This window comes from Bacillus sp. N3378-2at (assembly GCF_033412715.1).
Lineage (GTDB): Bacteria > Bacillota > Bacilli > Bacillales > Bacillaceae > Bacillus > Bacillus subtilis.
Genome location: NZ_CP117986.1, coordinates 57,672 through 115,342 on the forward strand (window position 1 = coordinate 57,672; position 57,671 = coordinate 115,342).

49 protein-coding genes, 1 tRNA gene, 2 pseudogenes, 1 riboswitch and 1 other annotated feature (2 of these 54 cut by a window edge) are annotated in these 57,671 nt (G+C 42.7%); of the genes and pseudogenes, 46 read left to right on the forward strand and 6 right to left on the reverse strand.

All coding sequences use genetic code 11. From position 1 onward, the window contains the following. From lcfA to PUN35_RS00320, 9 genes are all read left to right on the forward strand, one after another. A protein-coding gene (gene lcfA, locus PUN35_RS00280; protein WP_014480502.1) for a long-chain-fatty-acid--CoA ligase LcfA crosses the window boundary here: on the forward strand, positions 1–1,547 show its 3' portion. It extends 136 nt beyond the left edge of the window; the window shows 1,547 of its 1,683 coding nt (coding positions 137–1,683); the start codon falls outside the window, past its left edge; it ends in the stop codon at positions 1,545–1,547. A 105-nt stretch (positions 1,548–1,652) separates the two neighbouring features. Then, positions 1,653–2,237 carry a fatty acid metabolism transcriptional regulator FadR gene (gene fadR / locus PUN35_RS00285; RefSeq protein ID WP_014477593.1) on the forward strand — a complete coding sequence of 195 codons (585 nt, stop codon included), beginning with the start codon at positions 1,653–1,655 and terminating at the stop codon, positions 2,235–2,237. Between the two features lie 14 nt (positions 2,238–2,251). Next, positions 2,252–3,028, forward strand: a complete 777-nt coding sequence (locus PUN35_RS00290; protein WP_014480501.1) for an enoyl-CoA hydratase — start codon at positions 2,252–2,254, stop codon at positions 3,026–3,028. Positions 3,029–3,042: 14 nt separating this feature from the next. Continuing rightward, positions 3,043–3,816, forward strand: a complete 774-nt coding sequence (etfB, locus tag PUN35_RS00295) for an electron transfer flavoprotein subunit beta (protein ID WP_014480500.1) — start codon at positions 3,043–3,045, stop codon at positions 3,814–3,816. A gap of 35 nt (positions 3,817–3,851) precedes the next feature. Then, positions 3,852–4,829, forward strand: coding sequence for an electron transfer flavoprotein subunit alpha (gene etfA, locus PUN35_RS00300; protein ID WP_014480499.1), 978 nt, complete (start codon positions 3,852–3,854; stop codon positions 4,827–4,829). A 217-nt stretch (positions 4,830–5,046) separates the two neighbouring features. Beyond that, positions 5,047–6,534, forward strand: a complete 1,488-nt coding sequence (abfB, locus tag PUN35_RS00305) for an alpha-L-arabinofuranosidase AbfB (RefSeq protein ID WP_033881448.1) — start codon at positions 5,047–5,049, stop codon at positions 6,532–6,534. Between the two features lie 293 nt (positions 6,535–6,827). Further along, a complete protein-coding gene (trxA, locus tag PUN35_RS00310; RefSeq protein WP_003222500.1) occupies positions 6,828–7,142 on the forward strand; it encodes a thioredoxin in 315 nt (104 codons plus the stop codon). Positions 7,143–7,277: 135 nt separating this feature from the next. Beyond that, positions 7,278–9,050, forward strand: coding sequence for an excinuclease ABC subunit UvrC (gene uvrC, locus PUN35_RS00315; protein ID WP_014480497.1), 1,773 nt, complete (start codon positions 7,278–7,280; stop codon positions 9,048–9,050). Between the two features lie 64 nt (positions 9,051–9,114). Beyond that, positions 9,115–9,294, forward strand: a riboswitch (Lysine riboswitch). Positions 9,295–9,419: 125 nt separating this feature from the next. Continuing rightward, a complete protein-coding gene (locus PUN35_RS00320) occupies positions 9,420–10,646 on the forward strand; it encodes an aspartate kinase (RefSeq protein ID WP_014480495.1) in 1,227 nt (408 codons plus the stop codon). Between the two features lie 43 nt (positions 10,647–10,689). Here the strand turns inward: PUN35_RS00320 and PUN35_RS00325 are convergent, their stop codons facing one another. After that, on the reverse strand, positions 10,690–11,136 hold the full coding sequence (locus PUN35_RS00325; RefSeq protein WP_003222508.1) for a YslB family protein: 447 nt from the start codon (positions 11,134–11,136) through the stop codon (positions 10,690–10,692). 292 nt (positions 11,137–11,428) lie between these two features. Between PUN35_RS00325 and sdhC the strand changes: the two genes are divergently transcribed. From sdhC to PUN35_RS00425, 20 genes and pseudogenes are all read left to right on the forward strand, one after another. Continuing rightward, a complete protein-coding gene (gene sdhC, locus PUN35_RS00330; protein WP_003222512.1) occupies positions 11,429–12,037 on the forward strand; it encodes a succinate dehydrogenase cytochrome B558 in 609 nt (202 codons plus the stop codon). A 33-nt stretch (positions 12,038–12,070) separates the two neighbouring features. Further along, a complete protein-coding gene (gene sdhA / locus PUN35_RS00335; protein WP_003229567.1) occupies positions 12,071–13,831 on the forward strand; it encodes a succinate dehydrogenase flavoprotein subunit in 1,761 nt (586 codons plus the stop codon). Positions 13,832–13,833: 2 nt separating this feature from the next. Continuing rightward, complete coding sequence (gene sdhB, locus PUN35_RS00340; RefSeq protein ID WP_003229569.1) at positions 13,834–14,595, forward strand: succinate dehydrogenase iron-sulfur subunit; 762 nt, start codon at positions 13,834–13,836, stop codon at positions 14,593–14,595. Positions 14,596–14,655: 60 nt separating this feature from the next. Beyond that, positions 14,656–15,099, forward strand: coding sequence for an acyl-CoA thioesterase (locus tag PUN35_RS00345; RefSeq protein WP_014480494.1), 444 nt, complete (start codon positions 14,656–14,658; stop codon positions 15,097–15,099). A 115-nt stretch (positions 15,100–15,214) separates the two neighbouring features. Continuing rightward, positions 15,215–15,439, forward strand: coding sequence for a spore germination transcription factor GerE (gerE, locus tag PUN35_RS00350; RefSeq protein ID WP_003184172.1), 225 nt, complete (start codon positions 15,215–15,217; stop codon positions 15,437–15,439). A 244-nt stretch (positions 15,440–15,683) separates the two neighbouring features. Beyond that, positions 15,684–16,124 (forward strand): MarR family winged helix-turn-helix transcriptional regulator, encoded by a 441-nt coding sequence (locus PUN35_RS00355; protein ID WP_003229573.1) that lies wholly within the window; start codon positions 15,684–15,686, stop codon positions 16,122–16,124. Between the two features lie 7 nt (positions 16,125–16,131). Continuing rightward, positions 16,132–16,950 (forward strand): glutamate racemase, encoded by an 819-nt coding sequence (racE, locus tag PUN35_RS00360; RefSeq protein ID WP_010886589.1) that lies wholly within the window; start codon positions 16,132–16,134, stop codon positions 16,948–16,950. A gap of 114 nt (positions 16,951–17,064) precedes the next feature. Then, complete coding sequence (gerM, locus tag PUN35_RS00365) at positions 17,065–18,165, forward strand: spore germination protein GerM (RefSeq protein ID WP_003229578.1); 1,101 nt, start codon at positions 17,065–17,067, stop codon at positions 18,163–18,165. A gap of 110 nt (positions 18,166–18,275) precedes the next feature. Beyond that, entirely contained in the window at positions 18,276–19,013 is a 738-nt protein-coding gene (gene rph, locus PUN35_RS00370) for a ribonuclease PH (RefSeq protein ID WP_014480493.1), read from the forward strand. 12 nt (positions 19,014–19,025) lie between these two features. Beyond that, on the forward strand, positions 19,026–19,622 hold the full coding sequence (locus PUN35_RS00375; RefSeq protein ID WP_015251523.1) for an XTP/dITP diphosphatase: 597 nt from the start codon (positions 19,026–19,028) through the stop codon (positions 19,620–19,622). Between the two features lie 15 nt (positions 19,623–19,637). Beyond that, positions 19,638–20,147 (forward strand): metallophosphoesterase, encoded by a 510-nt coding sequence (locus tag PUN35_RS00380; RefSeq protein ID WP_003229585.1) that lies wholly within the window; start codon positions 19,638–19,640, stop codon positions 20,145–20,147. Positions 20,148–20,277: 130 nt separating this feature from the next. Next, positions 20,278–20,351, forward strand: a tRNA-Arg gene (locus PUN35_RS00385). A gap of 132 nt (positions 20,352–20,483) precedes the next feature. Beyond that, positions 20,484–21,503, forward strand: coding sequence for a tyrosine-type recombinase/integrase (locus PUN35_RS00390; protein ID WP_014480492.1), 1,020 nt, complete (start codon positions 20,484–20,486; stop codon positions 21,501–21,503). A gap of 153 nt (positions 21,504–21,656) precedes the next feature. Further along, positions 21,657–21,833 carry a hypothetical protein gene (locus PUN35_RS00395; RefSeq protein WP_014480491.1) on the forward strand — a complete coding sequence of 59 codons (177 nt, stop codon included), beginning with the start codon at positions 21,657–21,659 and terminating at the stop codon, positions 21,831–21,833. A gap of 7 nt (positions 21,834–21,840) precedes the next feature. Beyond that, positions 21,841–22,137, forward strand: coding sequence for a hypothetical protein (locus PUN35_RS00400; RefSeq protein ID WP_033881452.1), 297 nt, complete (start codon positions 21,841–21,843; stop codon positions 22,135–22,137). A 749-nt stretch (positions 22,138–22,886) separates the two neighbouring features. Then, positions 22,887–23,978 (forward strand): hypothetical protein, encoded by a 1,092-nt coding sequence (locus PUN35_RS00405; protein WP_129134340.1) that lies wholly within the window; start codon positions 22,887–22,889, stop codon positions 23,976–23,978. Positions 23,979–24,282: 304 nt separating this feature from the next. Continuing rightward, on the forward strand, positions 24,283–27,489 hold the full coding sequence (hsdR, locus tag PUN35_RS00410; protein ID WP_014480489.1) for a type I restriction-modification system endonuclease: 3,207 nt from the start codon (positions 24,283–24,285) through the stop codon (positions 27,487–27,489). A 132-nt stretch (positions 27,490–27,621) separates the two neighbouring features. Beyond that, a complete protein-coding gene (locus PUN35_RS00415) occupies positions 27,622–29,052 on the forward strand; it encodes a class I SAM-dependent DNA methyltransferase (protein WP_014480488.1) in 1,431 nt (476 codons plus the stop codon). After that, positions 29,049–30,368 carry a restriction endonuclease subunit S gene (locus PUN35_RS00420; RefSeq protein WP_014480487.1) on the forward strand — a complete coding sequence of 440 codons (1,320 nt, stop codon included), beginning with the start codon at positions 29,049–29,051 and terminating at the stop codon, positions 30,366–30,368. Before PUN35_RS00415 ends, PUN35_RS00420 begins: the two co-directional genes overlap by 4 nt. A 363-nt stretch (positions 30,369–30,731) precedes the next feature. Next, positions 30,732–31,257, forward strand: a pseudogene (locus PUN35_RS00425) (recombinase family protein). A 614-nt stretch (positions 31,258–31,871) separates the two neighbouring features. On the opposite strand, the gene PUN35_RS00430 reads toward PUN35_RS00425, so the two are convergent. The 4 genes and pseudogenes from PUN35_RS00430 to cotQ form a co-directional block, all read right to left on the reverse strand. Next, a protein-coding gene (locus tag PUN35_RS00430; RefSeq protein ID WP_087614160.1) for an IS3 family transposase occupies positions 31,872–33,022 on the reverse strand; the annotation gives its coding sequence in 2 pieces (ribosomal slippage) (positions 31,872–32,749 and positions 32,749–33,022; 1,152 coding nt in all). A 134-nt stretch (positions 33,023–33,156) separates the two neighbouring features. Further along, positions 33,157–33,981 carry a YsnF/AvaK domain-containing protein gene (locus tag PUN35_RS00435; RefSeq protein ID WP_014480481.1) on the reverse strand — a complete coding sequence of 275 codons (825 nt, stop codon included), beginning with the start codon at positions 33,979–33,981 and terminating at the stop codon, positions 33,157–33,159. A 183-nt stretch (positions 33,982–34,164) separates the two neighbouring features. Then, positions 34,165–34,619, reverse strand: a pseudogene (locus PUN35_RS00440) (GNAT family N-acetyltransferase). Positions 34,620–34,782: 163 nt separating this feature from the next. Then, a complete protein-coding gene (gene cotQ / locus PUN35_RS00445) occupies positions 34,783–35,118 on the reverse strand; it encodes an inner spore coat protein CotQ (protein WP_038827685.1) in 336 nt (111 codons plus the stop codon). Positions 35,119–35,564: 446 nt separating this feature from the next. After that, positions 35,565–35,809: a binding site (T-box leader), on the forward strand. 121 nt (positions 35,810–35,930) lie between these two features. Here cotQ and ilvB point away from each other — a divergent pair. The 13 genes from ilvB to yihA all read left to right on the forward strand — a co-directional run bounded on the left by ilvB (position 35,931) and on the right by yihA (position 53,024). Then, positions 35,931–37,655 carry an acetolactate synthase large subunit gene (gene ilvB, locus PUN35_RS00450; protein WP_014480476.1) on the forward strand — a complete coding sequence of 575 codons (1,725 nt, stop codon included), beginning with the start codon at positions 35,931–35,933 and terminating at the stop codon, positions 37,653–37,655. Then, positions 37,652–38,170 carry an acetolactate synthase small subunit gene (gene ilvN, locus PUN35_RS00455; RefSeq protein ID WP_004399096.1) on the forward strand — a complete coding sequence of 173 codons (519 nt, stop codon included), beginning with the start codon at positions 37,652–37,654 and terminating at the stop codon, positions 38,168–38,170. Before ilvB ends, ilvN begins: the two co-directional genes overlap by 4 nt. Positions 38,171–38,193: 23 nt before the next feature. Next, the gene (gene ilvC, locus PUN35_RS00460) at positions 38,194–39,222 is read left to right on the forward strand and encodes a ketol-acid reductoisomerase (RefSeq protein WP_003222549.1); all 1,029 of its coding nucleotides are present in this window, start codon (positions 38,194–38,196) and stop codon (positions 39,220–39,222) included. Continuing rightward, positions 39,209–40,765: a 2-isopropylmalate synthase gene (locus tag PUN35_RS00465; protein ID WP_033881607.1), complete on the forward strand. Its 1,557-nt coding sequence runs from the start codon at positions 39,209–39,211 to the stop codon at positions 40,763–40,765. The genes ilvC and PUN35_RS00465 overlap by 14 nt, the downstream gene beginning before the upstream one ends. 20 nt (positions 40,766–40,785) lie before the next feature. Continuing rightward, entirely contained in the window at positions 40,786–41,883 is a 1,098-nt protein-coding gene (gene leuB, locus PUN35_RS00470; protein ID WP_014480473.1) for a 3-isopropylmalate dehydrogenase, read from the forward strand. A 49-nt stretch (positions 41,884–41,932) separates the two neighbouring features. Continuing rightward, entirely contained in the window at positions 41,933–43,351 is a 1,419-nt protein-coding gene (gene leuC, locus PUN35_RS00475; RefSeq protein WP_003229604.1) for a 3-isopropylmalate dehydratase large subunit, read from the forward strand. A 12-nt stretch (positions 43,352–43,363) separates the two neighbouring features. Beyond that, positions 43,364–43,963, forward strand: a complete 600-nt coding sequence (gene leuD / locus PUN35_RS00480; protein WP_014480472.1) for a 3-isopropylmalate dehydratase small subunit — start codon at positions 43,364–43,366, stop codon at positions 43,961–43,963. Positions 43,964–44,082: 119 nt separating this feature from the next. Then, a complete protein-coding gene (gene ddcA / locus PUN35_RS00485) occupies positions 44,083–45,087 on the forward strand; it encodes a DNA damage checkpoint antagonist DdcA (RefSeq protein ID WP_014480470.1) in 1,005 nt (334 codons plus the stop codon). A 227-nt stretch (positions 45,088–45,314) separates the two neighbouring features. Continuing rightward, positions 45,315–46,589 (forward strand): trigger factor, encoded by a 1,275-nt coding sequence (gene tig / locus PUN35_RS00490; RefSeq protein ID WP_014480469.1) that lies wholly within the window; start codon positions 45,315–45,317, stop codon positions 46,587–46,589. Between the two features lie 271 nt (positions 46,590–46,860). Beyond that, positions 46,861–48,123 (forward strand): ATP-dependent protease ATP-binding subunit ClpX, encoded by a 1,263-nt coding sequence (gene clpX, locus PUN35_RS00495; protein WP_003229613.1) that lies wholly within the window; start codon positions 46,861–46,863, stop codon positions 48,121–48,123. Between the two features lie 153 nt (positions 48,124–48,276). Then, positions 48,277–49,935, forward strand: coding sequence for an ATP-dependent protease LonB (gene lonB / locus PUN35_RS00500; protein ID WP_004398923.1), 1,659 nt, complete (start codon positions 48,277–48,279; stop codon positions 49,933–49,935). Positions 49,936–50,115: 180 nt separating this feature from the next. Beyond that, positions 50,116–52,440: an endopeptidase La gene (gene lon / locus PUN35_RS00505; RefSeq protein ID WP_014480468.1), complete on the forward strand. Its 2,325-nt coding sequence runs from the start codon at positions 50,116–50,118 to the stop codon at positions 52,438–52,440. Continuing rightward, complete coding sequence (yihA, locus tag PUN35_RS00510) at positions 52,437–53,024, forward strand: ribosome biogenesis GTP-binding protein YihA/YsxC (protein WP_003229621.1); 588 nt, start codon at positions 52,437–52,439, stop codon at positions 53,022–53,024. The genes lon and yihA overlap by 4 nt, the downstream gene beginning before the upstream one ends. Before the next feature lie 21 nt (positions 53,025–53,045). Here yihA and PUN35_RS00515 read toward each other — a convergent pair whose 3' ends face one another. After that, positions 53,046–53,543 carry a hypothetical protein gene (locus PUN35_RS00515; RefSeq protein ID WP_014477563.1) on the reverse strand — a complete coding sequence of 166 codons (498 nt, stop codon included), beginning with the start codon at positions 53,541–53,543 and terminating at the stop codon, positions 53,046–53,048. 229 nt (positions 53,544–53,772) lie between these two features. Between PUN35_RS00515 and hemA the strand changes: the two genes are divergently transcribed. The 4 genes in view from hemA to hemD are tightly spaced (at most 32 nt apart) and all read left to right on the forward strand, a layout consistent with a single transcriptional unit that may run on beyond the window. After that, positions 53,773–55,140 (forward strand): glutamyl-tRNA reductase, encoded by a 1,368-nt coding sequence (hemA, locus tag PUN35_RS00520; RefSeq protein WP_004399038.1) that lies wholly within the window; start codon positions 53,773–53,775, stop codon positions 55,138–55,140. Positions 55,141–55,147: 7 nt separating this feature from the next. Further along, positions 55,148–55,978: a cytochrome c biogenesis protein gene (locus PUN35_RS00525; RefSeq protein WP_003222575.1), complete on the forward strand. Its 831-nt coding sequence runs from the start codon at positions 55,148–55,150 to the stop codon at positions 55,976–55,978. Between the two features lie 32 nt (positions 55,979–56,010). Further along, positions 56,011–56,955 carry a hydroxymethylbilane synthase gene (gene hemC, locus PUN35_RS00530; protein WP_014480467.1) on the forward strand — a complete coding sequence of 315 codons (945 nt, stop codon included), beginning with the start codon at positions 56,011–56,013 and terminating at the stop codon, positions 56,953–56,955. After that, positions 56,945–57,671 carry the 5' portion of a uroporphyrinogen-III synthase gene (gene hemD / locus PUN35_RS00535; RefSeq protein WP_014480466.1) on the forward strand. It continues 62 nt past the right edge of the window, so the window shows 727 of its 789 coding nt (coding positions 1–727); it begins with the start codon at positions 56,945–56,947; its stop codon lies beyond the right edge, outside the window. The genes hemC and hemD overlap by 11 nt, the downstream gene beginning before the upstream one ends.

The window sequence follows — 57,671 nt, forward strand, 5'->3', positions numbered from 1 at the left end:
ATGGAAAAAAACTCACCTTTCATGACATTCTGACGGATGCTCTTAAACTTGCAGCTTTTTTGCAGGGCAATGGCCTGCAAAAAGGAGACAGAGTGGCTGTTATGCTGCCCAATTGCCCGCAAACAGTGATTTCTTATTATGGCGTCTTGTTTGCCGGTGGCATCGTGGTGCAGACGAATCCGCTTTATACCGAGCACGAGCTTGAATACCAGCTTAGAGATGCTCAGGTAAGTGTAATCATCACCTTAGATTTGCTTTTCCCGAAGGCAATAAAAATGAAAACGTTATCAATAGTCGACCAGATTTTGATAACCAGCGTAAAAGACTATTTGCCTTTTCCGAAGAATATTCTTTACCCGCTGACGCAAAAACAAAAAGTGCATATCGACTTTGACAAAACAGCTAACATTCACACGTTCGCTTCCAGTATGAAGCAGGAAAAAACTGAACTCCTGACAATCCCGAAGATCGATCCTGAGCATGATATCGCTGTCCTCCAGTATACCGGAGGAACAACCGGAGCTCCAAAAGGGGTCATGCTCACGCACCAAAATATTTTGGCAAATACTGAAATGTGCGCCGCTTGGATGTATGACGTGAAAGAAGGCGCTGAAAAAGTGCTGGGCATCGTCCCGTTTTTTCATGTCTACGGACTGACGGCAGTCATGAACTATTCGATTAAACTAGGCTTCGAAATGATTCTTCTTCCTAAGTTTGATCCGCTCGAAACACTTAAAATCATCGACAAACACAAACCGACGCTCTTTCCTGGCGCACCGACAATTTACATTGGCCTTTTGCATCACCCCGAATTGCAGCATTATGATCTGTCATCCATTAAAAGCTGTCTTAGCGGATCAGCCGCGCTCCCTGTGGAGGTAAAGCAGAAATTTGAAAAGGTGACTGGCGGAAAGCTTGTGGAAGGCTATGGTTTGTCTGAGGCATCCCCAGTGACGCACGCCAATTTTATCTGGGGAAAAAACAAGCCGGGCAGTATCGGCTGTCCTTGGCCAAGTACGGACGCTGCGATCTATTCTGAAGAGACGGGTGAGCTTGCCGCTCCGTATGAGCATGGAGAAATCATTGTAAAAGGTCCGCAAGTCATGAAAGGATACTGGAATAAACCAGAGGAAACCGCCGCAGTGCTGAGAGATGGCTGGCTGTTCACCGGGGACATGGGCTATATGGATGAAGAAGGCTTTTTCTATATTGCTGACAGGAAGAAGGATATCATCATTGCCGGCGGTTACAATATTTACCCGCGTGAGGTAGAAGAAGCGCTTTATGAACATGAAGCCATACAGGAAATTGTTGTTGCAGGCGTTCCCGATTCCTACAGGGGAGAAACAGTAAAAGCATTTGTCGTATTAAAGAAAGGCGCAAAAGCCGATGCAGAAGAACTGGACGCTTTTGCGAGATCACGTCTAGCTCCCTATAAGGTGCCCAAAGCCTATGACTTCAGAAAGGAGTTGCCGAAAACGGCGGTGGGAAAAATTTTAAGAAGGCGTTTACTTGAAGAAGAAACCGAAAATCATCATATCAAATAAAAAAAAGAGAACGCCTATGAATAAACTTGACAAACCTGAAAATCCTTCTTATCATGAAATTATGAATGAATAGTCATTCATTTCTATAGGAAGGAACGATGAACATTGAAGCAAAAACGGCCAAAGTATATGCAGATTATTGATGCAGCAGTAGAAGTCATTGCAGAAAACGGCTACCACCAGTCACAGGTATCCAAAATTGCCAAACAAGCTGGGGTAGCGGACGGCACCATCTATCTCTATTTTAAAAACAAAGAAGATATTTTAATTTCTCTTTTCAAAGAAAAAATGGGTCAATTTATTGAGCGGATGGAAGAGGACATTAAAGAAAAAGCAACAGCGAAAGAGAAATTGGCGCTTGTGATTTCAAAGCATTTTTCCCTTTTAGCGGGTGACCATAATCTCGCAATTGTCACGCAGCTTGAGCTCCGCCAATCCAACTTGGAGCTGCGCCAAAAAATCAACGAAATATTAAAAGGCTACTTAAATATTTTGGATGGCATTTTGACGGAAGGCATACAATCAGGCGAATTAAAAGAAGGCCTCGACGTCCGCCTCGCCCGGCAGATGATTTTTGGAACGATTGACGAAACCGTGACAACATGGGTGATGAATGACCAAAAGTACGATCTTGCTGCGCTTTCAGACAGCGTTTTAGAATTATTGGTGTCCGGAATTCATAATAAGTAAAGGAGTTCTGTCCTATGAATGCAATATCACTGGCAGTTGATCAATTTGTGGCAGTTTTGACGATTCACAATCCGCCGGCAAATGCGCTTTCCAGCCGGATATTAGAAGAGCTGTCTTCCTGTCTTGATCAATGTGAGACAGATGCAGGCGTACGAAGCATTATCATTCACGGCGAGGGAAGATTTTTCTCAGCCGGCGCTGATATTAAAGAATTTACATCGCTTAAAGGCAATGAGGATTCCTCATTGCTCGCTGAGCGCGGCCAGCAGTTAATGGAGAGAATCGAAAGCTTTCCAAAACCGATTATCGCAGCGATTCACGGCGCTGCTCTCGGAGGCGGGCTGGAGCTTGCGATGGCCTGTCATATCAGAATTGCAACAGTAGATGCTAAGCTGGGGCTCCCGGAGCTTAATCTCGGTATCATTCCGGGTTTTGCGGGGACACAGCGCCTTCCGAGATATGTCGGCACAGCCAAAGCATTAGAGCTCATCGGATCAGGAGAACCGATATCCGGAAAAGAAGCGCTTGATCTCGGACTTGTCTCAATTGGAGCGAAAGATGAGGCAGAAGTGATTGAAAAAGCAAAAGCACTTGCCGCTAAGTTTGCAGAGAAAAGCCCGCAAACGCTGGCATCTTTGCTTGAACTTCTCTATTCCAACAAGGTGTATTCCTATGAAGGCAGCTTAAAGCTTGAAGCAAAGCGATTTGGGGAAGCATTTGAGTCAGAGGACGCCAAGGAAGGCATCCAGGCATTTCTCGAAAAAAGAAAGCCTCAGTTCAAAGGCGAATAAAAGGGGATATGATCATGAATCTATTTGTACTGATGAAACGGACGTTTGACACAGAAGAAAAAATCGTCATTGAAACAGGAAAGATTCAGGATGACGGAGCGGAATGGATCATTAATCCATATGATGAGTACGCGATAGAAGAAGCCATCCAGCTGAAGGAAAAGCATGGCGGCACGATCACCGCCGTCACGGTCGGCGGTGAAGAAGCGGAGAAAGAATTGCGTACGGCGCTTGCCATGGGTTGTGACCAAGCTGTTTTAATCAACATAGAAGATGATCTTGAAGAACCCGACCAATATTCCATTTCTCAAGTTTTATACCACTATATGAAGGATCAGGAGTTTGATTTGATTCTCGGCGGAAATGTTGCCATTGACGGAGGATCAGGACAAGTGGCGCCTCGGCTTGCCGAGCTACTGGACATTCCGTGTATCACTACGATCACCAAACTCGAAATCAACGGCACTGATGCAGAAGCAGAAAGGGACGTCGAAGGGGATGTTGAAAAAATCAAAACGACGCTCCCATTGCTTGTCACAGCTCAGCAGGGCTTAAACGAGCCGCGCTATCCATCGCTTCCGGGAATTATGAAGGCTAAGAAAAAGCCGCTTGAAGAGCTTGAACTTGATGATCTTGACCTGGACGAAGAGGATGCTGAACCAAAGCTGAAAACCATTGAACGTTTTCTGCCGCCGAAAAAAGAAGCCGGGAAGCTTCTCCAAGGTGAGCCTGCTGAACAGGCAAAAGAGCTTGTTTCATTGCTCCGCAGCGAAGCTAAAGTCATTTAAAGCTTGGACATTCAAAGAAACAGGGGGATGTTAGAATGGGAAAAAAAGTGATCGTGCTTGGAGAAATACGCGATGGGGAATTGCGGAATGTCACCTTTGAAGCAATAGCTGCAGGAAGAACCATTTCAGGAGATGGGGAAGTCATCGGTGTTCTCATCGGTGAAAATGTACAAAGCATTGCACAAGAGCTTATTCATTACGGAGCAGATAAAGTTCTTACCGCTGAGGACCCGAAGCTGAAAACATACACGGCAGACGGGTACAGCCAGGTCATGAGAGGTGTTATCGAGCAAGAAAATCCTGATTCAGTCATCTTCGGGCATACGGCAATGGGCAAGGATCTTTCACCGAAGCTTGCTGCCCGGCTGCAAACAGGCTTAATTTCTGATGCTATAGATGTAAGCGTTACCGGAGGGAATGTTGTGTTCACACGGCCGATTTACTCGGGGAAAGCTTTTGAACGCGTCATTTCAACCGATCCGATGATCTTTGCAACAATTCGCCCCAATAACATTCAAGCTTCAGAAAAAGACATCAGCAGATCGGGAAGCATCGAAAGCATAAATGTCTCTCTTACTGACCTTCGCACCGTGATTCAAGAGGTCGTCAAAAAAACAGCTGACGGTGTTGATCTCTCCGAAGCGAAAATTATCGTTGCGGGCGGCCGAGGAGTCAAAAGTAAGGAAGGATTTCAGCCGCTGCAGGAGCTTGCAGAGGTGCTAGGGGCCGCAGTCGGGGCTTCTCGCGGGGCATGTGACGCTGATTATTGCGATTATGCTCTCCAAATCGGGCAGACCGGGAAAGTCGTTACTCCGGATTTGTACATTGCATGCGGCATTTCCGGCGCCATCCAGCATTTGGCCGGCATGTCAAACAGCAAGGTGATCGTCGCCATCAATAAAGACCCCGAAGCCGATATCTTTAAAATAGCGGATTACGGCATCGTCGGTGATTTATTTGAAGTTGTCCCGTTATTAACTGAGGAATTCAAACAATTGAATATACACTCATAAAGGAAATCCCGGACTTTAAAAGTTCGGGATTTTTCCATATTTATAAATACATACGTACAAATATAAAAACGATAGAAAATGACGTTGACATGTACGAACATATATAATATGGTTACTTTAAAAGCGCTTATATTCATGCTGACTCCTCAGGCAAAAGACAGATCACATATTTGACTGTGGTGCTTTTCATATCCGTATGAAAGGAATGATCAGAGGCATGTCTGAACATCAAGCAGTGATTCAAACAGATATCGTAAAAGGAACCATTAACAAAAATATATACGGTCATTTTGCTGAGCATTTAGGAAGAGGGATTTATGAGGGGATCTGGGTCGGAACGGACTCAGACATCCCCAATATCAACGGGATACGAAAGGACGTGCTGGAGGCGCTCAAACAGCTGCACATCCCTGTCCTCAGGTGGCCGGGCGGGTGTTTTGCGGACGAATACCATTGGGCAAACGGTGTCGGTGACCGTAAGACAATGCTGAACACTCACTGGGGCGGTACAATTGAATCAAATGAATTCGGAACGCATGAATTTATGATGCTTTGCGAGCTGCTTGAATGCGAGCCATATATTTGCGGCAATGTCGGAAGCGGAACCGTTCAGGAAATGGCGGAGTGGATTGAATATATGACATTTGAAGAAGGCACGCCGATGTCAGACTGGAGAAAGCAAAATGGAAGAGAAGAGCCTTGGAAGCTGAAATATTTCGGCGTGGGCAATGAAAACTGGGGCTGCGGCGGCAACATGCATCCCGAATACTACGCAGATCTGTACCGGCGTTTTCAGACTTATGTCCGCAATTACAGTGGGAATGACATTTATAAAATTGCAGGCGGAGCAAATGTGGATGATTTTAATTGGACGGACGTGCTTATGAAAAAAGCCGCTGGCCTGATGGACGGGTTGAGTCTTCATTATTACACGATTCCGGGGGATTTCTGGAACGGCAAAGGATCAGCCACAGAATTCACGGAAGATGAGTGGTTTATTACGATGAAAAAAGCCAAATACATCGATGAATTGATTCAAAAACACGGCACGATTATGGACCGGTACGATCCGGAGCAGCGGGTCGGGCTGATTATTGATGAATGGGGCACTTGGTTTGATCCCGAGCCAGGCACGAATCCCGGTTTCTTATATCAGCAAAACACCATTCGTGATGCACTGGTGGCGGCTTCTCATTTCCACATTTTCCATCAGCATTGCCGCCGGGTGCAAATGGCCAACATCGCCCAAACAGTAAACGTTCTGCAAGCGATGATTTTGACTGAGGGCGAGCGGATGCTTTTGACACCGACGTACCATGTATTCAATATGTTTAAGGTGCACCAGGACGCTTCTCTTTTAGCAACAGAGACAATGTCTGCCGACTATGAATGGAAGGGTGAAACGCTTCCGCAAATCAGCATTTCAGCGTCGAAACAAGCTGAAGGTGATGTCAATATCACTATTTGCAACATCGATCACCAAAACAAAGCGGAGGCGGAAATCGAGCTGAGAGGCCTACACAAGGCAGCGGACCATCCCGGAGTCATTCTTACGGCAGAAAAAATGAATGCGCATAACACGTTTGACGATCCTCATCATGTCAAACCGGAATCCTTCAGACAATACACGCTCAGCAAAAACAAACTGAAAGTAAAACTCCCGCCAATGTCAGTCGTCTTACTTACGCTGCGTGCTTATTCTTAATCGCGCAAGAGCGCCGGAGCTTCATGCCGGCGCTCTTTTTCAGGTTTTAAATGACAGTGAAGAGGAGATGTGATCTTATGCTTCGTACCATTTTAATGATTATTGGGGCAATTGTAGTGATTGGGGCCATTATCAGATTTGTGTTTTAAAAAAAGAGCATATCCCATTCAACCATATAAAAATGAGTAAACCGGCTGTGATCAGGAAAAAATAATTTGTAAGCATTAAAATAGCGTGAACGAATGGGAGATGCTATACTAAAAATCATCATTTCACATTGGAGGAATTCAATAATGGCTATCGTAAAAGCAACTGATCAATCTTTCTCAGCTGAAACAAGCGAAGGCGTCGTACTGGCAGACTTCTGGGCTCCTTGGTGCGGACCTTGTAAAATGATTGCACCTGTTCTTGAAGAATTGGATCAAGAAATGGGAGACAAACTGAAAATCGTAAAAATCGATGTAGACGAAAACCAAGAAACTGCCGGAAAATACGGCGTTATGAGCATCCCGACTCTTCTTGTGTTAAAAGACGGCGAAGTAGTTGAAACTTCAGTCGGCTTCAAACCAAAAGAAGCGCTTCAAGAGCTTGTAAACAAACATCTTTAATTTTCCGCTGCTTACATGCCAGAGCGATTCCGATTGAGGGATCGCTTTTTTTATTCGCCAATTGTGAACCATAGAGAAAAACAAACGTTCGTGTTAAACTGGAAATAAAGGATTAAACATAAGGAAGGGTAACATATGAACAAACAACTGAAAGAAAAACTCGCCCTCCTTCCTGATCAACCGGGTTGTTATCTTATGAAGGACCGGCAGCAGACTGTGATCTACGTAGGGAAAGCAAAAGTGCTGAAAAACAGAGTGCGCTCCTACTTCACCGGTTCTCACGACGCGAAAACCCAAAGGCTTGTGACGGAAATCGAGGATTTTGAATATATCGTGACGTCCTCCAATCTTGAAGCGCTTATTTTAGAAATGAATCTGATCAAAAAGCATGATCCGAAATACAACGTCATGCTCAAAGACGACAAAACCTATCCTTTCATAAAACTCACCCATGAACGCCACCCAAGGCTAATTGTCACCCGCAATGTCAAAAAAGACAAAGGGCGCTATTTCGGGCCGTATCCGAATGTACAGGCAGCAAGGGAAACAAAAAAACTGCTCGACCGTCTGTATCCTCTCAGAAAATGCTCCAAGCTCCCGGACAGAGTGTGCCTTTACTATCATCTGGGCCAATGCCTCGCTCCGTGTGTAAAGGATATTTCCGAAGAGACGAACAGAGAGCTGGTTGAAAGCATTACACGTTTCTTAAGGGGCGGCTATAATGAGGTCAAAAAAGAGCTTGAAGAGAAAATGCATGAAGCTGCTGAGAATCTTGAGTTTGAACGAGCAAAAGAGCTTCGTGACCAAATTGCCCATATTGAATCAACGATGGAAAAACAAAAAATGACGATGAACGATCTAGTCGACCGTGATGTATTCGCGTACGCGTACGATAAGGGCTGGATGTGCGTGCAGGTCTTTTTCATCCGCCAAGGAAAGCTCATTGAACGCGATGTCAGCATGTTCCCGCTTTATCAGGAAGCAGATGAAGAGTTCCTCACGTTCATCGGGCAGTTCTATTCAAAAAACAACCACTTCCTTCCGAAGGAGATTTTAGTTCCGGACAGCGTAGATCAATCCATGATCGAGCAGCTGCTGGAAACAAACGTTCACCAGCCGAAGAAAGGCCCGAAAAAAGAACTGCTCATGCTTGCCCATAAAAATGCGAAAATCGCATTGAAAGAAAAATTCTCTTTAATCGAACGGGACGAGGAGCGTTCAATCGGGGCAGTGCAGAAACTAGGTGAGGCATTAAATATTTATACGCCGCACAGAATTGAAGCGTTTGATAACTCAAACATACAGGGGACAAACCCGGTTTCTGCGATGATTGTGTTTATCGATGGCAAACCATACAAAAAGGAATACCGCAAATATAAAATCAAAACCGTTACAGGGCCGGATGATTATGGTTCTATGAGAGAGGTTGTCAGAAGACGCTATACGAGAGTGCTTCGTGAGAATCTGCCGCTGCCCGATCTGATCATCATTGACGGAGGAAAAGGGCAGATCAACGCAGCAAGGGATGTCATTGAAAATGAACTCGGCTTGGATATCCCGATCGCCGGTTTAGCGAAAGATGAAAAACACAGAACCTCAAATTTACTGATCGGTGATCCGCTGGAGGTGGTGTATCTGGAACGAAACAGCCAGGAATTTTACCTCCTGCAGCGCATTCAGGACGAGGTGCACCGTTTTGCAATCAGTTTTCACAGGCAAATCCGCGGAAAAAGCGCGTTTCAATCCGTTTTGGACGACATCCCGGGTATCGGAGAGAAAAGAAAGAAAATGCTGTTAAAGCATTTCGGTTCCGTTAAAAAAATGAAGGAAGCAAGCCTTGAGGACATCAAAAAAGCCGGTGTTCCCGCAGCGGCGGCTCAGCTCCTTTACGACAAATTGCAAAAATAATGTTGTCCTTTTAAATAAGATCTGATAAAATGTGAACTAATTTCATAGTTAGATCGTGTTATATGGTGAAGATAGAGGTGCGAACTTCAAGAGTATGCCTTTGGAGAAAGATGGATTCTGTGAAAAAGGCTGAAAGGGGAGCGTCGCCGAAGCAAATAAAACCCCATCGGTATTATTTGCTGGCCGTGCATTGAATAAATGTAAGGCTGTCAAGAAATCATTTTCTTGGAGGGCTATCTCGTTGTTCATAATCATTTATGATGATTAATTGATAAGCAATGAGAGTATTCCTCTCATTGCTTTTTTTATTGTGGACAAAGCGCTCTTTCTCCTCACCCGCACGAACCAAAATGTAAAGGGTGGTAATACATGGGTCTTATTGTACAAAAATTCGGAGGCACTTCCGTCGGCTCAGTCGAAAAAATTCAAAATGCGGCAAACCGCGCAATTGCAGAAAAACAGAAAGGCCATCAAGTCGTTGTCGTCGTTTCAGCAATGGGAAAATCCACTGACGAATTGGTCAGCCTTGCAAAAGCTATTTCTGACCAGCCGAGCAAACGCGAAATGGATATGCTGCTGGCGACAGGCGAGCAGGTCACGATTTCACTCCTTTCAATGGCATTGCAGGAAAAAGGCTATGATGCTGTGTCTTATACTGGCTGGCAGGCGGGAATCCGTACGGAGGCCATTCACGGAAACGCCAGAATTACAGATATCGACACTTCGGTTTTAGCAGACCAGCTTGAAAAAGGAAAAATTGTCATTGTTGCAGGATTCCAAGGCATGACAGAGGATTGTGAAATTACGACATTGGGCCGGGGCGGTTCAGATACAACAGCAGTTGCTTTGGCTGTCGCTTTAAAAGCTGATAAATGTGACATATACACAGACGTGCCAGGCGTGTTTACAACTGATCCGCGCTATGTGAAATCAGCGAGAAAACTTGCGGGCATCTCATACGATGAAATGCTTGAGCTTGCCAATTTAGGCGCCGGTGTTCTTCATCCGAGAGCAGTTGAGTTCGCGAAAAATTACCAAGTGCCGTTAGAAGTGCGTTCAAGTACAGAAACCGAAGCGGGAACATTAATTGAGGAGGAATCATCCATGGAACAGAATTTAATTGTCAGAGGCATTGCATTTGAAGATCAAATCACAAGAGTAACCATTTACGGGCTGACTAGCGGTCTGACAACTTTGTCTACTATTTTTACGACACTTGCCAAAAGAAACATAAACGTGGATATCATTATCCAAACGCAGGCCGAGGACAAGACTGGAATTTCCTTCTCTGTCAAAACAGAAGATGCAGATCAAACCGTTGCGGTGCTTGAAGAGTATAAAGACGCGCTGGAATTTGAGAAAATCGAGACAGAAAGCAAATTGGCTAAAGTATCCATTGTTGGATCCGGCATGGTCTCAAATCCTGGTGTAGCGGCTGAAATGTTTGCTGTACTGGCGCAAAAAAACATTTTAATCAAAATGGTCAGCACTTCTGAAATCAAAGTGTCAACAGTCGTAAGCGAAAATGACATGGTGAAAGCAGTCGAGTCGCTTCACGATGCATTTGAGCTTTCAAAACACCCTTCAGCTGTGTAATGACAATCAAAAAGGCGGGACTATGCAGTCACCGCCTTTTTGATTACACTGGGTCTTTCATATCCCATTTCACAGTTAGAACCACTTTATCGGCTCTCTTTTTTACTTGTTCATATGATTCGGCAATCTGATCATTCATTAATTGAATTTGTTCAGCGATAAAACCAGCCTCCAGCTGAAAGCAAGGTTCTTTCTGATGTTTAAGCCGGTTGGAAATGATCGGCCCTTCAAGTTCAAATTCAAGCTCCTGTTTTTTAGCGCTTACGTTGGTGAGGGTTCCCCAGCCCGCTTCTTCAAAGAAGGCCGGAAATTCCTCCCATGATTCAAGAGGAAACTTACGGGCGAGATGTTTTCCTGCCCAATACATCATGGAAGAGTAATCTTGGCCAAGCATATCTGGGAGAACGATCTCTCGTATTAGTTCATAGGCATAGGCGTTCATTTCAATTTCTTTTAGGTTGTCAATAGATGCTTCAAATTTAGACTTCATATCTGTCTCCCCTCTCTCCTGCGTATATTATAGCTCAAACAGGGGGGAGGATTACAGAATGATCCTGTAATTCTTATGAAAAATTAAGCAAGAAATATATATTGATAAAATAAAATTTTTCAATCAACTAATCAATTCGGAAAATTATAATTTATGTACGCGTTTTCTTGACGCCCTTTTGAGGGAGGAGTAAAATGAAATTGTCAATAAATCTTAATAAAGTGCTTACAATTGAAAGAAGTGGGGGAAGAGATTTAGCACATTTCGCACTTATCAAACAGGGGGTAAAGTAATGTCTGGGAACAGAGAGTTTTATTTTCGAAGATTGCATTCCTTGCTTGGCGTCATACCGGTCGGCATCTTTCTCATTCAGCATTTAGTCGTCAACCAGTTTGCCGCAAGGGGCGCTGAAGCATTCAATAGCGCTGCTCATTTTATGGATAGTCTGCCTTTCAGGTATGCCTTGGAAATTTTTATTATCTTCTTACCATTAATTTATCATGCAGTTTATGGTGTGTACATAGCGTTTACTGCGAAAAATAACGCAGGCCAATACAGCTACATGAGAAACTGGCTATTCGTCCTGCAGCGTGTAACCGGTATCATCACCCTCATTTTCGTCAGCTGGCACGTGTGGGAAACCCGCATTGCTGCACAAATGGGCGCTGAGGTCAATTTCGACATGATGGCGAATATTTTGAGCTCTCCGGCTATGCTTGGTTTTTACATTGTCGGTGTTTTATCAACAATTTTCCACTTCTCGAACGGTTTATGGTCTTTCGCTGTTACATGGGGCATCACGGTAACGCCTCGTTCTCAAAGAATTTCGACATACGTTACGCTGATTATTTTTGTTGCACTGTCATACGTAGGCTTAAAAGCGATTTTCGCATTTGTTTAAGAGTACTAGATTACTAGAGGGAGAGGGGCTATCATGAGTCAATCAAGCATTATCGTAGTCGGCGGGGGTCTTGCCGGCCTCATGGCGACAATTAAAGCAGCGGAATCAGGAATGGCGGTTAAGCTGTTTTCCATCGTTCCTGTCAAACGTTCTCATTCGGTTTGTGCGCAAGGCGGCATAAACGGAGCGGTCAATACAAAAGGGGAAGGTGACTCTCCGTGGGAACATTTTGATGACACGGTATACGGGGGAGACTTTCTTGCCAACCAGCCGCCGGTCAAGGCGATGTGTGAAGCGGCGCCTTCGATCATCCACTTATTAGACCGGATGGGCGTCATGTTTAACCGGACGCCTGAAGGCCTGCTTGATTTCCGCCGATTCGGGGGTACACAGCACCACAGAACTGCTTATGCTGGTGCGACGACGGGACAGCAGCTGCTTTACGCACTGGACGAGCAAGTGCGCAGATACGAAGTTGCGGGTCTGGTCACAAAATACGAAGGTTGGGAATTCCTTGGCGCTGTTTTAGATGATGACAGAACCTGCCGCGGAATTGTTGCACAAAACCTGACAAACATGCAAATTGAATCTTTCCGTTCAGACGCTGTCATTATGGCGACGGGCGGACCGGGAATCATCTTTGGAAAATCAACGAACTCCATGATTAATACAGGATCTGCTGCATCAATCGTTTATCAGCAGGGAGCGTATTATGCAAACGGAGAATTCATTCAAATCCACCCGACAGCCATACCGGGCGATGACAAATTAAGACTGATGAGTGAATCAGCGCGTGGTGAAGGCGGTCGCGTGTGGACATATAAAGACGGCAAACCTTGGTATTTCCTGGAGGAAAAATATCCGGCATACGGAAACCTGGTGCCGCGTGATATTGCGACACGCGAAATATTTGATGTGTGTGTGAACCAGAAGCTCGGCATTAACGGTGAAAACATGGTATATCTCGATCTGTCTCATAAAGATCCGAAAGAGCTTGATATTAAGCTTGGCGGCATCATTGAGATTTACGAGAAATTCATGGGAGACGACCCGCGTAAGCTTCCAATGAAAATCTTCCCGGCGGTCCATTATTCTATGGGCGGTTTATGGGTGGATTACGATCAAATGACAAACATCCCTGGACTGTTTGCGGCTGGGGAATGTGATTATTCTATGCACGGCGGCAACCGCTTGGGAGCGAACTCCTTGCTGTCTGCGATTTACGGAGGCATGGTGGCCGGACCGAATGCGGTGAAATATGTAAACGGCTTAGAATCTTCAGCGGAAGACATGTCTTCATCTTTATTCGACGCTCACGTTAAGAAAGAAGAAGAAAAATGGGCTGACATTATGAGTATGGACGGAACCGAAAATGCCTATGTTCTTCACAAAGAGCTCGGTGAGTGGATGACGGCGAACGTAACGGTTGTCCGCCATAATGACAAGCTTTTGAAAACGGATGACAAAATTCAGGAGTTAATGGAGCGCTTCAAAAAGATCAACATCAATGACACGACAAAATGGAGCAACCAGGGAGCGATGTTCACACGCCAGTTCTCAAACATGCTTCAGCTTGCTAGGGTGATTACCCTTGGCGCATACAACCGTAATGAAAGCCGGGGCGCCCATTATAAACCGGATTATCCTGAACGTAATGATGATGAATGGCTCAAAACAACAATGGCTAAACATGTAAGCCCGTATGAAGCGCCGGAATTTGAGTATCAGGATGTCGATGTATCACTGATAACGCCTCGGAAACGGGATTACTCGAAGAAGAAGGTGGCGAAATAATCATGAGTGAACAAAAAACCATACGATTTATTATCACACGTCAAGATACAGCCGACAGCACGCCTTACGATGAAGAATTTGAGATTCCATACCGCCCGAATCTGAACGTCATTTCCGCTCTGATGGAAATCCGCCGGAATCCGGTTAATGTCAAAGGTGAGAAGACAACCCCTGTCACATGGGATATGAACTGTCTTGAGGAAGTATGCGGCGCATGTTCAATGGTCATAAACGGAAAACCCCGCCAATCTTGCACGGCGCTTATCGACCAGCTTGAACAGCCGATCCGTTTAAAACCAATGAAAACATTCCCAGTCGTTCGTGATTTGCAGGTTGATCGCAGCAGAATGTTTGATTCATTGAAAAAAGTAAAAGCATGGATACCGATTGACGGTACGTACGATTTAGGACCGGGGCCGAGAATGCCGGAAAAACGCCGTCAATGGGCATATGAATTATCAAAATGCATGACATGCGGCGTCTGCCTCGAAGCTTGCCCGAATGTGAACAGCAAATCGAAGTTCATGGGGCCTGCACCGATGTCGCAAGTCCGCCTGTTTAACGCGCATCCGACAGGCGCCATGAATAAATCTGAACGATTAGAAGCATTAATGGATGAAGGCGGCCTTGCAGATTGCGGCAACTCGCAAAACTGTGTTCAATCCTGTCCGAAGGGGATTCCGCTTACCACTTCGATTGCAGCCTTGAATAGAGATACAAACTTACAAGCGTTCCGCAATTTCTTCGGAAGCGACAGAGTATAAGAAGAAAAAACCTCTTCCGCATGGGAGAGGTTTTTTTAAACAATAAGGAGATGGAAAAAGATGAAGCTTCCCGCTTATATTGATATGCCGTTTCAAGAATGGAAAACATCCTTTTCTTTTTTCAATGAGGTATCCGTAAGATTTTCCGAGACAGACATGTTTGGGCATATGAATAATGTAACCCCTTTTATATATTTTGAGGAGGCGCGGATTTCTTATTTTAAAAAGCTGAATATGATGAGTGAAAACAAACAGACCATGACAGTCGTGGCAAGCCAGCAATGCGATTATTTGCGCCAAGTCATGCCTTATGAAGAGTTGCGCATCTATGTGAAAACAAGCACAGTCGGCAGTTCATCTCTTACCTTGCACTATCTCGGAGAGAACCGCGAAGGCGAGCCCTGCTTCACCGGGGCAGTCGTGATGGTTCAAGTCTCAAAGGAAAGCGGCAAAGCTGTCAGCTGGACGGATGAGGAGAAAGAAACGCTTCTTCATACACGATAAACTAATTATCTTGTAAACGTCACCTCCTGCGCCCTTCTTACATATGATATCTCGACTATATCAAAACCCATTCGTTTCTGATTCGCTCTCACCTTAGCAAGGAGGGTTACAATACTTGAAGGAGAAAGAATTTCAATCGAAGCCGCTGCTAACGAAAAGAGAAAGAGAAGTGTTCGAATTGCTCGTTCAAGATAAGACAACAAAGGAGATTGCAAGCGAGCTATTTATCAGTGAGAAAACCGTTCGAAACCATATTTCAAATGCCATGCAGAAATTGGGTGTGAAAGGGCGTTCGCAAGCCGTTGTTGAGCTTCTTAGAATGGGTGAGCTAGAGCTTTAATCCTTGCCGGTATTCCTTCTTTTAGGAAGGAGCCGGTTATTGCTGTTTGTTTGGAACATTCGAAATCATTTTTGGAATGCTTTGCAAAACGTAGGCAAGGCATAAAATAAATTTTATTTCTTGATGTTGTTTGACTAAAGTCCTCTATTTCTCTCCTGCGAGTCTTGCATTTTCTTCAAAAAAGAAGGAAAATAGACACGGAACGCTTTTGTGCGTAAGAGATCCTTGAGTGAGGGATGGACAAATGACATCAAAACCTTTGGAGCATGTTGCGGATATTGAAAAGTCACTCCGCCACATTGCCGCGATCATTAAGCAAAAAGGACGAGAAATCCTTAACCAATATGCGATTACGCCGCCGCAATTTGTCGGCTTGCAATGGCTTTATGAATTAGGAGATATGACAATCGGTGAATTATCGGGCAAAATGTATCTGGCATGCAGCACGACAACGGACTTAATCGACCGCATGCAAAAAAATGAGCTTGTGGAGCGGGTCAAGGACCCGGCGGACAGACGTGTTGTCCGGATACATCTGCTGCCTGAAGGAGAACGGATTATCCAAGAGGTCATTACAAAAAGACAGGAATATCTGCGTGATATGTTCGAATCGTTTACAGATGAAGAAATAGCCATCTTCGAAAAATCTTTGATGAAACTGCAGCATGAAATGAAGAGAAAATGAGGCGATTTTGTTGGAACAACCAATAGGAGTCATTGATTCCGGGGTTGGCGGTTTAACCGTTGCGAAGGAAATCATGAGACAGCTACCTAAAGAAAATATTATCTACGTCGGGGATACGAAACGGTGTCCTTATGGACCGCGCCCTGAAGAAGAGGTGCTTCAATATACGTGGGAGCTGACGAATTATTTACTCGAAAACCACCACATCAAAATGCTCGTGATCGCCTGTAATACAGCAACAGCGATCGCTTTGGATGACATCCAGCGCAGCGTCGGCATACCGGTGGTCGGAGTCATCCAGCCTGGTGCGAGAGCAGCGATAAAAGTGACGGATAATCAGCATATCGGTGTCATCGGCACAGAGAATACGATTAAGAGCAATGCATACGAAGAAGCGCTTTTGGCATTAAACCCTGATTTGAAGGTTGAAAACCTTGCCTGCCCGCTGCTTGTGCCTTTTGTGGAAAGCGGGAAGTTTCTCGACAAAACAGCAGACGAGATTGTTAAAACCTCGCTGTATCCGTTAAAAGACACATCAATTGATTCGCTGATTTTAGGCTGCACCCATTACCCTATTTTAAAAGAAGCCATTCAAAGATATATGGGAGAGCACGTAAACATTATTTCGTCCGGCGATGAAACAGCCCGGGAAGTCAGCACAATTCTCTCTTATAAAGGGCTGCTGAACCAGTCTCCGATTGCCCCGGATCATCAGTTCCTGACAACAGGGGCGCGTGATCAGTTTGCAAAAATCGCAGACGATTGGTTTGGCCATGAAGTCGGGCATGTGGAATGTATCTCACTGCAAGAACCGATTAAAAGATAGTTTTTCCCGCAACGGTATGTTGCGGGTTTTTTTCTGTTTTGCCGGAATTCTTCGGTCTATTTCCTAAAGAGGCTCGTATACATAATAGTACAAACATCCTTAGGAGGGAAAAGTATGCTGAAAAAAGGACCTGCAGTCATTGGTGCCACTTGTCTCACCTCTGCCTTGCTTTTATCCGGATGCGGTTTGTTTCAATCTGATAAGGCAGCCGAGGAAATTGATCCGCCTCAAGACGTTACATTCGTGAACGATGAAGCGGGTGCCAATTCAAATACAACAGCAGCCAAAAAAACAGAAAGTGAAAAAAGCGATACCGCAAAAGCGGATCAAGCCTCATCTACTGTTATGAGGGAGCTTTATCTCATTGATAAAAACGGATATGTTGTTGCGCAAACGCTGCCTCTCCCTAAAAGTGAGAGCACGGCTAAGCAGGCGCTTGAATACCTCGTACAGGGCGGGCCTGTGTCTGAAATTCTTCCGAATGGCTTCAGAGCTGTATTGCCGGCTGACACCACCGTTAACGTTGACATCAAAAAAGATGGAACCGCGATAGCTGATTTCTCTAATGAGTTCAAAAATTATAAGAAAGAGGACGAACAGAAAATCGTTCAATCTGTGACGTGGACGCTGACGCAATTTAGTTCGATAGATAAAGTGAAGCTGAGAATAAACGGGCATGAACTGAAGGAGATGCCTGTAGGAGGGACGCCGATCTCAGATGATTTAAGCCGCAAAGACGGCATTAATTTGGAAACAGCCGGTGTAAATGATCTCACTGCTACCCATCCGCTGACAGTCTACTACTTGGCGGAAAACGAAGACAGTGAATACTACGTGCCGGTGACGAAACGAATCGACAATTCGGAAAAAGACGACATCACAGCAGCCATTAATGAATTGGCTAAAGGCCCAAGCAAGGTGAGCGGGCTGTTAACAGACTTCAGTGAAGATGTAAAGCTGGTCAGCAAACCGAAAATCAAAGACGGGCGCGTGACGTTGGATTTCAATCAATCTATATTCGGCAGCGCCGATGAGAAGACGAAAATGATTTCTTCAGAAGTGCTGAACAGCATTGTGCTGACGTTAACGGAGCAGCCGGATGTAAAAAGCGTCTCTGTTAAAGTGAACGGAAAATCAGAGCTTGTAAATGAAAAAGGCGAAAAGCTCACAGAACCGGTCTCCAGACCTTCTCAAGTGAATACGGGTAGTTTTTAAATTGGGATTTTTGATATACTAGAAAGAAAGAGGTTAGCGTTCCGGCTGCCTCTTTCTTTATTCAATTCCGGGACAAAAATGGTTTATGTACATACAATCGGAGGTAAAACATGAGACATGACGGAAGACAACACGATGAGCTGCGTCCAATCACATTCGATTTGGATTTTATCAGCCATCCGGAAGGTTCTGTTCTAATAACAGCAGGGAATACAAAGGTAATCTGCAACGCGTCTGTTGAGGATCGCGTACCGCCGTTTTTGCGGGGCGGAGGGAAAGGCTGGATTACAGCAGAGTACAGCATGCTGCCGCGGGCAACAAACCAAAGAACAATCAGAGAATCTTCTAAGGGGAAAATTTCCGGCAGAACAATGGAGATCCAACGCCTGATCGGCCGCGCGCTTCGAGCTGTTGTAGATCTGGAAAAGCTCGGTGAACGGACGATTTGGATTGACTGTGATGTCATTCAAGCTGATGGAGGAACTAGAACAGCTTCCATTACAGGCGCATTTCTTGCTATGGCGATTGCGATTGGCAAGCTGATCAAAGCAGGAACAATCAAGACAAGTCCGATCACTGATTTTCTTGCTGCGATCTCTGTTGGAATTGATAAGGAACAGGGAATTTTGTTAGATTTAAATTATGAAGAAGATTCCTCCGCTGAAGTTGACATGAATGTCATCATGACAGGCAGCGGCCGTTTTGTGGAACTGCAGGGAACCGGGGAAGAGGCGACTTTTTCAAGAGAGGATCTGAACGGTCTTCTGGGTCTTGCGGAAAAAGGAATTCAAGAGCTGATTGACAAGCAAAAAGAAGTGCTGGGTGATTCTCTGCCAGAACTGAAATAAAGACAGAAAGGCTTGATCATCATGAAAGAAGCAATTATTGCGACACATAATCCGGGAAAAGTGAAGGAATTCAAAGAAATTCTTGAGCCAAGAGGCTATGATGTCAAATCTTTAGCTGAAATTGGATTTACAGAAGAAATTGAAGAAACAGGCCATACATTTGAAGAAAATGCCATTCTGAAAGCGGAAGCTGTTGCCAAAGCAGTAAACAAAATGGTGATTGCGGACGACTCCGGTCTATCCATCGATAATCTTGGCGGCAGACCCGGGGTTTATTCAGCCCGCTATGCAGGGGAACAGAAAGACGACCAGGCAAATATCGAAAAAGTGCTCAGCGAGCTGAAAGGTATCGAAAAAGAACAGCGCACCGCCCGTTTCCGCTGCGCACTGGCCGTGAGTATTCCCGGTGAGGAAACAAAAACAGTCGAAGGCCATGTTGAAGGGTATATTGCCGAAGAACCGAGAGGAGAATATGGCTTTGGCTATGACCCAATCTTTATCGTGAAAGATAAAGATAAGACAATGGCTGAACTGACAAGTGATGAAAAAAATAAAATCAGCCATAGGGCTGACGCGCTTAAAAAGCTGTCTAAGCTTTTGGAGGCATAAGGAGGAAGCTTGTACATGAACGTGCTGATTATCAGTGACAGCCATGGGCTTGAAGAAGAACTCCAAACCATTGCGAAACGGCATGAGGCAGAAGTTGATCTCATGATTCATTGCGGGGACTCTGAGCTTGAAACGAGGCATCCTGCATTGGAGCCTTATGCGGTTGTAAAAGGCAATTGCGATTTTGCCGGCGATTTTAAGGACGAGCTTCTTCTGACTGCCGGCTCAAGAAAAATACTGGTCACACACGGCCACCTTCACGGTATAAAACAGACCTTGTTAAACGTATACTATCGTGCAGAGGAGCTCGGAGCGGATGTTATCTGCTTCGGGCATTCGCACATCGCGGGCAGCGAAGTGCTGCGCGGAAAACTGATGATTAACCCAGGCAGCATCCGGCTTCCGAGGGTGCGCAGGACAGAAAGCTATGCTATACTGACATTAGAAAATGATGCTGCGACAGTCCGTTTTTACGACCAAGCAGGCAATGAAATTGAGGATCTGCAAAACCGAGTCACACTATGAAAATGTCATGAGGAAGAAAATTTTCTTCCTTATGAAAAAAATTCTAAAAAACCGTTGACTTATTATTGCATCCCATATATAATAAATCTTGTCGCTGATAGTTAAAGCGAAAAACAAAAAAACAAAACGTGTCCCAGTAGCTCAGCTGGATAGAGCAACGGCCTTCTAAGCCGTCGGTCGGGAGTTCGAATCTCTCCTGGGACGTATTTAAATCGGGTGCTAAAACCCGTCAAATCAACCTTCTATATCGTATAGTGAAACGGTCAGTATAACGGTCACGTAAGAAATTACACTGTTATTGGCTTATATCACTTTCGATATAGGAGGTTTTTTGTTGTGACAAAAAGAAAAGGATTATTAGATGTTGATGTGGATGTAAATGGATTATTAAATGGATTAACCATTACTAGTACGAATTCCACCGCTCCAAAAGAAAAAATAAAACAATTTGAGGTCTTGGATCACTCAATGTTGGTTTCTGATGCTCTCGAAACCATCACTAGGCAAATGAAGGTTAGCGGGAATAGAAGGCGTACAATAAGCGATTATGTCCTTCATGTAGAGCATTTTCAGAGTATAACAAACGTAAACCATGTTGCTGATATTACAGCGGATACGGTCTATAAATGGCTAGATAGTATGAATGTAAGCAATCAAACTAAATTAACACGATTGAAATGTCTAAAAGCATTCCTCTCCCGCTGTTTTGATAACGGTTGGATTGAAATAAAATTTTGGAAAACCATTAATATAAAGGTCGATCAAAAGGTTAAGGAAGGTGCTACAGAACGTGATGTTAATGTACTGCTCTCTTTATTGGACTTAAGCAATTTCATTCAGCTGAGGGACGATACAGCTGTCCTAGTGATGTTTAAAACGGGTATTCGAATAAATACATTAACTCAACTTGAAGAACGCCACATAGACTTCAATAATAATGTGCTGAATTTGGAAGGCAGTATTATGAAAAATCATCAGCAAATTAAATTACCTTTTGACGACGTAATTAAAAGGATGCTAAAGGTATTGATAAAACAAAATGCCATGATTAGAGATGGATACGGCAAGAAGAACAGTCTGATTTTTATTACTAAGTACGGTGATGTTATATCAAACTCTCCAACGCATAATAACATTCAAAAACGGCTAAACAAATATGCTAAGATGTACGGTTTGAAAAATATCAACCCTCATGCTTTGAGAAGGGGTTTTGCAAAATCATTGTTAGATAAGGGGGCAAATGTTGCTGTGATATCTAAGGCATTAGGACATAGCGATATTTCCGTCACAACTAAGTATTTGCATTTGGATGTTGATGAAGTAGCGAATAGCCTTCGCTCTTATCTGGATGTCTAAGGGGATGAAACGCTTAGCCCATCACTCAAATAAAGTGGCTCAGTATGTTGAAATATCAAGACAAACCTATGAGGGGGCGATTAATTCCTTATCGTAATAATCGTTGATCTCTGTATAAACAAATAATTATTGAATATGATGAGAGGAGAAATTATGGATAAAAATATAATAAAAGAATTTATAGAGGATTCAAAACACGTTACTTTTCATTTCGTATATGAGGAAAATAGCGGGAAAATTCGAGTCTTAAACAACCATGGATACGAAATTAGTCCAGAATCTGGAACAGCGATAATAGAGGGAATCCAAGGCATATGTAAATTTAAGTGATGTTGAAATGAATAACATTAGAATGCATAATGCAGAAAATGACCTGTGGAATTATTCTCAATTATATGGACCTAGAGCATTAGAGACACCTTTTAGAAATAATCTAAAAGGGAATTGGGGATTTACCTGTGGAATGTGTGGAAAAAAGGTATCTAGCAAGACTGATAGTAGTTGGTGGAGAATTGCTGGTTCAGATTATGAATCAAACCATAAATATTGCTCAGAGCAATGTATTCAACCAGTCCTATCTGAAATAAAACAAAAAATCAAAATAGAAACATATGAAAGATTTGGCGTTAGATAATACATTATATATCAACAGCAGTACATTAAATCAATTTCAGTGATGTAATTTAAGCGAGCGGTCGAATGACTGTTCTCTGTTTTTATAATCTAAAATAAAAAAGAAATTACCATTAGTACATTATTATGAGTACCTTTGAGGTAAAATAAAAAAGAGGTTTATATCAAGCTTTTAAGGATAAAACCATTGTCTCCTGAGTCACTTCAACAGTAAGTATCTTATTTGATACTATGTAAATGCTATTTTTCATCATATCGGCGTATAATTCCATAAATTACCTATAAAAAGTTCTTGTTTGCTACTTTTGTTTTATTCCTAAGCTTTTTCCTAGAGGTTTTAACGAAAGTAGCCAATTTGGAGTTTGGTATAATGTAAATATGAATTGAAATAAGGGTTCAACCTTAAGATTAAGATAGACTAAGAAATTGGGTTGCCATCCCGACCTACTTACGTAGGTCTCCTAGGCAGTAGCACCTTCCTATAGGAAGGCACTACTTGTAAAACTCTTAAACAACAAAAGTGAATACTTTAATAGTGTATATCTGCTAGAAATGTCAAAGATTTGAGGCAATTAAAACGGTGTGCATCTTTTGATATAATATAAATATGACAATAAATAAAATATTACGGCAAAACTTGCACACCATTCAATTGGTCTAAATCACTAGTGAGAACTTAGATAACTTATGTAAGGAGGGATTAAAAATGGCTGTCAATGACAGTCCTCCAATTGAAAGTAGGTAATTATAGTGGAACGAAAACTCATATTAACAACAGAAGAATTTGTAATGAAATTTGGAGCGAATGCTCAGAAGGCTAGGGTCAAAAGGGACGGTAAACTAGGGTCAAGAACTAGAGAGTCGATTATTAAAACAGCTGAGCAGGAATATGTAATAGAAATCATTAAACAAGGCAGGAGCAACATATACGAATGTAATAAGCGTGATGAAAAGGTTATGAAGAAAGACGGTCGTGTAAGAAGTGGTCGTGAACAAGTTGAACATAGAATCCCAATGGACATAATTGTAGCGACTCATTTAGAATACGATTTGACGAAACAAGCTAGTATGAGCCTAGGAAAATGGGCGATTGAATTTGGATTAATTACAGACCTCGAACATGATCTGTTACGTTCTAGACATAGTAGTAAAATGCGTCAAAAACACATCGATAAGGCTATTGAAAACGGCATTATTGAAGAAGAACAAACCAAATTATTAGATGAGTTTACACAGTACTGCCTTGAGATATATGGGCAATTGGCTAAGACCTTAGAGCATATGAAGAAATGTGGTATCATCTTATTTTATGAGAACTGGAAAGGGTACGGCAAAGACGGGAAGATTGATATCAATCCCGAAATAATGAAGCAAATTCAAAAAACTAGACGTCGATTAATGAAGAAATATGATGTTGTTGAATTCAATTTGATTGCACATAGTAACGCTAGAAAGGTTAAAAGCTTCAAGTGTGAATGGAAACAAGCATTAGCTGAAGTTGAGGACGAAAACGGAAATATCTTAGGAATCAAGTATTACTGGAAAGAATATGCTATGATATTGAAGGCTACAAGTAAAGCAGTGCAACGATATCTCGAAATGTATTGTGCGGATGCTCTAGAAAGTTATGTGAGTGAGAAAGAACAATTCATAAATGAGAATGAAGCTGACTATGTGCTAAAGCGTAAGGTAAATATCATGAAAAAGGCTGAGAAACGTCACAAGCAAAGGCTTCAGGAATACAAGGAACAGAAGATTGGATTTGCCACTGAGGAAGAGGAAGTATTTATTAGACTCTTCTACACGCAGCAAGAACTTGAAGATATCTTTGCTGGCTATTAAGAGGTTACACTTGCAGAATCTATATATGGAGCGGATGCGGCAATTATTCGATTTATATAACCTAAAAGGCACAAACTTTGTAGGAGTCTCATAATTGAGGCTCTTCTTTTTATCGATCAAATCTGATGTCGTAGCCTCGATATTTAAACAATAACTAATAAAACTCGTCTTTTATTCACTTGGTTAAAGAATGAACCTAAACTAAGGAGCAGATAGAAAAAAGAGCGATACATCTTCTTTCCTAATTTTTGCATGATTATAGTATAATGGACACAAACAACCTTTTAGGAAAACGGTGATAACAATGAGTGGCAACTTTTCATTTTTTCAAGGGAAATGGGATGTACTTGCTAACTTGGGAGAGACAGCTGAGAGAAATGTATATCATGACCCCCATACAACAGTAATGAAACTGCGATTGTTCGCTGAAACACTAACTAAATTTATTCTTGCCGCTGAAAATATTAAAGAGGCATATGGTACAACGCAAGTGGATCGCATTAACACTTTGCGTCGGGAAAGGTTACTTGAGCCTGAATTAATTGATATATTAGAGGCTCTTCGTCGCAAAGGGAATGTAGCGATGCATGAAGCGGATTATGGAAAAGTAGAAGAAGCAAAGGCTTTGTTGCAATTAACGTTCCGCTTGTCCATTTGGTTCATGGAGGTATATGGTGATTGGGATTTTCAAGCACCAGAGTATACAGAACTTCAAGAACAAGTAGAACAGAGTACAGAAACACTTCAGCGAGAATATGAGGAGAAAGTCAAAAAGCTTGAAGAAGAATTAGAGGCAATTCGTCGACAGGCGGAAGTGGAACTAGAAGAGGTAAAAATCGAACGTAAAAAGATATCCAAAAACTTTATGCGTCGACAGCAATTAACTGAAGCTGAAACACGTACGATTATTGATGGAAAACTACGTGCTGTTGGGTGGGAAGTAGACACAACTGTACTAAATCATCAAAAGAACGGAACGCTGCCAGAGAAAAATCGAAACATGGCAATTGCAGAATGGAAGGTCAATGGCGGCAGGGTTGACTATGCGTTGTTTATTGGCTTAAAGCTTGTTGGCTTTATTGAAGCTAAGGCAAAAAAGAAAACGATTCCTGGCGCATTAGAAAGTCAAACAAAAGTGTATGCAAAAAATGCGGCACAAGTCGAAGATGAAGTCATCATACCTACAACAGGTGAATATAAAGTGCCGTTTTTATACGCAACGAACGGCCGACCATACTTGAGACAACTTCAAGAAGAGTCGGGCATCTGGTTTTGGGATTCACGTAAACCGTTAGAACATGCTCGCCCATTAGAAGGCTGGCATTCACCTGATGACTTGCAGCTTCTTCTTAGTCAAGATGATAAGGATGCAAATAAACGCTTAGAAGAAGAGGATATTACGAAGTTTGGTTTGCGTCATTATCAGCAAAGAGCGGTACTTTCCGCTGAAGAGGGATTAAAAGAAGGGCAACGAAGAATGCTTATTGCAATGGCAACGGGAACTGGGAAAACTCGTACTGCTATCGCCCTCATGTATCGCTTAATTAAGTCCAAAAAATGTCGTCGTATTCTTTTCCTTGTAGACCGTAATTCGTTAGGAAAACAGACAGAGGATGCACTTAAGGATACAAAAATTGAAGGCTACTCATTTGCTGATATATACGATGTAAAGTCTTTAGAAGACATGTCTCCAGAAGTTGAAACGAAGGTGCAAATTGCGACGGTGCAGGGAATGGTTAGAAGACTTTTCTATAGCGATAACGAGAAGCTTCCAAGTGTCGGGCAGTATGATTTCATCATTGTAGATGAAGCACATCGTGGCTATACAAGTGACAAAGAAATGTCAGAGGAAGAATTGGAATTCCGTGACCAAAATGATTATATTAGCCAATATCGACGTGTAATTGATTATTTTGATGCGGCATGTTTAGGACTTACTGCAACACCAGCTCTTCATACAACAGAGATTTTTGGTATGCCTATTTTTAAATATTCTTATAGTGAAGCGGTTCTGGATGGCTACTTAGTTGACCATGAACCACCATATCTGTTTAAGACAGAACTTTCACAAGTCGGCATTACTCTTGAAAAAGACGAAGAAGTTGAAGTGTATGATGTTGATAAAGGCGAGATTCAACTAGAAAAAATGGAAGATACCATTCATTTTGAGGTTGAACAGTTTAATAAACGGGTAATTACTGAACCTTTTAATCGGGCGGTTCTAAACAAACTGGTTGAATACATTGATCCGACAGGAAAAGAGAAAACTCTTATCTTTGCAGCGACTGACCAACACGCAGATTTAGTTGTTCGGTTATTAAAGGAAGCCTTTAAAGAACGTGGCGATGAAATTGAAGATGATGCTATTATGAAAATTACTGGCTATATCTATAAGCCATTAGATGCCATTAAAAGGTTTAAGAACGAGCGGCTGCCAAATGTCGTTGTAACGGTTGATTTACTCACCACAGGCATTGACGTTCCTCCAATAACAAATCTAGTATTCTTACGGCGTATACAGTCTCGTATTCTTTATGACCAAATGCTTGGACGTGCAACCCGTCTTTGTCCCGACATTGGAAAAACACACTTTAACATTTACGATGCGGTGGGCATCTACGATAAATTGCAAAGCTATACGGAGATGAAACCTGTTGTAAAGAAACAAAATTACAGTATCGGTGAACTATATGAATCACTTGCCAATGCTACTGCAGAAGATGAAGCTTCGTTTTATCGTGACCAATTGGCAGCGAAAATTCAGCGTCGCAAGCAAAGGCTGAATGAAGAAGGAAAACAAAAGTTTGAAGAATTGTCGAATGGAAAAAATGTGGATGAGTGGGCGAAAGAAATTCAAACGTATACGCCACAAGAAGCAAAACAGCACAACATGTTATTTGAATATATGGAAGCCTATCGGGTAAAAGGCGAGAAACGATATATCTCCAACAAAGAGGATGAAGTAACAGATGTGGTTCGGGGATACGGTGAAGGAAACAAGAGACCAGAAGATTATTTAGAAGGTTTCGTTCGTTTTATCCAAGAAAATATTAATGAAATTCCCGCTCTTCATCTTATTTGCACACGCCCGAAAGATTTAACAAGGCAGGATTTACGAGAACTTATTACCATTCTAGAAACGAAAGGCTTTAAGCAATCTCATTTGCAGACAGCTTGGAAGCAGACAAAAAATGAAGACATTGCAGCAGACATTATTAGCTTTATTCGCCAAGCTGCATTAGGTGAAGCACTAGTTGCCCATGAAGCACGTATTAAACAAGCGATGCAAAAAGTGTATTCACTGCATGATTGGACTCCAAGACAGAAGAAATGGTTAGAGAGAATAGAAAAGCAATTACTTCAAGTGCCTGTATTAGCACCAACTGCAGAAGAGGCATTCTCGGAAGAGCCATTTAAAACTTCTGGCGGCTATAAATTGCTGAAGCGGGAGTTTGGTGACTATATTGATGCGGTTGTTACCACTATAAATGAGAACCTTTATATTAGTTAACAATGTGCCTCTTCATAGGGGCATTTTTTCAGTTATAATAGATAAGTTACTTTATCTTTGATTTTCACTTTAATGAGGTTTGAATGAAAATCCAAAATTAAAATATACTCGGAGTTAGCAGGAGGCTGAAAAATGAACAACCAAGAAATCGTTCAAAAACTATGGAATTTATGTAATGTGTTACGTGATGATGGGATTACCTATCAGCAATATGTAACAGAGTTGACCTACTTATTATTCCTCAAAATGATGAAAGAGCAGGAAACAGAAGGTGTGATTCCAGAAGGATATCGATGGGATGATTTGTTAGATAAAGAAGGTTTGGAATTAAAGACATTTTATCAGCGATTGTTACTTGAATTAGGAAGCAGCGAAAATGAACGGCTGCGTCTAATATACAGTGATGCGTCTACAAGTATTGCTGAGCCGAAAAACTTAGAGAAAATTATCAAATCAATTGATGCCCTTGATTGGTACAATGCAAAAGAAGAAGGTCTAGGCAATCTTTATGAGGGATTGTTAGAGAAGAATGCCAGTGAAAAGAAATCAGGAGCGGGGCAATACTTCACACCTCGTGTATTAATTGATGTGATGGTTCAATTAATTGACCCGAAAATTGGTGAGCGGTGTGCTGACCCTGCAGCTGGAACATTCGGTTTCATGATTGCTGCAGACCAATATTTAAAGAATCAAACAGATGACTACTTTGATATAGAACCACAAGAAGCTGAGTTCCAAAAGAAAGAAGCCTTTGTAGGTATGGAACTTGTTAAAGATACCCATCGTCTGGCACTCATGAATGCTTTGCTTCATAATATCGAAGGACGCTTGGAACAAGGCGATACTTTATCGGGTAACGGGAAATGGATGAAGAACTTTGATGTTATTTTAACAAACCCGCCGTTCGGTACCAAAAAAGGCGGAGAACGGGTATCCCGCGACGATTTAACGTTTGAAACATCGAATAAACAGTTGAATTTCCTGCAGTTGATTTATAACGCTTTAAAAGATGATGGAAATGCAAGAGCAGCGGTTATCTTGCCCGATAATGTCTTGTTTGAAAGCGGGATTGGCTCACAAATTCGTCGTGACTTGATGAACAAATGTAACTTACACACGATTTTACGCTTACCAACAGGAATTTTTTATGCGCAAGGTGTAAAAACGAATGTCTTATTCTTTACAAGGGGAACAACAGACCAAGATAACACGAAGGATGTATGGGTATATGATCTTCGGACAAATATGACTTCATTTGGCAAACGTAATCAGCTAACAATGGCTCATTTTGAACACTTCATGAAGGCATATGTAGCTGAAGACCGATCGAAAGTGGAAGATGAACGTTGGAACAAGTTTTCGCGAGAAGAAATTGCAAAGAAGGATGACAGTCTAGATATCGGATTGATTGCTGACGAGTCTTTATCATCATATGAAAACCTACCAGACCCTATTGAATCGGCAGAAGAGGCGATTGCGAAACTTCAACAAGCAATGGAGTTGTTAAATGAAGTGGTGGAAGAATTACGTGCTGTTGAAGAGGATGAGGTGGTCAAAAAATGAGTAAGGAAAAGAAGACCATTGAAGAATTAGTAGGAGAAACTATAGTGCCAGTAGAAGAGCAGCCTTATGAACTGCCTGAAAATTGGATATGGGTAAAATTATTAAATGGTTACGCAGTATGTCTAGATAAATATCGTAAGCCAGTTAATGCTGAAGAAAGAGCAAAAAGAGTAGGGAATATACCTTATTATGGTGCTACTGGACAAGTTGGATGGATAGATGACTATCTTACAGATGAGGAACTTGTTCTTTTGGGAGAAGATGGAGTTCCTTTTTTAGAGCCTTTCAAAAATAAAGCTTATATTATTAGGGAGAAAGCATGGGTTAACAACCATGCACACATATTAAGGTCTAACTTTGGTTCGGAAGGGAATTTATTCCTACTGCATTATTTGAACCAATTTAATTTTAACGGGTATGTAAGTGGTACTACTAGATTGAAACTTACTCAGAAGAAAATGGCTATCATTCCTGTTCCTCTTCCGCCACTCAATGAGCAAAAACGGATTGCTGAGAAAGTGGAGCGGCTTTTAAGTAAAATTGAAGAAGCAAAGCAGTTGATTGAAGAAGCGAAGGAAACGTTTGAACTTCGTCGGGCATCGATTATAAGAACTATTTTAAAAGAAGAATTAAGTAATGGTAAACTTCCTACAGGTTGGAGAAATATAAAGGTTAAGGATTTGTTTACCATTTTTGGAGGTGGAACTCCAAGTAAGGCAAAAGAAGAGTATTGGAATGGAAGAATACCATGGATTTCTGCTAAAGATATGAAGACCACTTTTATCTCAAAGACAATGGATTACATTACTGAGGAAGGTCTAAACAACTCATCAGCGAAGCTTGCAAAAAGAGGTTCAGTCGCAATGGTTGTAAGGAGTGGTATTTTGCAAAGAACGCTCCCAGTTGCATTTTTACTCTCAGAATGTACAGTTAATCAAGATTTGAAGGTATTCGATTCTGGAGATGAATTAATAAATAAGTACTTCTTATGGTATGTAAAAGGCAATGAAAGGAACTTGTTACATAACTATTCAAAATCTGGAACTACTGTTAATAGTATTGAATTTGAAAAGTTTAAGTCTCATGAAATCTTATTACCGCCTATGGACGTACTAAAGCAGAAAATAGATAAAATTGAAAATGTAATTGAAAAGGAAAAAAGTGCAAACGTTATGCTAAACTTAGCAAACTCAATCGATGAATTGAAATCTTCTATCCTTTCCAAAGCTTTTCGAGGTGAACTCGGAACGAACGACCCAAGTGAAGAAAATGCGGTTGAATTGTTAAAAGAAGTGCTACAAGAACAAGTGAAATAGTTATAAGAAGGCATCCAAATTAGTTGGGTGTCTTTTATGGTTGCATACATGTCAAGTTGTGGGATAGGGTATGTTGGTGTCTTGGTTTGATACAGAAACCACCCTCATTCACAAACTGACAATCGGTAAATTTCCGACACGACTCAGATTCTCAATGTGATTTAACATGGTAAAGTAATAAGAGTTGCAGTGAAACCCTATTCGAGTTCGATAATAATATCGATAGCAGAGGGTGTAGACTTATAAGTGATATCAAAGAAAAGATACCGATGCCTCAAGGTGGAATCAATTATGGACAACAAAGAATTTGGATACGTTAGAGTAAGCAGCAAAGACCAAAATGAAGCATGACAACTGGATAGTATGTATGCTCTTGGAATTGATGAGCGTGATATTCATATCGATAAGCAAAGCGGGAAAGACTTCAATAGACCTCAATACCAAGCTTTGAAATTGCGTTTGCGAAAAGGAGATACGTTATACATACATTCATTAGATAGGCTAGGTCGTAACAAAGAGGTGATTTTAAACGAGTGGAAAGATATCACACAGAAAATCAAAGCACATATTGTTGTAATAGATATGCCATTGTTGGATACACGGAAATACAATGACTCCATCGGTTCTTTCGTGGCTGACTTGGTGTTACAAGTATTATCGTGGGTTGCTGAAGAAGAGAGAACCAAGATTAAGACTCGTCAAGCTGAAGGGATAGCTGCAGCTAAGGCACAGGGCAAACATCTTGGAAGTCCTAAAGCAACTATTACAATTGAGCTTGAGCAGGTATAAACAATGGAAAGCAGGAGAAATTACAGCGGTTGAAGCAATGAAGAAATCAAGTGCTAAGGCTACATTCTATCGCAGAGTTAAGGAATATGAAGAAAGCTAAAGTATTCCTATTACTTCTCTCTATCTTTATATAAAGGATATGGGGGATATTTCCATATTCTCACTGGGGACATGAAAGGGATAAACCTATAGTCGATTCATCCACATACCATGAAAAAAATTGACTTGTCGAAACGAATCTAATTATAGTCCATCTCAAATTACATTATTTTAAATAACCGATCTCTATCCCAATGGACAACATTCTTTGTTATCTCTCATGAAACCACTCCTTTAAATAATTACCTTTGCCTTTTTATATAGCAGATTTTAGTACAACTGTATTACCTTTTCAATAGGGTTGTTTTCTACTATATGAATGCTTGAATTGTAAAGCATAAGCAAATATAATAGAAAATTAAGTCAATCGGTCAAAGTTCGGAAAGTGACCGTTATACATGAACGTGAACGAATAGCGATATAAAAAGGATGGAAGCTGGATAGAGCAACGGCCTTCTAAGCCGTCGGTCGGGAGTTCGAATCTCTCCTAGAGCGTTATATTCACAAAAAGACAACAGGCGAAAAGTGCCTGTTGTCTTTCTTTATGCAAACCAAATAAAAAACGCCCGCTTATGGGACTGACCCCCGTTTTTGAGACAGGGATCAAAACACCTTTTAAACAGCCAATTGCCGATAATTTATCGGTGATTGGTTGTTTAGTTTCGTTTGAATACGAATATTGTTATAATAATGAATGTATTCTATGACAGTGCGTTCTACGATGGCGGTCGTGGTTCGATCAATGCTGTTAAGATAGAACGTTTCAGACTTTAGTGAGGAATGAAACGATTCGATGGAGGCATTATCAGCGGGTGTCCCTTTGCGGGACATGCTCATGGTAATGCCTTTTGTTTTAACAGCTTTCTGATACTCGTAAGATGTATACACAGATCCTTGGTCACTATGTAACACGCAGTTCTCAGGCAGTGTTGGCAGTTGATCAAGTGTGTGTAAGACAAAGTCTGTGTCCTGCTTATCTCCAATCGTAAAAGCAATCACTTCTCCATTATATACATCCAATATACTGGAAAGGTACAATTGTTTCTGTCCATAAGGCAAATACGTGATGTCTGTTACTAGTTTTTCAAGAGGATGATCAGACTGAAAGTTCCTATCTAATATATTGTCGACCACGGCATATGGCTGCCCATTCTTCTTGCGCTTTTTCACCTTAACCCGGCACTGCCACTGATTTTTCTGCATAATACGCTGAACCGTTTTATGGTTAATACACATTCTCTTTTTTAATATAGCTGTGATTTTTCGATATCCATATCGATACTGGTGCTCTCGGCACAACGTGCCGATTTGTTTTTCTAAATGGCGCTTGGGATGATCTTTCTTCAGATTCTTCTTCCAACGATAATAAGACGAGCGAGAGATACCTAAATGAATACAGATATCCTGCACGGTCATTGTGCTGTGCAATTCTTCTACAAGTTCGACTGACGTTTGGCTATCAACTTCCTTTCCAATTCGTTGTACTTTTTTAACACTTCATTCTGTTGTCTCAGATATCGATTCTCTGCCTGCAGTTTCTCTAATTCGGAAGAATACTCCGGACCTTTTCCATAAGTGTATTGCTTACCAACAGGCTGTTCAAATCGATGTGTATCACCAGCCTTATACCATCTGACCCATGTCTTAATCTGCGTATTATTTTTGATATTCAACTCCTGCATGATCTCTTTCATAGGTACGCCTGCCAATCTCATTTCTACAGCCTTCTGTTTCACTTCAACCGGATAACTCACTCTTGTCCCCATAGAAAAAACACCTCCAAGTCTAATTTCGGATAACAATCATCCGTATTCAAACTTGAAGGTGTTTTTATTTGTCTCATCTTATGGGGTCAGTCCCCATTTAGGATTTGAGGTTTTTTGTTGTCGGTCTATGATTTTTATTTATTATTTAACGGATCATCATCATCCAAGCCGTCAACTTTTCCTTCTTTATTCAGACGAGGTTCTTCTTTTTTCACAGTTTCAGAAATATGTTCATTTTCTTCAACAGTGCGTTTGCCGACAACCACTTCATCAGTGACAACCGGTTTTTTAGTCGCTTCAAGCTTTTCCTCAACGATTGGAACTCTGATCTCTTCCGAATCGTTGACGGGAGCAGCGTCCGTTTTATTTTCATCCACTGGACGGCGTTCGACATAAATTTCATCATGTCTCACAGGAATGTCCATATCTCTTTTTTCTGTTTTCACTTCTTTTCCTATTTCTACTTCGCCGGTTTGAACGTCTTCCTTATCGACCTTCAGCTGTTCTTCTCGGAGCGGCATCGTTTTTTCTTCTTTTGTTGTATAGTCCAATTCATTTGTGCCTGAAAAGCCGCTTGAAAGGGCATTGCCGTTATCAACAGGAGCAATTACATCTGCATCTGTATCGACGGCTACCAAAAGTTTTCCGTCATCCAAATCTTCTTGATACTTGTCTATTTCATCAGTTTTAATATCCAAGTCGGATAATGCTTTGCTGTGTGTAGCAGTATCATCCATTGTGAAATAATCTTTCAGTTTATCGAAAAAAGATTCAGATTCGTCTTGATGTGCATCGATGGCTTGATTGACTTCTGTTCCTGTACGTGACTCCAAATAATCTGTATCTCGCCGGCTTGTCACAACAGAAATGTCATCAGAATCATAGCCTTTTGTGAGTAAGCCTTCAATCGCTGCGATGGTTTCCTGCGGAGTTTCATATACACCAACTATGCTTTTCATATCAATCTCCTCCTTTATGAATTTGCATGATATCGTTCATGTCGTTTGTAATTCCCGCTGTTCTTTGAATTAAACAAAATTGAAAACATTGGCGTGTATCATAAAGGTGAAAAATGTGTGAAAATAAAAAAAGATAGATAAGACAGACCTTCCCCTGCACTTATCTATCCTTATAAAATCGTCTCACAATTCCTTCTTCATAAACACACTGTTTGGATCTTCATCGTAGTCTGCAAACGGTTCACAATACTGGAAACCGAAGCTTTCATACAATTTTCTTGCCGGCTCAAATGAAGCCATTGAACCCGTTTCTAAGCTTAGTCGCTCATAGCCTCGCTTCTCGGCTTCTTCAATGATATGCTGGAGAACTTGTTTGGCAACGCCTTTTCTTAAATGTGATGCAGATGTTCGCATTGATTTGACTTCTCCGTGCCAGCTGTCCAGTTCTTTTAGCGCTCCGCAACCGGCTAGTTCATCACCCTCCCATGCACTCCAAAATGTTATTCCAGGGCCTCTTAGTTTCTCTAAACCTAAGGCATGGATGCTTTCCGGCGGGGACATAAGCGTCATGCTAGTAAATGCTCATTCACCAGTGAAACCACCTGATGTCCAGTTAAATCATCTATTTTTATATGCATTTTATTCCTCCTCAAACATTCATCTTAATCATATTCCATCCTGTTTCCAACTATAAAGACAGAAAATCTGACAGTATTGAAGCACTTTTGGAATGTATGAGTTGCAAAAGATGCTTGAAAGCAACAAAGAGGCCGAAATCGTGTTCGGCCCTTGCAGTTTTCTTTAATATCTAAAGCCTCCATGCACACCGGCTGTTCCGCTAAAACCGCCGACATGTGTCGCCGGAATACTGAACCCGCCGCTATGGCCGCTGAAGCCAGTGCCTGAAAATTGCTGCCCGAAAAAATCTGAAGTGTATGGATAAGAGGAGTACATAGCAGAGGGAGTGGTTAACGGGCTATATGCCTGGCTGAACGGCTGTCCGTATCCGTAGCCTCCAAATGGCTGATGGCTTTGCTGGTAAAAGGGAGGGACAGCAGGATAATACTGCTGCGGAAAGCTCGGGAAGCTTGGAAAGCCTGCAGGGAATCCTTGCATGTCTGCTAATGATTTATTCATCGTATCACCTTTTCTTTGCAAGATACCATTAATGTATGCCGGGGAATAATAGTGGTGCCTATCCGAACTTGAAATGGATTGCAAGTTGATCTGTCAGACTCAATCCATATACGAACCATAGCGTGTTATAAAATCTTACATGTTTATATAAAATTAAATAATTCTGGTGTATTCTTGATAGATTAATAAAAAAATTATAAAAACTTTTAACATTTGCAATTCCTTTTGTACCAATAATGAAAGCGTATACAATATAGATTGATTAATCAAAATTGTCTAATAATTTTAAAAAATGCTGTTGACACTGCGTCCAAAGCGGCGTAATATGAGTTCAACAAAAGATAAACGCAAGCTTCACAAGCGAAAATCATCGCAGTATGATTCTAAAAAAATGAAAAACAAACGACCTTCTTGAACAGCTGGAAAGCCGTTCTGAAGGGTGAATATGAAAAGCGCAGATGAGGATAAGTAGCCTTGATAAAGCTTTCCACAGAGAACCGGGTTAGCTGAGAACCGGTGAAGCTTTACAAGGTGAACTCGCCTCAGAGTGCCAGTCTGAAATGACAGTAGGACTTGGCCGGGTGAACTTGATTCACTCGTTACTAAAGCGGATAGAAATATCCATGAGACGGCCGACTAAGGCCGTAAACAAGGGTGGTACCGCGGAAAGAAAAGCCTTTTCGCCCCTTTTAGCTATCGCAGTTACTGCGCGGCTGATTGTGGGTGGAAGGGCTTTTTTTATTGAATAATCAGCTATCTAGCTAATAAAAAGATGATCTTTAAAGGATGAAAATCCAAAAGGAGGAACTAAAATGAGGACTAATGTACAGGTGGATTCAGCATCTGCCAAATGTACACAGACGATGAGCGGAGCATTAATGCTGATTGAATCATTAAAAAAAGAGAAAGTAGAAATGATTTTCGGTTATCCGGGCGGGGCTGTGCTTCCGATTTACGATAAGCTATACAATTCAGGGTTGGTACATATCCTTCCCCGTCACGAACAAGGAGCAATTCATGCAGCGGAGGGATACGCAAGGGTCTCCGGAAAACCGGGTGTCGTCATTGCCACGTCAGGGCCGGGAGCGACAAACCTTGTTACAGGCCTTGCTGATGCCATGATTGATTCATTGCCGTTAGTTGTCTTTACAGGGCAGGTAGCAACCTCTGTAATCGGGAGCGATGCATTTCAGGAAGCAGACATTTTAGGGATTACGATGCCAGTAACAAAACACAGCTACCAGGTTCGCCAGCCGGAAGATCTGCCGCGCATCATTAAAGAAGCGTTCCATATTGCAACAACTGGAAGACCCGGACCTGTATTGATTGATATTCCGAAAGATGTAGCAACAATTGAAGGAGAATTCAGCTACGATCATGAGATGAATCTCCCGGGATACCAGCCGACAACAGAGCCGAATTATTTGCAGATCCGCAAGCTTGTGGAAGCCGTGAGCAGTGCGAAAAAACCGGTGATCCTGGCGGGTGCGGGCGTATTGCATGGAAAAGCGTCAGAAGAATTAAAAAATTATGCTGAACAGCAGCAAATCCCTGTGGCACACACCCTTTTGGGGCTCGGAGGCTTCCCGGCTGACCATCCGCTTTTCCTAGGGATGGCGGGAATGCACGGTACTTATACAGCCAATATGGCTCTTCATGAATGTGATCTATTAATCAGTATCGGCGCCCGTTTTGATGACCGTGTCACAGGAAACCTGAAACACTTTGCCAGAAACGCAAAGATAGCCCACATCGATATTGATCCAGCTGAAATCGGAAAAATCATGAAAACACAGATTCCTGTAGTCGGAGACAGCAAAATTGTCCTGCAGGAGCTGATCAAACAAGACGGCAAACAAAGCGATTCAAGCGAATGGAAAAAACAGCTCGCCGAATGGAAAGAAGAGTATCCGCTCTGGTATGTAGATAATGAAGAAGAAGGTTTTAAACCTCAGAAATTGATTGAATATATTCATCAATTTACAAAAGGAGAGGCCATTGTCGCAACAGATGTAGGCCAGCATCAAATGTGGTCAGCGCAATTTTATCCGTTCCAAAAAGCAGATAAATGGGTCACGTCAGGCGGACTTGGAACGATGGGATTCGGTCTTCCGGCGGCGATCGGCGCACAGCTGGCCGAAAAAGATGCTACTGTTGTCGCGGTTGTCGGAGACGGCGGATTCCAAATGACGCTTCAAGAACTCGATGTTATTCGCGAATTAAATCTTCCGGTCAAGGTAGTGATTTTAAATAACGCTTGTCTCGGAATGGTCAGACAGTGGCAGGAAATTTTCTATGAAGAACGTTATTCAGAATCTAAATTCGCTTCTCAGCCTGACTTCGTCAAATTGTCCGAAGCATACGGCATTAAAGGCATCAGAATTTCATCAGAAGCGGAAGCAAAGGTAAAGCTGGAAGAGGCATTAACATCAAGAGAACCTGTTGTCATTGACGTGCGGGTTGCCAGCGAAGAAAAAGTATTCCCGATGGTGGCTCCGGGGAAAGGGCTGCATGAAATGGTGGGGGTGAAACCTTGAAAAGAATTATCACATTGACTGTGGTGAACCGCTCCGGGGTGTTAAACCGGATCACCGGTCTATTCACAAAAAGGCATTACAACATTGAAAGCATTACAGTTGGACACACAGAAACAGCCGGCGTTTCCAGAATCACCTTCGTCGTTCATGTTGAAGGAGAAAATGATGTTGAACAGTTAACGAAACAGCTCAACAAACAGATTGATGTACTGAAAGTCACAGACATCACAAATCAATCGATTGTCCAGAGGGAGCTGGCCTTAATCAAGGTTGTCTCCGCACCTTCAACGAGAACAGAGATTAATGGAATCATAGAACCGTTTAGAGCCTCTGTCGTTGATGTCAGCAGAGACAGCATCGTTGTTCAGGTGACAGGCGAATCTAACAAAATTGAAGCGCTTATTGAATTGTTGAAACCTTATGGCATTAAAGAAATCGCGAGAACAGGTACAACGGCTTTTGCGAGGGGTACCCAGCAAAAGGCGTCATCCAATAAAACAATATCTATTGTATAAAACATAACAAGGGAGAGATTGAAATGGTAAAAGTATATTATAACGGTGATATCAAAGAGAACGTATTGGCAGGCAAAACAGTAGCGGTTATCGGATACGGTTCGCAAGGCCACGCACATGCCCTGAACCTTAAAGAAAGCGGAGTAGACGTGATCGTCGGTGTTAGACAAGGAAAATCTTTCACGCAAGCCCAAGAAGACGGACATAAAGTTTTTTCAGTAAAAGAAGCGGCAGCCCAAGCTGAAATCATCATGGTTCTGCTTCCTGATGAACAGCAGCAAAAAGTATACGAAGCTGAAATCAAAGATGAATTGACAGCAGGAAAATCATTAGTATTTGCTCACGGATTTAACGTGCATTTCCATCAAATTGTTCCTCCGGCGGATGTTGATGTATTCTTGGTAGCGCCTAAAGGTCCGGGACACTTGGTCAGAAGAACATATGAGCAAGGAGCCGGCGTACCTGCATTGTTCGCAATCTATCAAGATGTGACTGGAGAAGCAAGAGACAAAGCTCTCGCATATGCAAAAGGAATCGGTGGCGCAAGAGCGGGAGTATTAGAAACGACATTTAAAGAAGAAACAGAAACAGATTTGTTCGGTGAGCAAGCGGTTCTTTGCGGCGGATTAAGCGCGCTTGTCAAAGCAGGATTTGAAACATTAACTGAAGCAGGTTATCAGCCTGAACTTGCATACTTCGAGTGTCTGCATGAGCTGAAATTAATCGTAGACCTTATGTACGAAGAAGGACTTGCAGGAATGAGATATTCAATTTCTGACACAGCACAGTGGGGAGATTTCGTATCAGGCCCTCGCGTTGTGGATGCTAAAGTAAAAGAATCGATGAAAGAAGTATTAAAAGATATCCAAAACGGTACATTCGCAAAAGAATGGATCGTCGAAAACCAAGTAAACCGTCCTCGTTTCAACGCTATCAATGCGAGCGAGAACGAACATCAAATCGAAGTAGTGGGAAGAAAGCTTCGTGAAATGATGCCGTTTGTGAAACAAGGCAAGAAGAAGGAAGCGGTGGTCTCCGTTGCGCAAAATTAATTTTTTCGATACGACGCTTCGTGATGGTGAACAGTCCCCTGGAGTGAACTTGAATACACAGGAGAAACTTGCCATAGCTAAGCAGCTCGAAAGACTCGGGGCAGATATCATTGAAGCGGGATTTCCCGCTTCGTCCCGAGGTGACTTTTTAGCTGTTCAGGAAATCGCTAGAACCATTAAAAATTGTTCAGTGACTGGTCTGGCCCGTTGTGTAAAAGGTGATATTGATGCTGCTTGGGAAGCGTTAAAGGATGGTGCTTACCCGAGAATTCATGTTTTTATCGCCACATCGGACATTCATTTGAAACACAAGCTGAAAATGACACGTGAGCAAGTCATTGAAAGAGCAGTTGAAATGGTGACATACGCAAAAGAACGTTTTCCGGTTGTGCAATGGTCAGCTGAAGATGCCTGCCGCACTGAGCTGCCGTTTCTGGCAGAAATCGTCGAGAAAGTGATTGACGCAGGCGCCAGTGTTATCAATCTTCCAGACACTGTCGGCTACCTGGCTCCAGCGGAATACGGAAATATCTTTAAATATATGAAGGAAAACGTTCCGAACATTCACAAAGCAAAGCTTTCAGCCCACTGTCATGATGATTTAGGAATGGCAGTTGCAAACTCTCTTGCTGCGATTGAAAATGGCGCTGATCAAATCGAATGCGCTGTGAACGGGATCGGTGAAAGAGCCGGAAACGCGGCATTAGAGGAAATTGCCGTAGCCCTCCATACCAGAAAAGATTTCTACCAAGTCGAAACAGGCATTACACTGAACGAGATTAAGAGAACAAGTGATTTAGTAAGCAAACTGACAGGCATGGCTGTCCCACGCAACAAAGCGGTTGTTGGAGATAATGCATTTGCTCATGAATCAGGCATCCATCAGGACGGCTTTTTAAAGGAAAAATCGACTTATGAAATTATTTCACCGGAGCTTGTCGGCGTAACCGCAGATGCGCTTGTCCTAGGTAAACATTCCGGACGCCACGCATTTAAAGACCGGCTGACTGCTTTAGGATTCCAATTTGACAGTGAAGAGATTAATAAATTCTTTACGATGTTCAAAGAGTTGACTGAGAAGAAAAAAGAAATCACTGATGAGGATCTTGTTTCTCTTATTTTAGAAGAAAAAGTAACAGATCGCAAGATTGGGTATGAATTTCTTTCTCTGCAAGTACATTACGGAACAAGTCAGGTCCCTACGGCTACTCTTTCGTTGAAAAATCAAGAAAATGCAGAGCTTATTCAGGAAGCTGCAACTGGAGCTGGAAGTGTGGAAGCAATCTACAATACGCTTGAGCGCTGCATCGATAAGGACGTGGAGCTTTTAGACTACCGCATTCAGTCTAACAGAAAAGGCGAAGATGCATTTGCCCAGGTGTATGTAAGAGTTTTGGTGAACGGAAAAGAATCAGCAGGTCGGGGCATAGCGCAAGACGTATTAGAAGCATCAGCGAAAGCCTATTTGAACGCAGTCAACCGTCAATTGGTTTTCCAGTCGAATATGAGCGGATTGAAAAACCACACAGCTGTCGGATCATAAAAGAAAGGAGAACGGTTAACTTGAAGAAACGTATTGCTCTATTGCCCGGAGACGGGATCGGCCCTGAAGTATTAGAATCAGCGACAGACGTACTGAAAAGTGTTGCCGAACGCTTTAACCATGAATTTGAATTTGAATATGGCCTGATTGGAGGGGCGGCTATTGATGAACATCATAACCCCCTCCCGGAGGAAACCGTTGCTGCTTGTAAAAATGCAGACGCGATATTGCTTGGTGCTGTCGGCGGACCGAAATGGGATCAAAATCCTTCGGAACTGAGACCGGAAAAAGGGCTGCTCAGCATCAGAAAACAGCTTGATTTGTTTGCGAATTTACGGCCTGTGAAGGTATTTGAAAGCCTTTCTGATGCTTCGCCTTTGAAAAAAGAATATATAGATAATGTTGATTTCGTTATCGTTCGTGAACTCACAGGCGGCTTGTATTTCGGCCAGCCGAGCAAACGCTATGTAAACACTGAAGGTGAGCAGGAAGCAGTAGATACACTGTTTTATAAGCGAACGGAAATTGAACGAGTGATCAGAGAGGGCTTCAAAATGGCGGCAGCCAGAAAAGGCAAAGTGACCTCTGTAGATAAAGCGAATGTTCTTGAATCAAGCCGGCTGTGGCGTGAAGTGGCTGAGGACGTTGCGAAAGAATTTCCTGATGTGAAGCTTGAGCACATGCTTGTGGATAACGCGGCCATGCAGCTAATCTATGCACCGAATCAATTTGATGTCGTTGTGACTGAAAATATGTTCGGTGATATTTTAAGCGATGAAGCGTCCATGCTTACAGGCTCGCTCGGAATGCTCCCGTCAGCCAGCCTATCAAGCTCTGGTCTTCATCTGTTTGAACCTGTTCATGGCTCCGCGCCTGATATTGCCGGTAAAGGGGTGGCAAATCCGTTCGCAGCCATATTGTCAGCGGCAATGCTTTTGAGAACATCTTTCGGGCTTGAAGAGGAAGCGAAAGCTGTAGAAGATGCGGTAAACAAAGTCTTGGCTTCTGGGAAAAGAACAAAAGATTTGGCACGGGGTGAAGAGTTCAGCAGCACTCAGGCCATTACAGAGGAAGTTAAGGCAGCAATCATGAGTGAAAATACAATTTCTAATGTGTGACAGCTTACGTTAAGCGGTCTTAGCTCTAGGTAGAGGGAGGAAATAAAAGATGATGCCTCGAACAATCATCGAAAAGATTTGGGATCAGCATATTGTAAAACATGGTGAGGGAAAGCCGGATCTTCTCTATATTGATTTGCACCTCATTCATGAGGTGACGTCTCCTCAGGCATTTGAAGGCTTGAGACAAAAGGGAAGAAAGGTCAGAAGACCCCAAAACACATTTGCGACAATGGACCACAACATCCCGACTGTCAATCGTTTTGAGATAAAGGATGAAGTTGCGAAACGCCAGGTAACGGCGCTTGAAAGAAACTGTGAGGAATTTGGCGTGCGCCTTGCCGATCTTCACAGTGTGGATCAAGGGATTGTCCATGTCGTCGGACCTGAACTGGGCTTAACGCTTCCAGGGAAAACGATTGTGTGCGGGGACAGTCATACATCAACACATGGTGCTTTCGGCGCTCTTGCATTTGGGATCGGGACGAGTGAAGTTGAACATGTCCTTTCCACACAGACACTTTGGCAGCAGCGTCCAAAAACACTTGAAGTGCGCGTAGATGGAACGCTTCAAAAAGGGGTAACGGCAAAGGATGTCATCCTTGCTGTCATCGGCAAATACGGTGTGAAATTCGGCACAGGCTACGTCATTGAATACACTGGGGAAGTATTCAGAAATATGACGATGGATGAACGAATGACTGTTTGTAACATGTCAATTGAAGCAGGAGCAAGAGCAGGTTTGATTGCACCTGACGAGGTGACGTTTGAATATTGCAAAAATCGCAAGTACACGCCAAAAGGCGAAGAATTTGACAAGGCCGTAGAGGAATGGAAGGCGCTGCGCACAGACCCGGGCGCTGTTTACGATAAATCTATCGTCCTTGACGGCAACAAAATTTCCCCTATGGTGACATGGGGCATTAACCCTGGAATGGTTCTTCCTGTCGATTCTGAAGTTCCTGCGCCGGAAAGCTTTTCTGCAGAAGATGATAAAAAAGAAGCGATTCGCGCTTATGAATATATGGGACTGACTCCTCATCAGAAAATTGAAGACATTAAAGTGGAGCACGTATTTATCGGTTCCTGCACAAATTCCCGCATGACTGACCTTCGACAGGCTGCTGACATGATCAAAGGGAAGAAGGTAGCTGACAGCGTAAGGGCCATCGTCGTGCCCGGATCCCAAAGCGTGAAGCTTCAGGCTGAAAAAGAAGGGCTTGACCAGATTTTCTTGGAAGCTGGATTTGAATGGAGAGAGTCAGGCTGCAGCATGTGTTTGAGTATGAATAATGATGTTGTTCCTGAGGGAGAGCGCTGTGCATCAACCTCTAACCGCAACTTCGAGGGCAGACAAGGAAAAGGTGCAAGAACACATCTCGTCAGCCCGGCGATGGCTGCGATGGCTGCCATTCACGGACACTTCGTTGATGTCAGAAAGTTTTATCAGGAAAAAACAGTTGTGTAAGGAGTGCGCGAGATGGAACCTTTGAAATCACATACGGGGAAAGCAGCCGTATTAAATCGGATCAATGTGGATACAGACCAGATTATTCCTAAGCAATTTTTGAAGAGGATTGAAAGAACAGGCTACGGGCGTTTTGCATTCTTTGACTGGAGATATGATGCGAATGGTGAACCGAACCCTGAATTTGAATTAAACCAGCCTGTTTATCAAGGAGCTTCCATTTTAATAGCAGGAGAAAACTTCGGCTGCGGGTCATCGCGTGAACACGCTCCGTGGGCACTTGATGATTATGGGTTTAAAATTATTATTGCACCGTCATTTGCTGATATTTTCCATCAGAACTGCTTTAAAAACGGTATGCTTCCGATCCGCATGCCATATGACAATTGGAAACAGCTTGTCGGCCAGTATGAAAACCAGTCATTGCAAATGACAGTTGACCTTGAAAAGCAGCTGATTCATGATAGTGAAGGCAATCAAATTTCATTTGAAGTTGATCCGCATTGGAAAGAGATGCTGATCAACGGATATGATGAAATTTCATTAACGCTGCTGCTGGAAGATGAAATCAAGCAATTTGAATCACAAAGAAGCTCTTGGCTTCAAGCCTGAAAAAGCGGCCGGTATTTGTCCGGCGGCTTTTTTTTGCCTGATGAAACCTTTCATTTCTTGTTTTTGTTCACAGGTGTTGATACACTTGAACAAAATAAATGCCTGAAAGGAATATAGGTATGACGCATGACAAGAAGAACGCAAAAATTATTCCTTTTCCTCATCTGAAAGACCGCCTTGTGGAAAAGGGGATGTCATCACTAAAGGAAAAAAAGTATCAAGAAGCGCTTGAACTGTTTTCAGAAGCGATGAAATATGATGATACTGAATCCGATCTTCACTTAGGGATGGCCATCTGCTTTTTAGAGCTGGGCGAGCTGGAAGAGGCAAAAAGCGTGTGCGAGAAGATGCTCAAAGAAGGTTATGGCCATTATTTTACGGTTTTGCAGGTGTACATGACCATCTTAATTCAGCTCAAAAAATACGAGGAAGTCAAAAGCACCATTGAAGCCGTTTTGGAAGAAAATCAGCTGCCGGCAGAAAGCGCCGAGCAATTTTATAAGCTGCTGGATTTCAGCCGGAAAATGACCGATCCGGATCGTGAGGACGAGGCTTGGGCCGAAGAATATGAGGATACAATTGACACCGAGAAAGTGCTGGCAAGCCCTGAGGAGCAAATGAATCTCATTCATTCCTTAAAAGACCGTAACGTAGCAAAGTATACAGGATTGCTCAAAACAATCCTCCAAGACCCCTCAGCCCACCCGATTATCAAAACGATGATTGTCATGCTGTTGACTGAGCATGAGTACAGTAAGCCTGTACACATTAGTAAATTTGGCGAGTCGTTGACAATTGAACCGTCTGAGATTGTTCCGCCTGATGCCGCGCCGATTCTGCACCGTGTTCTCAGGGTGCTGGATGAGACACTTGGAAATGAAAATCCAACCTTATATGCAGCAGTAGAGGAATTGTGGAGAAGACATTTGTACGTTTTATATCCGTTCCAGCCGAAATTGCTGTCGGCTGACCTTTGGGCGGCTGCCCTTCATAAAGTCGGTTACGAGATGCACGGGATTGAAATTGAAAGCGAAGAACTTCATATGATGTATGAATTTACCGACAGAGAACTCGATGAAGCTTGCACAATGTTAAAAGATATTGAAGAAATTTCTTATTTGTAAATCGCGCCATATAGTTGAAAGCGCTATGTGTTATGTTATAATATAGTGGTTGTATTTGTGTATAACGGGTTATAAGAAATACGGTTGGACAGGCTTTGCAGTTCATTATTAACATCTATACATAATGATTCTGATCTTTGGCAGCTTTGTTTTTGTTGGACGAAGCCGTATGATTGCTTTAGAATGGAAGACCGACACAACCTGAATAGATTTTTGGAGGGAAACACATGTCTGTAAAATGGGAAAAACAAGAAGGCAACGAAGGCGTTTTAACGGTTGAAGTTGATGCTGAAACGTTTAAAACAGCACTTGATGATGCATTTAAAAAAGTAGTAAAACAAGTTTCAATTCCTGGATTCCGTAAAGGTAAAATTCCTCGCGGATTATTCGAACAGCGCTTTGGCGTAGAAGCTCTTTACCAAGATGCTTTGGATATTCTTCTTCCTGTAGAATACCCTAAAGCGGTTGAAGAAGCTGGAATCGAGCCTGTAGACCGTCCTGAAATCGATGTTGAAAAAATCGAAAAAGGCGAAAGCTTAATCTTCACTGCGAAAGTAACAGTAAAACCTGAAGTGAAGCTTGGCGACTACAAAGGCTTAGGCATTGAAAAAGACGACACAACTGTAACTGACGAAGATGTTCAAAACGAACTAAAAGCGCTTCAAGAGCGTCAAGCTGAGCTTGTTGTAAAAGAAGAAGGCGCCGTTGAAGAAGGAAACACAGTTGTTCTTGATTTCGAAGGATTCGTTGACGGCGAAGCTTTCGAAGGCGGAAAAGCTGAAAACTACTCTCTAGAAGTAGGTTCTGGTTCATTCATCCCTGGCTTCGAAGATCAATTAGTTGGCCTTGAAGCAGGTGCTGAGAAGGATGTTGAAGTGACATTCCCTGAGGAGTACCACGCTGAAGATCTTGCAGGCAAACCAGCTGTGTTTAAAGTGAAAATTCACGAAATCAAAGCGAAAGAGCTTCCTGAGCTTGACGATGAATTCGCAAAAGATATCGATGAAGAAGTGGAAACACTTGCTGAATTAACTGAAAAAACAAAGAAACGTTTAGAAGAAGCAAAAGAAAACGAAGCTGACGCTAAATTGCGTGAAGAGCTTGTTCTGAAAGCTTCTGAAAATGCTGAAATTGATGTGCCTCAAGCAATGGTCGACACTGAGCTTGACCGCATGCTGAAAGAATTCGAACAGCGTCTGCAAATGCAAGGCATGAACCTTGAGCTTTACACTCAATTCTCAGGCCAAGATGAAGCTGCGCTTAAAGAGCAAATGAAAGAAGATGCTGAAAAACGCGTAAAATCTAACCTGACTCTTGAGGCGATTGCGAAAGCGGAAAACCTTGAAGTATCAGATGAGGAAGTTGATGCTGAGCTTACAAAAATGGCTGAAGCATACAACATGCCTGTTGAAAATATTAAACAAGCCATCGGTTCTACTGACGCGATGAAAGAAGATTTAAAAGTTCGCAAAGCAATTGATTTTCTTGTAGAAAACCGTTAATATGGTGCATAATAATAGTACTAATAAAACAGGGCGCGAATCATTCGTGCCTTGTTTTGTACAATTATGAGTTATCTCTTTTTCTTGGGGCAATATAGTTAATGCAGGGCTGTTTTTTGTCATACATATAGAATGTGCAAGTCAGAAACACATTGTTACCGTCTTTTTGGAAAGTATGGTAAAATGCAATACATACTCGTTCGTTTCAAGAATCATTTTCTTTTGCTCTGCCGGTAAAAGAAAAAGTGAGACAAGATTAAGGGGTGAAAGAATGTTTAAATTTAACGAGGAAAAAGGACAATTAAAATGCTCGTTCTGTGGAAAAACACAAGATCAGGTTCGTAAGCTTGTAGCTGGACCTGGTGTATATATATGTGACGAATGTATCGAACTCTGCACTGAAATTGTAGAGGAAGAACTCGGAACAGAAGAAGAAGTAGAATTTAAAGACGTACCAAAGCCTCAGGAAATTCGCGAAATTTTGAATGAATATGTCATCGGCCAAGATCAAGCGAAGAAATCACTTGCTGTTGCTGTGTATAACCACTATAAGCGCATTAACTCCAACAGCAAAGTTGATGATGTTGAGCTTTCAAAAAGTAATATTTCATTAATCGGCCCTACGGGAAGCGGTAAAACCCTTCTGGCGCAAACATTGGCTCGCATTTTAAATGTGCCGTTTGCGATTGCGGACGCTACATCTTTGACTGAAGCTGGATACGTGGGTGAAGATGTAGAGAATATTCTCTTGAAGCTCATCCAAGCTGCTGATTATGATGTGGAAAAAGCCGAAAAAGGCATTATCTATATTGATGAAATCGATAAAGTGGCTAGAAAATCTGAAAACCCGTCTATCACACGTGATGTGTCAGGTGAGGGTGTACAGCAGGCATTGCTTAAAATTCTTGAGGGTACAGTGGCAAGCGTACCGCCTCAAGGTGGACGTAAGCATCCTCATCAAGAATTCATTCAAATTGACACAACAAATATTTTGTTCATTTGCGGCGGAGCTTTCGATGGTATCGAACAAATCATCAAACGCCGTTTAGGCCAAAAAGTGATTGGATTCGGTGCCGACAATAAAGCTGCTGATCTTGAGAAAGAAGATCTTCTTTCAAAAGTGCTTCCAGAAGATTTGCTCCGTTTCGGGTTAATTCCTGAATTTATCGGACGTCTTCCGGTTATTGCAAGCCTTGAAAAGCTTGACGAAGAAGCATTGGTTGCGATCTTAACAAAACCGAAAAACGCTCTTGTTAAGCAATTCAAGAAAATGCTTGAGCTTGACAACGTTGAGCTTGAGTTTGAAGAAGAAGCGCTTTCTGAAATTGCTAAAAAAGCAATTGAACGCAAGACTGGAGCACGCGGACTCCGTTCTATCATTGAAGGCATCATGCTTGATGTGATGTTTGAGCTGCCTTCTCGTGATGACATTGAAAAATGTGTAATCACCGGGGCAACTGTGACACACGGAGAGCCTCCTCGCCTCTTATTAAAAGACGGCACTGAGGTAAGCCAAGATAAAACATCTGCATAAAGATAAGCACAAACCTCCTGAGTGGTAACACTCAGGAGGTTTTTTTGCATGCAACTCTTCCGGAAAAACGTTTATTCCCGTCTTCTATGGGAGATACTAGCAATCAGAGAGGAATGAATTGGATACATAAATTGTTTTTCAGGAGGGACCACCATGAGTTGGACAGGGATCGCGTTATTTATTCAGCTGTTTTTTGGGATCATCATCGGTTTGTATTTTTGGAATTTGCTTAAAAATCAAAGGACACAAAAGGTCACGATAGATAAAGAATCAAAGAAGGAAATGGAGCAGCTTCGGAAAATGCGTGCTATCAGCTTGTCCGAGCCATTATCTGAGAAGGTCCGCCCCAAAAGCTTTAAAGATATCGTCGGACAGGAAGACGGCATTAAAGCATTAAAGGCGGCTTTATGCGGGCCAAATCCTCAGCATGTGATTGTCTATGGGCCACCGGGAGTTGGGAAAACGGCTGCTGCGCGGCTTGTGTTGGAAGAAGCAAAAAAACATAAACAATCACCGTTTAAAGAGCAGGCTGTCTTTGTGGAACTCGATGCGACAACAGCCCGTTTTGATGAAAGAGGAATTGCCGATCCGCTCATCGGCTCTGTCCATGACCCGATATATCAAGGGGCCGGAGCGATGGGACAGGCTGGGATTCCGCAGCCGAAGCAGGGAGCTGTCACCCATGCCCATGGCGGTGTGCTGTTTATTGATGAAATAGGGGAGCTGCATCCTATTCAAATGAATAAAATGCTGAAGGTGCTTGAGGACAGAAAAGTCTTTTTAGACAGTGCGTATTACAGTGAGGAAAATACACAAATTCCGAATCATATTCATGATATTTTTCAAAATGGGCTGCCGGCTGATTTTCGCTTGATTGGCGCGACCACGAGAATGCCAAACGAAATTCCGCCAGCTATCAGGTCCCGCTGTCTGGAGGTTTTTTTCCGCGAGCTTGAAAAGGACGAGCTGAAAACTGTTGCCAAAACAGCAGCGGATAAAATTGAAAAAAATATCTCCGAAGAAGGCCTAGATCTTTTGACCAGCTACACACGGAACGGGCGGGAAGCCGTCAATATGATTCAAATCGCAGCGGGGATGGCTGTAACGGAGAATCGGAAGGACATTACGATTGAGGATATTGAATGGGTCATTCACTCCAGTCAGCTTACTCCAAAGCACGAGCAAAAAATCGGTGTTGAACCACAGGTTGGCATTGTAAATGGGCTTGCAGTCTATGGGCCTAACAGCGGATCGCTTCTGGAAATCGAAGTGAGTGTAACCGCGGCTCAAGATAAAGGATCAATTAACATCACAGGAATAGCTGAAGAAGAAAGCATCGGCAGCCAATCAAAATCAATCAGACGAAAAAGCATGGCGAAGGGTTCGGTTGAAAATGTATTAACCGTGCTCCGGACAATGGGAATGAAGCCTTCTGATTATGATATTCACATCAATTTCCCAGGAGGGATTCCGATTGATGGGCCGTCAGCAGGCATTGCGATGGCGGCGGGGATTTTCTCGGCGATACACAAAATTCCTATTGACAATACCGTTGCGATGACGGGCGAAATCAGCCTGAATGGTCTTGTGAAACCCATTGGAGGCGTCATTCCGAAAATAAAAGCGGCCAAGCAGTCCGGGGCGAAAAAGGTGATTATCCCATATGAAAATCAGCAGGCCATCTTAAAGCAGATTGACGGGATCGAGATTATTGCAGTGAAGACGTTCCAAGAAGTGCTTGATGAAATTTTGGTGAATCCGCCAACGGAACAAAAACCGTTTCATATCGAAATCAATAAAGAATCTGTTTAAACCCTATTTTGATAATAGGGTTTTTTTCATGAAGGACATCTTTTCCTTTTTCATATCAGAAAGAAAGGGTATACTACGAGGAGACTGTTTTATAGAAAATGGAACCATGCCGTTTATTGTACAAGGATGAAAAAGTTGTATTATAATGGTTCATACTAAAGTCACGGAGGTGTCAGTCACATGGCAGAAGAATTAAAACGCAGCATCCCGCTCCTCCCTTTAAGAGGTTTATTAGTGTACCCGACGATGGTTTTGCATTTAGATGTAGGACGTGACAAGTCGGTTCAGGCTCTTGAACAGGCAATGATGCATGATCATATGATATTTTTAGCCACTCAGCAGGATATTTCGATAGACGAACCTGGTGAAGACGAGATTTTCACTGTCGGCACCTATACAAAAATTAAGCAAATGCTGAAGCTTCCGAACGGTACGATTCGTGTGTTGGTGGAGGGCCTCAAACGCGCCCAGATCGTCAAATACAATGAACACGAGGATTACACGTCGGTCGACATTCAACTTATTCATGAAGATGATTCAAAAGATACAGAAGACGAAGCATTGATGCGGACTTTGCTAGACCACTTTGATCAGTACATAAAAATTTCTAAAAAAATCTCGGCCGAAACGTACGCCGCGGTTACTGATATCGAAGAGCCGGGGAGAATGGCAGACATCGTTGCTTCTCATCTGCCCCTTAAACTAAAGGATAAGCAGGATATTTTAGAAACGGCTGATGTCAAAGACAGGCTGAACAAGGTCATTGATTTTATTAATAATGAAAAAGAAGTGCTGGAGATTGAGAAAAAAATCGGCCAGCGCGTCAAACGTTCGATGGAGCGTACGCAGAAGGAATACTACTTGCGAGAACAAATGAAGGCGATTCAAAAAGAGCTTGGCGATAAAGAAGGCAAAACTGGCGAAGTTCAGACGCTGACGGAAAAAATCGAAGAAGCAGGCATGCCTGATCATGTGAAGGAAACAGCGCTTAAAGAATTGAACAGATATGAAAAAATTCCGTCAAGTTCTGCGGAAAGCTCCGTGATCCGCAACTATATCGACTGGCTGGTTGCTCTTCCGTGGACGGATGAAACAGATGATAAGCTTGATTTGAAAGAAGCAGGACGTCTCTTGGACGAAGAGCACCACGGGCTAGAAAAAGTAAAAGAACGTATTTTAGAATATTTGGCTGTCCAGAAGCTGACCAAATCCCTGAAAGGCCCGATTCTCTGTTTGGCAGGACCTCCAGGTGTCGGAAAAACGTCTTTAGCCAAATCAATTGCAAAAAGCTTGGGACGCAAATTCGTCAGAATCTCACTCGGAGGAGTACGGGACGAATCAGAGATACGCGGACACAGACGGACCTATGTCGGAGCAATGCCTGGACGTATTATTCAAGGGATGAAAAAAGCGGGCAAGCTGAATCCGGTCTTCTTATTAGACGAAATTGACAAAATGTCATCTGATTTTAGAGGAGACCCATCATCCGCTATGCTTGAAGTGCTTGATCCAGAGCAAAACAGCAGCTTCAGTGATCACTATATTGAAGAAACCTTTGATTTATCCAAAGTGCTGTTTATCGCAACGGCAAACAATTTGGCCACAATCCCGGGCCCGCTCAGAGACAGAATGGAAATTATTAATATCGCAGGCTACACAGAAATAGAAAAACTTGAAATCGTAAAGGATCACTTGCTTCCAAAGCAAATCAAAGAACACGGGCTGAAGAAAAGCAACCTGCAGCTGCGTGATCAGGCGATTCTTGATATTATCCGCTACTATACGAGAGAAGCTGGTGTGAGAAGCCTTGAACGCCAGCTTGCCGCGATTTGCCGTAAAGCTGCAAAAGCCATTGTTGCTGAAGAGCGAAAACGGATTACGGTTACTGAGAAGAACCTTCAAGACTTTATCGGAAAACGTATTTTCAGATATGGACAAGCTGAAACAGAGGATCAGGTTGGTGTAGTGACAGGGCTTGCTTATACAACCGTTGGCGGAGATACGCTGTCGATTGAAGTATCGCTTTCTCCGGGGAAAGGGAAATTAATCCTGACAGGAAAGCTCGGAGATGTTATGAGAGAGTCAGCTCAGGCTGCATTCAGCTATGTGCGATCCAAAACAGAAGAACTTGGCATTGAACCTGACTTTCATGAGAAGTATGATATTCATATACATGTACCAGAGGGTGCGGTGCCAAAAGATGGTCCGTCAGCTGGTATTACGATGGCAACAGCGCTTGTTTCTGCTTTAACGGGACGGGCGGTTTCGCGTGAAGTCGGCATGACTGGGGAAATCACGCTTCGCGGGCGCGTGCTGCCGATCGGCGGCTTAAAGGAAAAAGCGCTTGGCGCACATAGAGCGGGATTAACGACCATTATTGCGCCTAAAGATAATGAAAAAGATATAGAGGATATTCCGGAAAGCGTCAGGGAGGGGCTGACATTTATATTGGCGTCCCACTTAGACGAGGTTTTGGAACATGCCTTAGTAGGAGAGAAGAAATGAAAGTCACAAAGTCAGAAATCGTGATCAGTGCAGTAAAACCGGAACAGTACCCTGAAGGGGGGCTTCCGGAAATCGCATTGGCCGGAAGATCGAACGTAGGAAAATCGTCTTTTATCAATTCATTAATCAATCGCAAAAATCTTGCGAGAACGTCATCAAAGCCGGGAAAAACACAAACGCTTAATTTCTACATTATCAATGATGAGCTGCATTTTGTGGATGTGCCGGGCTACGGTTTTGCCAAAGTGTCAAAGTCTGAGCGTGAAGCATGGGGCAGAATGATTGAAACCTATATCACGACACGCGAGGAATTAAAAGCTGTGGTGCAGATCGTTGATTTGCGGCATGCGCCATCTAATGATGATGTACAGATGTATGAATTTTTAAAGTATTACGGCATTCCTGTTATTGTTATCGCTACAAAGGCGGATAAGATCCCGAAAGGCAAATGGGACAAACACGCGAAGGTTGTCCGACAAACATTAAATATTGATCCGGAAGACGAGCTAATTCTCTTTTCCTCAGAAACGAAAAAGGGAAAAGACGAAGCTTGGGGAGCGATCAAAAAAATGATAAACCGGTAGAGGATCCTCTACCGGTTTTATTTATCGTATAGATTTTTTTCGTTTTATCAATAATAACAATAAACTGATTCCAATAAAGACAAACGGCCAATACTCCTTCAGAAGCGCTGTTGGAATATGCGCAGACTCAAGCCATGCCATAATTTGTTTGAAAAAGTACAAAAACAGGGAAAAACAAATCATCGACACAGCTTCATATACATATTCTTTTTTTTGAACGGCTGAAACGAGAAGTGAGAAGCCGATCATAAAGAGGAGCATTTCAAAATCATCCGGCCACCATACCCATTTCGGCTTGGCAAAAAAGTGTAAGCCGATCCCGAAGAGAAGCAAACCGATGAAGAAATGGGGTGTAACGGCTTCTTTTTTTCCTTGATATACAAAGGCTGCGCCTAACAGCATGAGGAGAACAGGCCATTGATCCTGCCCTGAAAACAGTTCGGCTTGGCCGCTTTCTAGCCATGCATATACAGAAGCGGCAAGCAGCAGACAAGGGAATAAAATTGATTTTTGTTTCATGCATATCACCTTCTTGTTTTTTAGAGCTGATGTGTAGTAAATTTCTGCTGTTTTTGGTATTGTCAATAAGAATGTTTCTTTTCCCTGAAGCTTTTTCTAATATAGCATAAGAATTTTAAAATCTGTTCACATTTTGTGAAAGAAACTATGTTATAATTATTATAAATAATGAGTTCTATGTTAGAATGATTATAAATTAAGATTGGGTGTTGGGGGTGTAATTAGAGCGATGCATATACTTGTTGTGGGAGTAGATTATAAATCCGCCCCTATTGAGATACGTGAAAAAGTAAGTTTTCAGCCGAATGAGCTGGCGGAAGCAATGGTGCAGCTGAAAGAAGAGAAAAGCATTCTTGAAAACATCATTGTCTCAACCTGCAACCGCACTGAAATTTATGCGGTAGTCGACCAGCTCCATACCGGCCGTTATTATATAAAAAAGTTTTTAGCTGATTGGTTTCAATTAAGCAAAGAAGAGCTGTCACCGTTCTTAACGTTTTATGAGAGCGATGCCGCTGTTGAGCATTTATTCCGTGTAGCCTGCGGACTTGACTCTATGGTGATTGGCGAAACGCAGATTCTCGGACAGGTACGCGACAGCTTTAAAACAGCTCAGCAAGAAAAAACGATCGGGACTATTTTTAATGAGCTGTTTAAGCAGGCGGTTACAGTGGGCAAACGGACTCACGCAGAAACAGACATTGGCTCAAATGCGGTGTCAGTAAGCTATGCTGCAGTTGAACTTGCCAAAAAAATCTTCGGAAATCTTTCAAGCAAGCACATATTGATTCTCGGTGCGGGAAAAATGGGCGAGCTTGCTGCGGAAAACCTGCACGGACAGGGAATCGGCAAGGTCACTGTCATTAACCGAACGTACTTGAAAGCGAAGGAGCTTGCAGACCGTTTCTCAGGTGAAGCGAGAAGCTTGAATCAGCTTGAAAGCGCGCTTGCGGAGGCTGATATTTTAATCAGTTCAACCGGTGCAAGTGAATTTGTCGTGTCCAAAGAGATGATGGAAAACGCGAATAAGCTTCGCAAGGGACGTCCGCTGTTTATGGTCGACATTGCCGTGCCTAGAGATCTTGATCCGGCGCTGAATGATCTTGAAGGTGTTTTTCTTTATGATATCGACGATCTGGAAGGCATTGTAGAAGCGAACATGAAAGAGCGGAGAGAAACAGCTGAAAAAGTTGAACTGTTAATTGAAGAAACCATTGTGGAATTTAAACAATGGATGAATACACTTGGTGTTGTGCCGGTTATTTCTGCATTGCGCGAAAAGGCGCTTGCCATCCAGTCAGAAACGATGGACAGCATTGAGCGTAAGCTGCCTCACTTAAGCACAAGAGAGAAAAAACTGTTGAACAAACACACCAAAAGTATTATTAACCAAATGCTTCGTGATCCGATTTTAAAGGTGAAAGAGCTTGCGGCAGATGCTGATTCTGAAGAAAAGCTCGCGTTGTTTATGCAGATTTTTGATATTGAAGAAGCTGCGGGCCGTCAAATGATGAAAACCGTTGAAAGCAGCCAGAAGGTCCACTCTTTTAAGAAGGCTGAATCAAAAGCGGGCTTTAGCCCACTTGTAAGTGAGTGAAAGCTGAATGATTGATACTGCAATGGCAAGACTTAATGAGGGGACAATCGTCATTTACGCGTTAAGTGTACTCTTTTATTTTATAGATTTTCTTCAACACAACCGGAAGGCTGGAAAAATGGCCTTCTGGTTGCTTTCTATTGTCTGGACTCTGCAAACCGTGTATTTGGCCTATTTTATGTGGGTGACGGGGCGGTTTCCGGTATTAAATGTGACGGAGGCGCTTTATTTTTATGCCTGGGTGCTTGTCACGCTGTCACTGGTGCTGACAAAGCTTTTACGTGTTGACTTTATCGTGTTTTTTACAAATGTTATAGGATTTTCTATGATCGCCATTCACACATTTTCACCGACAGAGCAGCAGTCAGCTGCTTTTTCCGGGCAGCTTGTATCCGAGCTTTTGGTGATTCATATTACAATGGCGATTCTTTCATACGGCGCTTTTTCCCTTTCTTTCGTTTTTTCTGTGCTATATATGTTTCAATATCATCTGCTGAAAAAGAAAAAGTGGGGAAAATGGCTGTTGAGAATAGAAGATTTATCTAAGCTTGATTATATGGCGTATGTTTTAAATGTCATTGGGGTTCCGATGCTGCTGCTGAGTTTGATTCTCGGCGTCATATGGGCATATGTCTCACTAGAAACGCTGTATTGGTTTGACGCCAAAGTGCTTGGTTCGTTTGTCGTCCTGCTGCTGTACAGCTATTATCTTTATATCAGGCTGATTAAAGAGCTGCAAGGAAAGGTCGCTGCACTGTGGAATACGGCTTGTTTTCTGGTGCTGATGATCAATTATTTCCTGCTTGGAAGCCTGTCGCAATTCCATTGGTTCAGTTAAACGATGTCCCAAGCAGATTCGGGAGGAAAGAAATGATGAGAACGATTAAAGTAGGTTCCAGACGGAGCAAACTCGCTATGACTCAAACAAAATGGGTTATTCAAAAACTGAAGGAAATCAATCCTTCGTTTGTTTTTGAAATTAAAGAGATCGTGACAAAGGGCGACCGGATTGTCGATGTTACACTCTCAAAAGTGGGTGGAAAAGGGCTGTTTGTCAAAGAAATTGAACAGGCGCTTTTAAACGAAGAGATTGATATGGCGGTGCACAGCATGAAGGACATGCCTGCTGTTTTGCCTGAAGGGCTTGTGATCGGCTGTATTCCTGAACGGGAAGACCCGCGTGATGCCCTTATTTCAAAGAATCGCGTAAAGCTTTCAGAAATGAAGGAAGGTGCTGTCATTGGCACAAGCAGTTTAAGAAGAAGCGCGCAGCTTTTGATTGAGCGCCCTGACCTTACAATTAAATGGATTAGAGGTAATATAGATACAAGACTTCAAAAGCTGGAAACAGAGGATTATGACGCGATTATTTTAGCGGCTGCCGGCCTTTCTAGAATGGGGTGGAAGCAAGATGTCGTAACCGAATTCCTTGAGCCTGAGCGCTGTTTGCCTGCTGTGGGGCAGGGAGCCCTGGCGATTGAGTGCCGAGAATCGGATGAAGAGCTGTTGGCGTTGTTTTCTCAGTTTACAGATGAATATACAAAACGGACTGTCTTAGCGGAACGTGCTTTTTTAAACGCGATGGAGGGCGGCTGCCAGGTTCCGATCGCAGGCTACTCCGTGTTAAATGGACAGGATGAAATTGAAATGACAGGGCTTGTCGCTTCACCTGACGGCAAAATCATTTTTAAAGAAACCGTCACCGGAAACGATCCGGAGGAAGTAGGAAAGCGCTGTGCCGCTCTTATGGCTGACAGAGGAGCAAAAGATTTAATTGATCGTGTAAAACGGGAGCTTGATGAGGATGGAAAATGATTTTCCGTTGAAAGGAAAAACAGTACTTGTCACCCGGAATAAGGCACAGGCAACATCATTTCAGCAAAAAGTGGAGGCGCTTGGCGGTAAAGCGGTTTTAACCTCTTTGATTACGTTTCGCCGCGCTTTGCCGAATGATGTTGCGGAACAGGTAAGAGAGGACCTTGCCGCGCCAGGCTGGCTTGTTTTTACAAGTGTGAACGGGGCAGACTTCTTTTTTTCTTATCTGAAGGAAAATCAGCTTATTCTCCCTGCGCATAAAAAAATTGCAGCAGTCGGTGAAAAAACCGCCCGCCGTTTACAAACGCATAACGTATCGGTTGATGTGATGCCACAGGAGTATATTGCTGAACAATTGGCTGACGCTCTTAAGCAGCATGCTGAACCGGGGGAGCCCATTACCGTAATGAAAGGGAATTTGTCACGTGATGTGATAAAACAAGAGCTTGTCCCGCTCGGTTTTGAAGTTAAGGAATGGGTTCTCTACGAAACGATTCCAGATGAAGAAGGCATCGAGGCACTGAAAGACGCTGCGGGTCAATATTCCTTTGACTATGTAACATTTACGAGTTCATCAACCGTACATACGTTTATGCATGTCTTGGGAGAAGAATTAAAAAAGTGGAAGGCGAATGGGACGGCTTGTATCAGCATTGGGCCTTTAACAAATGATGCCCTTCTGACGTACGGCATCACATCGCATACGCCTGATACAT

Bases quoted from the DNA above. Each gene is read 5' to 3' on its own strand.
- PUN35_RS00290 (WP_014480501.1), top strand. From the start codon at position 2,252: ATGAATGCAATATCACTGGCAGTTGATCAATTTGTGGCAGTTTTGACG.
- etfB (WP_014480500.1), top strand. From the start codon at position 3,043: ATGAATCTATTTGTACTGATGAAACGGACGTTTGACACAGAAGAAAAA.
- etfA (WP_014480499.1), top strand. From the start codon at position 3,852: ATGGGAAAAAAAGTGATCGTGCTTGGAGAAATACGCGATGGGGAATTG.
- abfB (WP_033881448.1), top strand. From the start codon at position 5,047: ATGTCTGAACATCAAGCAGTGATTCAAACAGATATCGTAAAAGGAACC.
- trxA (WP_003222500.1), top strand. From the start codon at position 6,828: ATGGCTATCGTAAAAGCAACTGATCAATCTTTCTCAGCTGAAACAAGC.
- uvrC (WP_014480497.1), top strand. From the start codon at position 7,278: ATGAACAAACAACTGAAAGAAAAACTCGCCCTCCTTCCTGATCAACCG.
- PUN35_RS00320 (WP_014480495.1), top strand. From the start codon at position 9,420: ATGGGTCTTATTGTACAAAAATTCGGAGGCACTTCCGTCGGCTCAGTC.
- PUN35_RS00325 (WP_003222508.1), bottom strand. From the start codon at position 11,136: ATGAAGTCTAAATTTGAAGCATCTATTGACAACCTAAAAGAAATTGAA.
- sdhC (WP_003222512.1), top strand. From the start codon at position 11,429: ATGTCTGGGAACAGAGAGTTTTATTTTCGAAGATTGCATTCCTTGCTT.
- sdhA (WP_003229567.1), top strand. From the start codon at position 12,071: ATGAGTCAATCAAGCATTATCGTAGTCGGCGGGGGTCTTGCCGGCCTC.
- sdhB (WP_003229569.1), top strand. From the start codon at position 13,834: ATGAGTGAACAAAAAACCATACGATTTATTATCACACGTCAAGATACA.
- PUN35_RS00345 (WP_014480494.1), top strand. From the start codon at position 14,656: ATGAAGCTTCCCGCTTATATTGATATGCCGTTTCAAGAATGGAAAACA.
- PUN35_RS00355 (WP_003229573.1), top strand. From the start codon at position 15,684: ATGACATCAAAACCTTTGGAGCATGTTGCGGATATTGAAAAGTCACTC.
- gerM (WP_003229578.1), top strand. From the start codon at position 17,065: ATGCTGAAAAAAGGACCTGCAGTCATTGGTGCCACTTGTCTCACCTCT.
- rph (WP_014480493.1), top strand. From the start codon at position 18,276: ATGAGACATGACGGAAGACAACACGATGAGCTGCGTCCAATCACATTC.
- PUN35_RS00380 (WP_003229585.1), top strand. From the start codon at position 19,638: ATGAACGTGCTGATTATCAGTGACAGCCATGGGCTTGAAGAAGAACTC.
- PUN35_RS00395 (WP_014480491.1), top strand. From the start codon at position 21,657: ATGGATAAAAATATAATAAAAGAATTTATAGAGGATTCAAAACACGTT.
- PUN35_RS00400 (WP_033881452.1), top strand. From the start codon at position 21,841: ATGAATAACATTAGAATGCATAATGCAGAAAATGACCTGTGGAATTAT.
- hsdR (WP_014480489.1), top strand. From the start codon at position 24,283: ATGAGTGGCAACTTTTCATTTTTTCAAGGGAAATGGGATGTACTTGCT.
- PUN35_RS00415 (WP_014480488.1), top strand. From the start codon at position 27,622: ATGAACAACCAAGAAATCGTTCAAAAACTATGGAATTTATGTAATGTG.
- PUN35_RS00420 (WP_014480487.1), top strand. From the start codon at position 29,049: ATGAGTAAGGAAAAGAAGACCATTGAAGAATTAGTAGGAGAAACTATA.
- PUN35_RS00435 (WP_014480481.1), bottom strand. From the start codon at position 33,981: ATGAAAAGCATAGTTGGTGTATATGAAACTCCGCAGGAAACCATCGCA.
- cotQ (WP_038827685.1), bottom strand. From the start codon at position 35,118: ATGAATAAATCATTAGCAGACATGCAAGGATTCCCTGCAGGCTTTCCA.
- ilvB (WP_014480476.1), top strand. From the start codon at position 35,931: ATGAGGACTAATGTACAGGTGGATTCAGCATCTGCCAAATGTACACAG.
- ilvC (WP_003222549.1), top strand. From the start codon at position 38,194: ATGGTAAAAGTATATTATAACGGTGATATCAAAGAGAACGTATTGGCA.
- leuC (WP_003229604.1), top strand. From the start codon at position 41,933: ATGATGCCTCGAACAATCATCGAAAAGATTTGGGATCAGCATATTGTA.
- leuD (WP_014480472.1), top strand. From the start codon at position 43,364: ATGGAACCTTTGAAATCACATACGGGGAAAGCAGCCGTATTAAATCGG.
- ddcA (WP_014480470.1), top strand. From the start codon at position 44,083: ATGACGCATGACAAGAAGAACGCAAAAATTATTCCTTTTCCTCATCTG.
- tig (WP_014480469.1), top strand. From the start codon at position 45,315: ATGTCTGTAAAATGGGAAAAACAAGAAGGCAACGAAGGCGTTTTAACG.
- clpX (WP_003229613.1), top strand. From the start codon at position 46,861: ATGTTTAAATTTAACGAGGAAAAAGGACAATTAAAATGCTCGTTCTGT.
- lonB (WP_004398923.1), top strand. From the start codon at position 48,277: ATGAGTTGGACAGGGATCGCGTTATTTATTCAGCTGTTTTTTGGGATC.
- lon (WP_014480468.1), top strand. From the start codon at position 50,116: ATGGCAGAAGAATTAAAACGCAGCATCCCGCTCCTCCCTTTAAGAGGT.
- yihA (WP_003229621.1), top strand. From the start codon at position 52,437: ATGAAAGTCACAAAGTCAGAAATCGTGATCAGTGCAGTAAAACCGGAA.
- PUN35_RS00515 (WP_014477563.1), bottom strand. From the start codon at position 53,543: ATGAAACAAAAATCAATTTTATTCCCTTGTCTGCTGCTTGCCGCTTCT.
- hemA (WP_004399038.1), top strand. From the start codon at position 53,773: ATGCATATACTTGTTGTGGGAGTAGATTATAAATCCGCCCCTATTGAG.
- PUN35_RS00525 (WP_003222575.1), top strand. From the start codon at position 55,148: ATGATTGATACTGCAATGGCAAGACTTAATGAGGGGACAATCGTCATT.
- hemC (WP_014480467.1), top strand. From the start codon at position 56,011: ATGATGAGAACGATTAAAGTAGGTTCCAGACGGAGCAAACTCGCTATG.